The organism is Enterobacter sp. 342 (assembly GCF_036663495.1).
In the GTDB taxonomy this organism is placed as follows: domain Bacteria; phylum Pseudomonadota; class Gammaproteobacteria; order Enterobacterales; family Enterobacteriaceae; genus Enterobacter.
On the sequence record NZ_JAWUEI010000031.1, the window covers coordinates 1 to 57671 of the forward strand.

The window sequence follows — 57671 nt, forward strand, 5'->3', positions numbered from 1 at the left end:
CTCATGATGTCCCTCTGGGATGCGCTCCGGATGAATATGATGATCTCATATCAGGAACTTGTTCGCACCTTCCTTAGAGCAATTTCCTATTTTCAGAATTAATTAAAAAACACATTGCTGCAATGAATTAATCTTAGGAAATATCATTCATAAACAAAATGGTATTAACCGTTTGATCTACACAAAACCGTCCACTTTTGTTACATTTTTTTTCTAACAGGGTCTGCTGGGATACTTAGAATAGGCTGTCTGCCACATCGTCATCACAACAGCAGGCTGAGAGTATCAGTAACGGTTTAAGTGGAGAAAAAATGGTTAAGCGTAAATTGCTGCTTCTGGGTGTCTTACTGTCTCTGGCGGGATCTGCATTCGCAGCACCATCCGGCATCAAGGCCTATGAAGAACAAGAGTTCATTGCTGATTTCACGAAGTTCAAAATTGGCGATACCGCACCTGCGCAGTATCAAACGCCCGAGTACACCATCAAACAGTACCAGTTGCGTAACCTCCCGGCACCGGATGCCGGTACACACTGGACCTATATGGGCGAGAATTACGTCCTGATCGGTGATGCTGATGGCAAGATCTACAAAGCCTATAACGGAGATATCTTCTATCATCGCTGATTCGATCCTGATTCGCCCGTGGCAGGAGAGCGATCGCCCTTTCCTGCGCACGCTCTACCTGCATGCCCGCCGGGAAGCCTGGCCATGGCTGGACAATTCTCAGTGGCAGTTGGAAGACTTTGATGCAGCAACCCGCGACGAAGTGATTTGGGTCGCTGTTCAGAACGGTCATCGTCTGGGTTTTGCTTCGGTCTGGACGAACGATAATTTTCTGCACAATCTGTTTGTTGACCCGCAGTACCAGAGCTTTGGGGTCGGACACTTGCTCCTTGAGCAGGTGCAGAAGACGTTTACCAGCACAGGGTCGCTGAAGTGTCTGGAGAAGAATTCGCGGGCTATTGCGTTTTACCAGCGACACGGCTGGCACATTGAGTCGAAGGGAAATTCTCCGGACGGAGAGTACTATCTGATGCATTTCCTGCTTGGGTAAAGTCAGGTGGCGCTACGCTTACCTGACCTACAAAACCGTATTTCGTAGGCCGGGAAAGGCGAAGCCGCCACCCGGCAATTCAGAGCTGGGAACTTACACCGCGCGGAACGCGATTTCGCCCGGTATCACTTCACCCTGCCAGTAGAGCTGCGCTGCAACGCGCCCCGCCAGTTGGCGATACATCTCAGCAAATTCGCTGTCCGGACGGCTGACAACCGTCGGTTTTCCGCTGTCGAGATCCTCACGCAGAGTGATATGCAGCGGCATCTGACCCAGCAGTTGGGTGTGATATTTCGCGGCCAGTTTTTCTGCCCCACCCGTACCAAAGATCGGTTCGTGGTGACCGCAGTTGCTGCAGATGTGTGTGCTCATGTTCTCAACAATACCGAGCACCGGCACTTCCACTTTCTCGAACATCACGATGCCTTTTTTGGCGTCGATCAGCGCGATATCCTGCGGCGTGGTCACCACAACCGCTCCCGTGACCGGAATGTTTTGCGCCAGCGTCAGCTGAATATCACCGGTACCCGGTGGCATATCCAGCACCAGATAATCCAGATCCGGCCACATCGTCTCCTGCAGCATCTGCATCAGCGCTTTGCTGGCCATTGGGCCACGCCAGACCATGGCGTTATCATCGGTGACCAGATACCCAATGGAGTTAGTCGCCAGACCGTGAGCCATGATGGGTGCCATGTGAGTGCCATCCGGCGAGGTTGGACGCTGGTTTTCCGCCCCCAGCATGTTTGGAATAGAAGGCCCGTAGATATCGGCATCCAGAATACCGACCTTTGCCCCTTCTGCCGCCAGCGCCAGCGCCAGGTTAACCGCGGTAGAAGATTTACCTACCCCGCCTTTGCCTGAACTCACGGCAATAATGTTTTTCACACCGTTCACGCCCGGCTGGTTTTTCACCCGCTTCAGGGTAGCGATGCTGTGGGTCAGCTTCCAGTCAATCGCTTTTGCACCGGTAATACGCAGCAGTTCAGAGCTGGTTTGCTCTTTCAACGAGTCAAATGCGCTGCTCCAGACAAACGGCATCTGCAACTCAATGTGCAGGGTATCGTCCAGCCAGGCGACGTGGTGCAACGCTTTCAGCGTCGTAAGATTATGTTTCAGGGTTGGATGCTGAAAGTTAGCCAGCGTCCCGGCGACCATTGCTCGTAAGGCTTCCGGTGATTTGGCCTGGGATTGAGAACTCATCCCGACTCCTTTGTTCTTGTGAATAAGACCTTAGATGAACAAGTTTACCTGAAAGGCCGTGGTTTGTGCTTACTTAATAATGCCCCTTTTGGTAATATCAAAAACCCTTTTCACAGTTAAAAGAAGTAATGCCTACTATGACTCAAGTCGCGAAGAAAATTCTGGTAACGTGCGCACTGCCGTACGCCAACGGCTCAATCCACCTCGGCCACATGCTGGAGCATATCCAGGCTGATGTCTGGGTCCGTTACCAGCGAATGCGCGGCCACGAGGTTAATTTCATCTGTGCGGACGATGCCCACGGCACGCCTATCATGCTGAAAGCTCAGCAACTGGGGATTTCCCCTGAGCAGATGATTACCGAAATGAGTCAGGAGCATCAGACTGATTTTGCTGGCTTTGACATCAGCTATGATAACTATCACTCCACGCACAGCGACGAAAACCGTGAGCTGTCGGAGCTGATCTACACACGTCTGAAAGAGAACGGTTTTATTAAAAACCGCACCATCTCTCAGCTGTACGACCCGGAAAAAGGCATGTTCCTGCCGGACCGTTTCGTCAAAGGCACCTGTCCGAAGTGTAAATCCCCGGATCAGTACGGCGATAACTGCGAAGTGTGCGGCGCGACCTACAGCCCGACCGAGCTTATCGAGCCGAAATCCGTGGTGTCCGGCGCAACACCTGTGATGCGTGACTCCGAACACTTCTTCTTCGACCTGCCATCCTTCAGCGAAATGCTGCAGGCGTGGACCCGCAGCGGCGCGCTGCAGGAGCAGGTGGCGAACAAGATGCAGGAGTGGTTCGAGTCCGGTCTGCAGCAGTGGGATATCTCCCGTGATGCGCCGTACTTCGGTTTCGAAATTCCGAATGCACCGGGTAAATATTTCTACGTCTGGCTGGATGCGCCAATCGGCTATATGGGCTCCTTCAAGAACCTGTGCGACAAACGTGGCGATACCGTCAGCTTCGACGAATACTGGAAGAAAGATTCCACAGCCGAGCTTTATCACTTCATCGGTAAAGACATCGTCTACTTCCACAGTCTGTTCTGGCCGGCGATGCTGGAAGGCAGCAACTTCCGCAAGCCAACTAACCTGTTCGTACACGGCTACGTGACGGTAAACGGCGCGAAGATGTCCAAGTCCCGCGGGACGTTCATTAAAGCCAGCACCTGGCTGAACCACTTCGATGCGGACAGCCTGCGCTACTACTACACCGCGAAACTCTCTTCCCGTATCGACGATATCGACCTGAATCTGGAAGATTTCGTACAGCGCGTGAACGCCGACATCGTCAACAAAGTGGTGAACCTGGCATCCCGTAACGCGGGCTTTATCGCGAAGCGTTTTGACGGCGTGATGGCGGCCGAACTGGCTGACCCAGCCCTGTACAAAACCTTCACCGATGCCGCTGCGACTATTGGCGAAGCGTGGGAAGCACGTGAGTTCGGTAAAGCCGTGCGTGAAATCATGGCGCTGGCAGACCTGGCTAACCGCTACGTGGATGAACAGGCTCCATGGGTGGTGGCGAAACAGGAAGGCCGTGATGCAGATTTGCAGGCTATCTGCTCAATGGGTATCAACCTGTTCCGCGTGCTGATGACGTACCTGAAGCCGGTTCTGCCACAGCTTGCTGCACGTGCAGAAACGTTCCTGAACACTGAACTGACCTGGGATGCGATTGCTCAGCCGCTGCTCAGCCATAAAGTGAACACCTTCAAGGCGCTGTATAACCGCATTGAAATGAAACAGGTTGAAGCCCTGGTTGAAGCCTCTAAAGAAGAAGTGAAAGCCGCTGCGGCTCCAGTCACCGGCCCGCTGGCTGACGACCCGATTCAGGACACCATCACTTTTGATGACTTCGCGAAAGTCGATCTGCGCGTGGCGCTGATTGAAAACGCAGAGTTTGTGGATGGTTCCGATAAACTGCTGCGTCTGACACTGGATCTGGGCGGCGAGAAACGTAACGTCTTCTCGGGTATTCGTTCCGCGTATCCTGACCCGCAGGTGCTGATTGGCCGCCAGACGGTCATGGTCGCAAACCTGGCACCACGCAAAATGCGCTTCGGCATCTCTGAAGGGATGGTGATGGCCGCAGGCCCTGGCGGAAAAGATATCTTCCTGTTAAGTCCTGACGAAGGCGCAAAACCGGGACAGCAGGTGAAATAACAAAAAAGCCGGAGATTATCTCCGGCTTTTTTTATGGTTTCGCGCTGTGTATGCGATTCGTCAGCCCACGCAAGAAATAGCGCATAAACTGGTCGCCGCACTCGCGATAGTTCTTATGGTCCGGTGCACGCATCATGGCTGTTATCTCTGGCATCGACACGCGGAATTTCTGCTCGGTCATGATCGCCAGGATATCGTCAGTCTTCAGTGAAAACGCAATACGCAGCTTTTTCAGCACCGTATTGTTGTTTACGCGACGCTCCAGCGCCAGCTCTGGCGCAGACTCATCTTTACCGCGCTTGTCGTAGATCAGACCATTCAGGAAGCCAGACAGAATAATGTCCGGGCAGCGGACAAACCCCTCTTCGTCTTCTTTGGTCATCCAGATATCAAAACCAGACGACGTGGACTCCATGTCGGAGAGCGCAAGAATGCGCACCATGTCGTTATTATTCGCTTTCAGGGTGTAGCGCAGGCTACGGAGTATATCGTTACTGAGCATAGAGCCTTCGAATGTCGATGATGCAATGGCGCGCAGTGTACCAGCTTTACAGGCCAATCGCCTCTTTCAAACTTTTCAGGTAGCGACGACTAACGGGCACCGTTTGCCCTGCGCGCAGCACCAGTTCTGCCTGACCGTTATCTTCCAGGCGGATCTCTTTCAGGTGCGCCATGTTCACCAGATACTGGCGATGGCAGCGAATGAGCGGCGTGCGGCTCTCCAGCGTCCGCAAGGTCAGCTCGGTAAACCCTTCATTTCCTTCCGCACTGGTAACAAATACGCCGCTCAGACGGCTGCTGACAAACGCCACATCATCCATCTGCAAAAGATAAATCCGGCTGTGTCCGGTACAGGGAATAAACTTCAGCGGCTGCTGGTTCTCGGGCAACAGCGTGACATCCTGAACGGTACGCTCCTGGCGTAATCGGGTCAGGGTCTTTTCCAGCCGCTTCTCTTCAATCGGCTTGAGTAAATAATCAAACGCGTGCTCCTCAAAGGCTTTAACGGCATATTCGTCAAACGCAGTCAGAAACACGATGTAGGGACGATGCTCCGGATCAAGCATCCCGACCATCTCCAGCCCGCTAATTCGGGGCATCTGAATGTCGAGGAACAACACGTCCGGGCGCAGTTTGTGGACAGCACCAATAGCCTCAATGGCGTTCGAACACTCACCCACAATCTCAATATCAGGCTGCTCCTGCAGCAGGACGCGCAGGTTTTCCCGTGCCAGCGGCTCATCATCCACAATCAGCACTCTTAGCATGCGTTTTCCTCCAGCGGCAGTCGTACGGTAATACGGGTGAATCGGTCTGGTTCACAGGCGACGGTGATGCCGCAGTCATCGCCAAAATGGGCACGCAGACGTTTATCCACCAGACTCATGCCTAAACCCCCTGAGGCGGAAGGCTGGTAAAGCCCGGCGTTATCTTCGATATCGAGCACCAGATGATGATTAAAACGACTGGCGGAAATAGTGACCTCCCCGATACCCAGAAGCTGTGAGGTACCGTGTTTGATGGCATTTTCTACAATAGGCTGCAGGGTAAAAGCAGGAAGATGTTGATGGGCCAGCTCATCCGGGACGGAGAGCGACACCTGCAGGCGCGACTGGAAACGTGCCTGCTCAATCTGCAGATAAGCATTAACGTGCTCAATCTCATCGGCCAGGGTCACGATCTCAGAGGGACGCTTCAGGTTCTTACGGAAAAAGGTCGACAAAAACTGCACCAGCTGCGCGGCCTGATCGCTGTCGCGACGGATAACCGCTTTCAGCGTATTAAGGGCATTAAACAGGAAGTGCGGGTTCACCTGGGCATGCAGGAGTTTAATCTCTGACTGGGTCAACAACGCCTTCTGGCGCTCATACTGCCCGGCCAGGATCTGTGCGGAAAGCAACTGGGCTATCCCCTCCCCCAGCGTGCGGTTGATTGAACTGAACAGGCGATTTTTCGCTTCATACAGTTTGATGGTACCCATCACTCTCTGGTTTTCTCCGCGCAACGGAATGACCAGCGTAGAACCCAGTTTGCACTGCGGATGCAGCGAACAGCGATAAGGCACTTCGTTACCGTCGGCATAAACCACTTCGCCGGTTTCAATGGCGCGCAACGTATAGGCTGATGAGATGGGTTTACCAGGCAAATGGTGATCATCCCCGGTACCGGTAAAGGCCAGCAGCCGCTCACGGTCGGTTATCGCCACGGCACCGATATCCAGCTCTTTATAGAGAACCAGCGCAACCTTCATGCTGTTTTCTTCGTTAAAGCCCTGGCGCAGTATCCCTTCCGTCGACGCGGCAACCTTCAGCGCTGTTGCGGAAAACGCCGAGGTGTACTTCTCAAACATGGCACGTTTATCGAGCAAAATGCGCATAAACAGCGCCGCACCCACGGTGTTGGTCACCATCATCGGGGCGGCAATACTGTTCACCAGATGAAGTGCATCCTCAAATGGGCGGGCGATCAGCAAAATGATCGCCATCTGTGCCATTTCGGCGACAAAGGTAATCGCACCTGCGGTCAGTGGGCTGAAGACTTTATCCGGACGGCCACGTTTGATCAGGTAGCTATGCACCAGGCCACCGAGCAGCCCTTCTACGATCGTGGAGATCATGCAACTGAGTGCCGTCATCCCGCCCATGGAATAGCGATGCAGGCCACCCGTTAAACCGACAAGACCACCGACGACGGGACCGCCAAGCAATCCCCCCATCACCGCGCCGATAGCGCGTGTATTAGCAATAGAGTCTTCGATATGGAGGCCAAACCAGGTCCCCATAATGCAGAATATGGAAAATACGACGTAGCAGAGGAATTTGTGCGGCAGACGGACAGTGACTTGCATCAGCGGAATAAACAGGCGCGTTTTACTCATCAGCCAGGCAATGACAAGGAACACGCACATCTGCTGAAGCAACAGCAGCACCAGATTAAACTCGTACATACTCAAAACCGCACACGCTAAAAACGCGTAACATACACTGATAAGGGGTTACTTTCTTTGAAGCACCCCAAAAAAGCGCAAAATCGTGTCCGTTATCACACCTTTTTCTGAATATCGCGCATGCTTCGCAATGTTTGTTCAAAAATCAATCAATCCTTCCTGGTTCGGCAAAGTGGGTCTACATTTAAACTGGGAAAGCGTGAGCCAGGGGGCGAATATGGCGCTTTACACAATAGGTGAAGTAGCACTCCTTTGTGATATCAATCCCGTTACTCTACGGGCGTGGCAACGGCGGTATGGATTACTCAAGCCGCAAAGAACAGATGGCGGACATCGCCTTTTCAACGATGCCGATATCGACCGGATCCGTGAGATTAAAAGCTGGATCGACAACGGTGTGCAGGTTGGCAAAGTAAAGTCGCTGCTTTGCCAGGACGATCCTGACACACAGCACCTCTGGCGCGAACAACAGGAAACCCTGCTAAGACTTCTGCAGGCAGGCAACCTGCAGCGCCTGCGTACATGGATAAAAGAGCAAGGGCGCGATTATCCGGCACAAACACTGATCACACATCTTTTCATTCCGCTTCGCCGTCGTCTGCAGTGCCAGCAGTCCACCCTGCAGGCGTTGCTCAGTATGCTTGATGGTGTGCTTATCAACTACATTGCCGTCTGCCTTGCCTCCGCCAAGAACAAGGCCGGGAAAGATGCGCTGGTGGTCGGCTGGAACGTACACGATACCACCCGCCTGTGGCTGGAGGCATGGATTGCAACGCAAAAGGGCTGGCGCGTGGATGTCCTTGCGCATTCGCTGGCGCAGCTGCGGCCCGAATTTTTCGATGGTCAGACTCTGCTGGTCTGGTGTGGCGAAGTGCCATCCGCCTCGCAGCAACAGTTGCTGACGGAATGGCGTGAACATGGTTACCCGGTTTATTCACTTGGCCCGGATGAACCGTAACGGCATTTAATGGTTCATTAACAGCTGCGCTTCACCGTATAATTGTTCCGTTAACAACAGGAGCAGATGATGAAGGCAACCAAACTGGCCATTATTACCCTTTTTGTCCTGATGGCCGTAAGCGGTATCGGTGGCGTGATGCTGGCAGGATATTCGTTTATTGTTCGCGGCGGTGTCGGCTGAGGTGCAGCGCCAGCCGCTCAAAAACACGATCGACGACGATTGCCGCCAGCGCAACCAGCACCGCCCCCTGCACAATATAGGCCGTATTAAACCCGCTTAAGCCGATAATAATCGGCGTTCCCAGCGTATTGGCTCCTACCGTCGAAGCAATTGTTGCCGTTCCGATGTTGATAATCACCGACGTGCGGATCCCGGTAATAATCACAGGTGCGGCTAACGGCAATTCAACCTTACGTAGTTGCTGCCCACGACTCATCCCCATCCCTTCAGCCACACTCAATACAGACGCAGGTACTGCCGCGATACCCGCCAGCGTGCCCTGCAGAATGGGCAATACGCCATATAAAATCAGCGCAATAATTGCCGGCTGCTGACCAAAGCCCATGACCGGAACCGCTATCGCCAGCACCGCCACCGGTGGAAACGTCTGACCAATGGCCGCTATCGTCTCAACCAGCGGACGAAATTCCCGGCCTGCTGGCCGTGTCACCGCAATGCCAGCCCCCACTCCCAGCACAACAGCAATAGCGCTTGAGAGGGCCACCAGCCAGAGATGTGCCAGAGCAAGATTAATAAAGCTCTCCTGCTGATAGACCGGTCGTGGCAGCCCAGGAAAAAGGGTGCTGAACAGCGCCGCGCTGTGTGGCATCAGAAACAGTAAGGCGACAAAGATGGCTACCAGCCAGAGAAGCGGATCACGCAGTGTCTTCACGTATCACCTCCCCAGCCAGCAGATCGCGAAAATGCAAAGCACCACACGGCGCACCGAGGGCGTCCGCAACAGGTAGCACCTCACACTGACCTGCAACAAACGCGGAGAGCGCATCCCGCAGGCTCATCTGCTCCTGCAACGGTTCACCACCCACAGCCGCATCTTCCCGACGCATATAGTCGCTGACCGTCCGCAGAGAGAGCAGCCTGACCCCCAGTTCACTACGGCCAAAAAACTCACGCACAAAATCACTTTTCGGGTGGCTTAACAGTTCGAGCGGGGTCCCCTGCTGAACCACTTCGCCGTGATCCATCAACACCAGATGGTCGGCCAGACGCAGGGCTTCATCAATATCGTGTGTCACGAGAACGATCGTGCGTCCGAGAATGCGGTGAATACGGGTCATTTCCGCCTGTAGCGCCCCGCGCGTGACCGGGTCAAGCGCACCAAAGGGTTCATCCATCAACAATACCTGTGGGTTGGCCGCCAGGGCGCGCGCTACCCCCACTCGCTGCTGCTGTCCCCCGGAAAGCTGGTGCGGATAGCGATCACGCAGTGCGGGCTCTAACCCCAGCAAAGACATCAGTTCATCAACCCTGTCAGCTATTTTTGCCCGCGACCACTTCTCCAGTTGCAGTACGGTGGCAATGTTCTGCGCCACTGTCCAGTGAGGAAACAGGCCTATCGACTGAATGGCATATCCCATCCGGCGACGCAATTCCAGCACCGGCAGGCTGCGGATCTCCTCTCCGGCAAAGCGGATCAAACCGCTATCATGCTCAACCAGACGATTGATCATCTTCAGGGTGGTGGATTTTCCCGAGCCAGAGGTACCTATCAGCACGGAAAACGCACCCTCGGCAAAGTTCAGGTTCAGGTGGCTTGCCGCCGGGCGTCCCGCAAAAGTTTTACTAACATCATGAAATTCAATCATTGGCTCTTCTCCTGAGCAGCGCGAGCCATAAGGCAAACAGCGCGTCGACGACAACCGCCAGCGCAATCGTGGGAACCACGCCTAATAGCACCAGATCCAGGGCACTACTCAGCAGCCCCTGGAATACCAGCGCGCCAAAACCGCCCGCCCCAATCAGCGCCGCAATGACCGCCATGCCGACGGTCTGAACCGCCACTACCCGCAGGCTACGCAGCAGCAGGGGCAGTGCCAGCGGTAGCTGTATCTGCCAGAAACATTGTCGCGTGCTCATCCCCATCGCATGGGCGCTTTCCAGCACATCCGGGGCGACCTGGCTTAAGCCCGCAACCACACCACGCACCAGCGGCAACAGTGCATACAACACCAGCGCGATCAGGGCGGGGGTTAATCCCGTTCCGGCTATACCTATTGTTCCCAACACAGGAAATGACTTCACCAGCCCGGCCAGGGGGGCAATCAGCAGACCAAATAGCGCAACGGAAGGGATAGTCTGGATAACGTTCAGCACGGCAAAAACTCCCCCCTGACGTGAAGGATGGCGATAACACCACATGCCCAGTGGGATCCCGAGCAGGAGAGCAGGGAAGAGCGTACCGAAGAGAATGGTCAGATGTTGCGTCAGGGCATCATCAAACACCTCCTGACGGTTGGCGTACTCCTTTAACAGCGAGAGATTGTTCAGCTCGCCACTAAAAAGCAGGAGCAATGGAATAACCCATATCTGCGCATTAAGTACCCAGCGCCAGACGGACGCAGAGATGAGGCGACGTATAGCATCGCTGCAGGCGAGCAGGCACAACGCCAGCCACAGCCACAGGCCGCTCCCCACCGTCGTTCTTGCCAGCGGACTTTCCGCCGACACCATATGCGTTGCCGCAAGCCCGGCTCCCCAGAAAAGGGTGATAAAGAGCCCTTCAGAGAGCAGTAACGTCAACCATTGCGCTGTACGACCTTGCCAGAGCGATAGCGCAACCCACGCCCCCGGCGCCACCGCCAGCAACCACGGCGTAAGCGACCAGACTTCCCAGAGAGCACGCCCCTCCCCCGACATCAGGCGATTAGGGGCGACATTCACAAACGGTAACGCGACTGCTGCGATGGTCACACAGGCCAACAACAGCAGTACGCGGTTATGACATTTTATTGGCACAGCTTTTCCCGTTACTTCACAAGCCCTTGTTGTTTCAGGAAGTCGGCGGCCACTTTTTTGGCATCCAGCCCCTCGACGGCAATGCTGGCATTCAACTGTTGCAGCGTTTTTTCATCCAGTTTTTCAAAAACAGGTTTGAGCCAGTCGGCAATCTCCGGGTAGGTTTTCAGCACTGCCTCACGTACCACCGGCGTCGGGGCATAAATCGGCTGCACGCCTTTTGGATCGGACAGGGTTTGCAGACCAAGCGCTGCCACCGGACCGTCGGTACCGTAGGCCATTGCCGCGTTTACGCCAGAGGTTTGCTGTGCTGCGGCTTTGATGGTCACCGCCGTATCGCCGCCTGCCAGAGAGAGCAGTTGCGCCTGGTCAAGCTTGAAATCATAGGCTTTTTCGAACGCAGGTAGCGCATCAGGACGCTCGATAAATTCTGCCGACGCCGCAAGCTTAAAGTCGCCCTTCTCTTTCAGGTAACGGCTGAGATCCGCCAGCGAGGTCAGCTTACCTTTCTCCGCCACGTCTTTACGCACCGCGATAGTCCAGGTGTTGTTGGCCGGAGCCGGAGTCAGCCAGACCAGCTTGTTCTGTTCAGCATCGAGCTTTTTGACTTTGTCATATCCGGCTTTGGCGTTTTTCCATGCCGGATCGTTTTCATCTTTGAAGAAGAATGCCCCGTTACCGGTGTATTCCGGGTAGATATCCAGCTCACCGGAGGTAATCGCGCCGCGCACGACAGGTGTAGTGCCCAACTGGACTTTATTGACGGTTTTGACGCCGTGGCTTTCGAGCACCTGCAAAATGATATTGCCGAGCAGCGCGCCTTCGGTATCTATCTTTGAGCCCACTTTTACCGGCTCCGCTGCCTGTAACGGCAGACTTAGTGCCGCCAGCAGCACCGCAGATCCCAACATCCCCTTTGCAATCGTCATTCCGCTATCCTCATATTTTTTGCTGCCTTTTTCAGAGGCTTGAGAGAAAAGCGTAGCTTAAAACGGCGCGATTAACCGTCAAAATGACTTTTTAGCATAAGGTAAGAATCATCCCCCGCGAACGGGGGATGCAAAGGAAGGAAAGATTACAGCAGTTCGAACTCGCCTTTATTCACCCGGGCAGAATCCACGCCGATAAACACGTTGAATTTGCCAGGCTCAGCATCGTATTTCATCTGCTGATTCCAGAACTTCAGCGCGTCCACGTCAATTGGGAAGCTGATGGTTTTGGTTTCACCTGGTTTCAGGTTGACCTTTTCAAAGCCACGCAGCTGCTTCACCGGACGACTCATGGAGGCCGTCACATCCTGGACGTACATCTGGATCACCGTAGCCCCTTCGCGTTTACCGGTGTTAGTCACCTCAACACTGGCTGTCACTTTACCGTCACGCTTCAGGCTCGGGGACGACATTTTCACGTCAGAGACCTTGAAGGTGGTGTAGCTCAGGCCATAACCAAACGGATACAGCGGGCCGTTAGCTTCGTCGAAGTAACGAGACGTGTACTTGTTCGGTTTGTCGGCGTTGTACGGACGACCGGTGTTCAGATGGCTGTAGTAAACAGGGATCTGACCAACGGAGCGCGGGAAGGACATCGGCAATTTGCCCGACGGGTTATAATCGCCAAACAGTACGTCGGCAATCGCGTTACCGCCTTCGGTACCGGCGAACCAGGTTTCCAGAATGGCGTCAGCCTGCTGGTCCTCTTTTACCAGCGCCAGCGGACGACCATTCATCAACACCAGCACCAGCGGCTTGCCGGTCGCTTTCAGGGCAGCGATCAAATCGCGCTGGCTTTGCGGAATGGTGATATCAGTACGGCTGGAAGCTTCATGCGCCATCCCCTGCGCTTCTCCCACAACCGCCACAACGACATCAGACTGTTTTGCCGTCTTAACCGCTTCATCGATCATCTCTTTCGGCGTACGAGGGTCAACCTTCACCGCTTCCTCATACTGGTTGAGGAACGTCACGATGTCTTTATCGTTAGTGACGTTAGCCCCTTTGGCATAGACCACCCTGGCGTTTTCACCGACCGCGTTCTTAATACCCGTCAGCACGGTCACGGACTGGTCAGCGACGCCCGCTGCGGACCAACTCCCCATCACGTCGCGCTTGCTGTCAGCCAGCGGGCCTACCACGGCAATGGTACCGGATTTTTTCAGCGGCAGTGTGTCGAGGCGGTTCTTCAGCAGCACCAGGCTTTCACTCGCGACTTCACGCGCTTCTTTACGATGCAGGCGGCTTTCGGCGTTGGTATCTACCGGGTCAGAGTCTTTTGGCCCCAGGTGACTGTACGGATCGTTAAACAGCCCCATGTCATATTTCACGTTCAGCACGTGACGCGTGGCATCGTCCAGCTCCGCCATCGTTACCTTGCCGCTCTTCACCAGCCCCGGCAGGTATTTGCTGTAGTACTCGTCGCTCATGCTCATGTTAATGCCGGACTTGAGCGCCACGCGCACGGCATCTTCCGGATCGGATGCGGTACCGTGTTTGATCAGTTCTTTAATGGCACCGTGGTCAGAAACGGTGATGCCCTTAAAGCCCCACTGGTCGCGCAATACGTCTTTCAGCAGCCAGGAATCAGACGTCGCAGGTGTGCCGTTCAGCGAGTTCAGCGCCACCATTACCGCACCGCTGCCCGCGTCCAGACCAGCCTTGTACGGCGGCATATAATCGTTGAACAGGCGCTGCGGGCTCATATCGACGGTGTTGTACTCTTTGCCGCCCTCCACTGCACCGTAAGCGGCGAAATGCTTAACGCTGGTCATGACAGAGTAACGGTCTGCCGGGCTTTTGCCCTGCATCGCTTCCACCATGGTTTTACCCATCGTGGCGGTTAAATACGTATCTTCACCAAAGCCTTCGGACGCACGGCCCCAGCGCGGATCGCGGGAGACGTCGACCATCGGTGCCCAGGTCATATTCAGGCCATCATCTGCCGCTTCATACGCGGAAACTCGTCCCACGGTTTTCACCGCGTCGAGGTTAAAGGAGGAGGCTAAACCAAGGCTGATAGGGAAGACGGTGCGCTGACCGTGCAGCACGTCATAGGCGAAGAACAGCGGTATTTTCAGGCGACTGAGTTCCATCACCTGGTCCTGCATTTTGCGGATATCCTGACGGGTGACGGTATTAAAAATCGCCCCGACCTGACTATCCTTAATCATTTCACGGATGGCCTCTTTCGGGTTATCCGGGCCAACGCTGATAAGACGCAACTGGCCGATTTTCTCATCGACCGTCATTTTCTTGAGCAATTCCGTCACAAACGCGTCCCGGGCTTCAGGCGTAAGCGGATGATTGCCAAACAAATCCTCTGCCAGCGCGGGTTGCAGCGCCAGGCTGACGGCAACACCTACAGAACATAGCCATTTCATGTTGTTATACTCTCTCATCAATAACCGCCGGAAGATCTCGGCCAAACCGTGCGAAAGGCGCAGTGTGCCACAAACCCTCTGAACGTTGCAGGGTTATTCTCTGATTTTTCTCGTGAATACTCGACCGCTTAACAGTTAATCGCGCTATGCTTTACAGCGAGAAATTTGCCCCACCACAAGGAGTGGAAGATGTCTTCTGTTCAAACTCACAATAACACGACGTTTATCAACGAACTGTCGCGCCTGGTTGGCTCCTCTCACCTGCTTACCGACCCGGCCAAAACCGCCCGCTACCGTAAGGGTTTTCGCTCCGGTCAGGGTGAGGCGCTGGCGGTGGTTTTCCCCGGTACGCTGCTGGAACTGTGGCGCGTGCTGAGCGCCTGCGTCACCGCAGACAAGATTATTTTAATGCAGGCGGCCAATACCGGCCTGACCGAAGGCTCAACGCCGAATGGCAACGATTACGATCGTGACATTGTCATCATCAGCACCCTGCGCCTCGACAAATTACACCTGCTGGATAAAGGCGAGCAGGTGCTCGCCTTCCCTGGTACAACGCTCTACTCCCTGGAAAAAGCACTTAAGCCGCTGGGTCGTGAGCCGCACTCGGTGATCGGTTCGTCCTGCATTGGCGCCTCTGTGGTCGGAGGGATCTGCAACAACTCCGGCGGCTCACTGGTACAGCGTGGCCCCGCTTATACCGAGATGTCGCTTTTTGCCCGTATTGACGAAAACGGCAAACTGACACTGGTTAACCATCTGGGGATTGATCTGGGCGTTACGCCGGAACAAATCCTCAGCAAACTTGACGATGATCGCGTTAAAGATGAAGACGTTCAGCACGATGGCCGTCATGCACACGATCACGATTACGTTACCCGCGTAAGGGATATCGAAGCCGATACGCCAGCCCGTTATAACGCCGATCCGGATCGTCTGTTTGAATCTTCTGGCTGCGCGGGCAAGCTGGCGGTTTTTGCGGTACGCCTCGACACATTCCCGGCAGAGAAAAAACAACAGGTGTTTTACATCGGTACCAATCAGCCTGAGGTTCTGACCGAGATCCGTCGCCATATTCTGGGTGAATTCACGCACCTGCCCGTGGCGGGCGAATATATGCACCGGGATATTTACGACATTGCCGAGCGCTACGGCAAAGACACCTTCCTGATGATCGACAAGCTCGGCACCGACAAAATGCCGTTCTTCTTCACGATGAAGGGCCGCACCGATGCGATGCTGGAGAAAGTATCGCTGTTTAAACCTCACTTCACTGATCGCTTTATGCAGAAGTTAGGCAACGTCTTCCCGGCGCATTTACCGGAGCGGATGAAAACCTGGCGCGACAAATATGAACACCATTTACTGCTGAAAATGGCCGGTGACGGGATTACCGAGGCGCAGACCTGGCTGAGCGAATTCTTCAAAACCGCCGACGGGGATTTCTTTGCCTGTACCCCTGAAGAAGGCAGCAAAGCCTTCCTGCACCGTTTTGCCGCTGCGGGTGCCGCCATCCGTTATCAGGCGGTGCATTCAGAAGAGGTGGAAGATATTCTGGCACTGGATATCGCCCTGCGACGCAACGATACCGAGTGGTTTGAACACCTGCCGCCAGAGATCGACAGCAAACTGGTACACAAGCTCTATTATGGCCACTTTATGTGCTACGTCTTCCATCAGGATTACATCGTTAAAAAAGGGGTCGATGCACACGAACTGAAAGAGCAGATGCTCACTCTGTTGCGTGAACGTGGCGCACAATATCCTGCAGAACACAACGTCGGTCATCTTTATAAAGCCCCTGACGCACTTAAGCAGTTTTATCGCCAGAATGACCCTACAAACAGCATGAACCCCGGTATCGGTAAAACAACGCGGAAGAAATACTGGAAAGAGAGTGCCGACACGGAATAGCAGATTACGCAAGCTTCTGATTAATTCCTACAGCCAAATTTGAGAGATTGTTAAGCGCTCCTTAATCGTAATAGAGTAACTGTCTGACGCCGGAGAAACGTTTCTCCGGCATTCTATAACGAGGAGCAGGCACATCATGTCGGCTGTTGATGTTTTATCCGAAACCGAACTGGAAGTGCGCGATGCCCTTCCCGATGATGTGCATGCCATCGCGGCCATCTATGCCTGGCATGTGCTTCACGGGCGTGCGTCATTTGAAGAAGTTCCCCCCACCATTGATGAAATGCGTCAACGTATGAAAGGTGTGGCAGAGAACGGTTTACCGTGGCTTATCGCTCTTTATCGCGGCATCGTTGTGGGCTATTGCTATGCCACACCTTACCGCCCGCGACACGCCTATCGCTATACTCTGGAAGAGTCAATTTACGTGGATGCCAGCACCACCGGACGCGGTTTTGGCTCTGCATTAATGAGTGCGCTAATTGCGCGCTGCGAACAAGGTCCATGGCGTCAGATGATTGCCGTTGTGGGGGATGGCAGTAATAATCCCGGTTCGTTACGGCTGCACAAAAAACACGGCTTTGAGATTGTCGGTCAGTTGCGCAGCGTGGGATACAAGAAAGGCGACTGGCGGGATACGGTGATTATGCAGCGTCCACTCAATGATGGAGACTGGACGCTGCCGGAGTAAGCCGGGTAAGGCGAAGCCGCCACCCGGCGTGACAGGTGGCTCAGTCGTTCTGCGCCGTAGCCATCTGTTCAGCTTTCTGCTTTTTATAGGTCAATGCCGCAGCCGGAACAGGCTGCACTTTCCCCGTTTCAATCCAGGTACGCAGTCGGCTAGCATCCGCGAAGTGGGTGTATTTGCCGAAGGCATCCATCACCACCAGCGCTACCGGTTTGCCGTTAAAGACCGTACGCATGACCAGACAGTGTCCCGCGGCATTAGTAAAACCGGTTTTCGTTAACTGGATATTCCAGTTATCCCGGTAAACCAGATGGTTAGTATTGCGGAACGGCAGCGTATAGGCCGGGTTCGCAAACGTCGCCGTCTCTTCACGGGTAGTACTGAGCTGACCAATCAGCGGGTACTGTTTGCTGGCGATCAGCAGTTTTGTCAGATCGCGGGCGGTGGAGACGTTGTTAATCGACAGACCTGTCGGTTCAACATAATGCGTATTGTTCATCCCCAGCGATTTGGCTTTCGCATTCATCGCACGAATAAATGCGTCGTAGCCGCCCGGATAGTGGTGGGCGAGGCTCGCCGCAGCGCGGTTTTCAGATGACATCAGCGCCAGCAGCAGCATATTTTTACGGCTGATTTCACTGTTCAGTCGCACACGGGAATAAATTCCTTTCATCTCCGGCGTGTGGCTAATATCCACTTTCAGTTTTTCGTCCAGCGGCAGATGTGCATCAAGCACCACCATCGCGGTCATTAATTTGGTAATGGAGGCAATCGGACGCACCAGGTCCGGATGGCTGGCGTAAATGACCTTATTGGTGTTGAGATCAACAATCATCGCGCTGCCGGAGGCAATTTGTGGCTGGGCAGCAGCGGCGGTCACCGCGGGCGTTTTGGCGATGGCTGGCACGGCAGCAGACGCCCCCAGCAACAGTGCCAGGCTAAGTAAAGAGACTCGGAATTTCAGCATGGTGAGACTTCTGATAATTATTCACGCACGTAATGACGTACACCGCCTGTGTTGATGGTAAACACAGGCTGGCTTCGGCATCATAGCCGTCACCGCGCTTTGTCGCCAGCGGATAATCGTGAGCAGATGCTGCATTGCTGGCATTTACGCCAGCAATGCAGTGAACTTAGAAGAGACGGTATCCATAACCCCAAAGAATTACCGTCAGCGCCAGTAACGCCTCCAGCACCAGCACGCCGATGGCGAGTGTTGAACTGGAGAAGCTCAGGCCCTCTTCTTTATTGATATTCAGGAAGGTTGGAACCCCCAGATACAGCAAATAACCGGTGTAAAAGAGGGCAATGGTACCGATCAGCGCGCACAACCAGACCAGTGGATAGAGCGCAACAATACCGCTTAAAAACAGCGGGGTCGCGACATATCCGGCGAAGACCATACAGTGCGCCAGCGATGGACGTTGCGGGTAGTTACGCGCCATCCAGTGAATGACACGCCCCATGACGGCAACCCCCGCCAGCATCAGGCCATAAAAGATGATGGCCAGATAAAGCCCGGTAAACCATGAAAGCTGAACCACGGTGCCATCCCCGAAGTTCCAGCCAATTTGAGTTGTTCCGATAAAAGCGCATATTACCGGCACCGCGGCCATCAGCAACACATGGTGCGTGTAATGATGCGAGACGGTTTCATTCTCACTTTTGATGACGTGCATTTCACGATCGGGATGGGAGAAAAGTCCCCAGACATGGTTCATAGAGCCCCCTTGTTGTCGGTCCGTCAGTGATACTTTAAGTATAATGCAGGCTTTAGATTATTTTATGTACAGCAGGAAATTTCCGTTGATTTCCCCGCTGTTGATTCATGGGGTATATGATTAACGGAGGTATACCGAGGGAGATGACGTTTACGTAATGGATATCAACAATCTTATTGAGCAATATGGATACGCCGCGCTGGTCGTTGGTAGCGTGGCAGAAGGCGAAACCATCACATTGTTAGGCGGCGTCGCCGCGCATCAGGGTTTACTGAAATTCCCGCTGGTCGTCGCCGCAGTCGCCCTGGGGGGAATGATTGGCGACCAGCTGCTCTACTTTCTGGGACTGCGTTTCGGACCAGGGCTCCTGAAGCGTTTTACGAAACATCGCAAGAAAATTCGCCGCGCCCAAAGACTGATCCAGCGTCATCCCTATCTGTTCGTCATTGGCACACGCTTTATGTACGGCTTTCGAATTATCGGCCCGATACTGATAGGTGCCAGCCATCTGCCGCCGAAAATTTTCCTGCCGCTCAATATTCTTGGCGCGATTGCCTGGGCGCTTATCTTTACGACGCTCGGTTACGTCGGTGGCGAAGTGATTGGTCCATGGCTGCATAACCTTGACCAGCACCTGAAGCACTGGGCGTGGTTAATTCTGGTGGTTGTGGTGGTGATTGCAGTACGGCTGTGGCTGAAGCATCGCGAGAAAACCCGCGATGAGGATTGATGACCCCTTTCAGCTATGATGATAGCCACCACCCAGTGCCGACGTCAGCTGCAGCGTGGCGTCAATATACTGACCTTTCAGCATCAACCCGGCGAGGTGTTCTTTGAGTGCCGGTATTCTGGCTTCACTGACCCGTGAGCCCGCAATGATACCCTCACTAAACCGTGCCTGCGCCAGAGCCACAACCCGCGCCGCATCATTTTCGACCTGCTGCTGTTGACGATTTTTCACCATCAGGGTTTCGACTTCACTGGCTGTACGTGCCACCTGATTAACTGCCTCCACTACCGCTTTGTTGTAACTGGCGACCGAGAGATTATTTTGCGCCTGGGCAATATCAAGGTTCGCATTCAGTCTACCGCTGTCGAAAATCGGCAGTGTCAGCCCCGCTGTCACCCCCATCTGCTGCGCTGAAGAGCGAAACAGATCGCTCAGGTGGAGCGCATCCTGCTGTAAGAACGCCATCAGATTCACATCAGGATAAAAAGCCGCTCTGGCCGCCTCCACTTCGCTCATAGAAGCGTCGATATACCAGTGCGCCTCCTGCAGATCCGGTCGACGCGCCAATAGTTCATACCCCAGCGTCGACGGTAGCGAGGCATCGACCGTTGGCAGTGCATGCCGCGAAAGCGTTACAGTGGAGGAATTCGTTAGCGCAACCAGGCGCGCCTCAACGGCTTTCATCTTCCCGTTAACTTCTGCCAGGTTCTCTTCGGTTTTGCTGGCGTTGATATCCGTTTCGACCCCTTCCACAGAAGAGGTGATCCCGTGCTGATACAATTCGCGGTCGGCGCCAATAATATTGTCCTGTTCATGTTTGATCTGGACGAGGACATCCTGCATAGCGGCCTGAGTTTGCCACTCCCAGTAGAGCCGGGCCACGCTGCTGGCCAGCAGCTGTCGGGTTTGCTCCAGCTCCGCTTTTTGCGCATTCACTCGGCCTATACGGGCTTCAACCTGCGCGCGATTTTTCCCCCACAGATCGAGATCCCAGCCCGCGGTCAGCCCAAAGGTGCCGTTGGTGTACCACGGCCCGGTAGTACCTGCCGCCGGGTCGGTAATCGCAAAGGGTCCCATGAGCCCTTCAGCAGACATTTTCTGGCGTTCTGCATCAGCTGAAAAATCAATTTGCGGACCGTCGGCAGCCATTGTGGCTTTTGCCTGAGCTTCGGCAAGCGTAATACGCTGGCGGGCAATCTGCATATCCGGCGCATCGCTCAACGCTTTTGCAATCAGCCCGTTAAGCTGGGGATCGTTATACGCTTTCCACCACTCATTTTTCGGCCAGTCCTGATGATTCAGAACCGTATTCACCGACGCCACAGCGGTTTGCGTTTTAAGGGGAGATACCGTGACATGTTCAGGCGCACAGGCTGCCAGAATAAAAGCGAAGGGAGCACTCAGAGATAAAATAAGAGAACGTTTCATGACGCCATACACTCAAAAAATAAAGGCGCACGTTACGCTCGATGTCGCTCTTTTTTTTAGTAACGCGTGGCAATCCACAAATTGTCATACATTTTAATACCCGGAAATTTATTCCCAAAGAGAATAATTAAATTCAATGCATTCACGCCAAATATAAATACGCTGCTACACTTATTCAGGACATACATGAGCGGGAGAAAGGAATGAAAATATTACTTTGGGTTATTTTAATTATATTTCTGATAGGGCTCTTAGTGGTTACCGGCGTATTCAAGATGATTTTCTGATCTATTTGCCCGGCTCTGCGCCGGGCAACGTTCCTGATATCAGACTTTCAGCGAAGCTCCTTTCGTCGCAATAACCTCTTTATACCAGTAGAAACTTTTCTTACGGCTGCGCGCCAGCGTGCCGTTACCGCTGTCATCGCGATCGACGTAAATAAAGCCGTAGCGCTTGGAGAGTTCAGCTTTAGACGCGCTCACCAGGTCGATTGGCCCCCAGTTGGTATACCCCATCACCTCAACGCCGTCATCAATTGCCTCACGCACCTGCACCAGGTGGTCGTTAAGGTAGCTGATGCGATGGTCATCCTGCACCACGCCGTTCGCATCCGGTTTATCCTTCGCCCCGAGGCCATTTTCCACGATAAACAATGGCTTCTGATAGCGATCCCAGAGCACGTTTAACAGGGTACTCAGGCCGATGGGGTCAATCTGCCAGCCCCATTCAGAACTTGCCAGATGCGGGTTAGGCACCATGCTCAGGATGTTGCCGCGCGCCTGCTGGTTGAGGGCCTCATCCACGGTGACGCAGCCCGTCATGTAGTAGCTGAACGAGATAAAATCGACGGTCGATTTCAGCGCCTCGCGGTCGTCATCCGTTACCTCAAGCTGAATCCCGCTGTCGCGGAAGAAGCGCTGCATAAAGATGATAAGTCAAATCAACAATTAATTAACAAAGTTAACCATTTCAAATAAAATGAATATCCAGTAATGTCATTTCTTAAAAAAACATATCGAAACAACATTTTCCTGTATATTCACACAGTATTAAAATTTTTGTTTACAAGTTACTCTATATAGGAGTTATAGTAGACTTCATTTATATATCAGGGAGGTAATCATGTCAGGAGTATCTAATAATGCCACCTCAAACATATTGGGTTTCGAATACCAGAAATTTATAGCTTTAGAAAGATGCTTGAGTGGAAAAGAGAATGATATTATTTGGATCGAATGCTTTGGTGATGTAGCTCATAATGGAACTAGTACTGAAGTTAAACATCATATGTCTGATACATTTCTTAATGATACACACAGAGACTTTTGGAAGACATTATATAACTTAATGTCTGAGCATGCAGTTTATTCAGGCTTCACACGATTTGAATTATTAACAACTTCAGACATTAAAGAAGAGTCAATATTTTTCGATTGGAATAATTTATCATCAAAGATAAAAAAAGAACGATTAAAGAAAGTCATACCTACCCAAACAATACAGAAATATCATAATGAATTATTACTACGAAGTGATGAAGAGATTTTATCTCTTCTTGATAAAATAAATATAATATCATCGCAGCCAAACATAATGGATAAGCTTGAGGAACTTAAATCACATGATGCTTTTAAATTAATCCCTGACATTCACAAGGAATCCTTCATAGAAAGAATGTTGGGTTTTATATCATTAAAAGCAATCAAAAACTCAGATATGTGGCATATAGAATATAATGAGTTCATAAGAGAAATGATAGGTTTTTCGATGCCTTATGTTCAGAAAGATTATCCATTTCCAGTAGTGTCTAAAACAGATGTCATAGAGGAAAAATCAAATAATTACTATTTCGTTAAGGAACTAGAATCTATAGAGCTTGGCGAAAAGATGATAACTGATGCAGTAATAGATTATCTTCGCTCAGAAAAAAGCTTACTAAAACTTCTTAGGTTGCATTCAACTTTGGTAAATCATCTTGAAGATTTTGAAGATGATTTATTACAAGATCTCGATTTATTAAAATTAAAACATATCAATAGTTTGCAATTAATGAGTACCCCGATTAATGTAACAAATCAATCAAAAATTATGTACTCAGACTGTTTGCTGTTAGAAACGAAACAAATACGGAATGTACATTCCATGGAAAAATATTACCAGAAGGGAAGAGTTCATTCTCATGTTGAGCAGAAAAATTTCTCATGGCATTTTGAGGTAAAGAAGAATGAAACCGATTGATCTTATTGCATTATTACACTCTCCTTTATGGATCGCTTCTTTACTCGAAAGTTTTTTAAGTGGTGCGCAAAGAATAAAAAAAGATGGATTAGAATTTGAATTAATCTTCCTTGCAATTCCTATTTTGCTCGATGAGAATGCTTTAGAACATCTCTCGAAAGGCAACATTAAATCAAACATGAGTAAACTATTAACTAATAGTAACTTGCAAAGCTCATATTTTAAGTCAAAATGGAATATTGAACATTATAAACCAGTTACTAAAAAAGCCATTATTATATTATCATCATTAGGTAAATTATCCATAAACAGTCACATTACTCTTCATGAACCAATAAAATCCATTACAGAAAATGATGAGTATAAAAAGAAACATTATAAGGCTGCATATAACCTTGGCGCAATGTTGGCAAAAGAAGACTCATTAGATATCATTATCAAATTTGGAGCAATCTAAATGAAAGCTATTATTAAATCTATAAATATATTCAATAATAATGGTGAGCATAGATTTGTCGAATTCACGGATGGTGTGAATGTTATAACTGGAGATTCTAAAACTGGTAAAAGTGCATTGTTAGAAATAGTTGACTATTGTTTATTTTCCAAAACTTCCAGTATCCCGAAAGGAATAATAACATCCTTTTCGGATTTCTATTCAATTGTATTTCAATTAGATAAAAGCTTCATTGTTATCGGTAGACCTGCATTTAAGACAGGAATGAGTTCCAAAGCATACATTAGACAAGAAGTTGATATTACAAAAATATCACCATTAAGTTTAAGGTATTTTGAAAAAATACCCGCTGTATCAATGAAAGAAGCTCAGAAAAAATTTGAAAGTTATCTCGGATTATCTGTATCTAATTTAAGAGACGATGAAAATAGTTTCCATCATGGAAAGGCCTCTATTAGAAATGCTGTTTCTTTATTATTCCAACATCAGAATTTAATTGCCAATAAACATGCTCTATTTTATCGATTCCATGATTTTATCAAACGAGATAGAACAATTAAGGAATTACCAATATTTCTTGGCTGGGTAGATGGAAATTATTACAGATTAATTCGTGAACTTGATGACACATATAAAAAACTCAGAACTCAAGAGAAGTTAGAAAGAAATTATAAAGCCACGTATGATCAAAAGAAAAAAACTTTAAAGGATCTAATTGAAAATTACTTAGCATTTATTGATTATAAATTAACTGAGGACTTAAACTATGACCAAATATTAAAGATTGCAACTGATCTTCCCTCAGTACCAGATATGGCATATGGCTCAGGGCAAACAGAAAGTTTGTACAGAGATTATATAAAAGCTCAAGATAATTATAATCTTGAACTAGCAAGTGTTAATGAAAAAATATCTAAATTAGAGTTATGTAATGCAATCTCTGTTGAGCATGCAACTGAGCTGAATAAAATAAGAAAAACATTTGATATTTCTTCACCAGACATATTGAAATGCCCCCTTTGTGAAAGCAAGCAAACTGTATTATCTACGGAATTAGAGTCTCTAATTCAACATCAAACAGCTTTAGTGCAAGATCTTTCAAAACTTCAAATTTTCCACGAAGATATTACCACTGAAATGGAAAATCTTATTAAACAACGTGACGATATAAAGAAAAACTTACGAATATTAAATGGAAAAATTAAAGCTTTTGAGAAAAATAAATTAGAATTAGCCAAATCAAAAAGTTTCCGCGAGAAAGCAAACTTCATGCGCGGACAAGTAAGCACTCTAATTTCTGTTTATTTAAATAACAATGAAATAATAAACTCAGATGACTCAACAAAAGAATTAAGATCTAGAATAGAAAGACTAGAAAAGGATATTGCAACATACAATCTTGCAGAAAAATATCACACATATGAGAAAAGATTAAACTCTATAATGACGCAAATTTGTAATCAACTCGATTTTGAAGAAGAGTTAAAACCAGCAAATCTTCATTTTTCTCTTCAGTCTTTCGATTTTTATCATAAATTGGGAGACCAAGAGATTAGGCTACATGAAATGGGAAGTGGTGCAAATTGGTTAGCTTGTCATTTATCTTTATTTTTATCTATTTTATATTTACTGGCTACAGAGGAAAAATCATGTATTCCAACCTTCCTTTTTTTAGATCAACCAAGTCAAGTTTATTTCCCTTCCGGGTTTAATAATCAAAAAGAGAAAGATTCAGATCTAAAACAAGTGGAAAATATATTTAACACTATTGTAACCATTTTAAATTACATCAAAGAAAAATCTGGGTTTATGCCTCAAGTTATAATATTAGAACATGCAGATAAACTAGACCTCAAAGATATAAAATTTGAATCTTTAGTTAGAAAAAGATGGAAAGAAAATGGTGAGAAGCTAATATAAAATTAACAGTAAGAGGGGGCAGAAGCTCCCTCTTATTCTTTAAATTACTTCTCACTCCCTTCTATAAATTGGAACTCTACTGGGTTACTTAAAAACAAACAAACAAACAAATAAATAAATAAATAAATAAATAAATAAATAAACAAATAAACAAATAAACAAATAAACAAATAAACAAATAAACAAATAAACAAATAAACAGATTGACAATGATTAACTATAATTATCAATAGTAAAACAAATATCGGTAGAATTGCTTAATGTCCGAATTTCCATAAAGAGAGAAGTTGCCTCGCTATATTCTTTGCGCAAATAGCTCAGCCACTGTTTAATTCGCGCGACATGATATAGCCCGGTGTCACCCTGTTTTTCCAGACGACTGTATTTTTGCAGCAGCGTGACGACGTCTGCCCACGGCATTCGCGGTTCGTTATATTTTACCACCCGGCTGAGGTTAGGTACGTTAAGCGCCCCGCGGCCAATCATCACCGCATTGCAGCCCGTCTCTTTCAGACACGCCTGCGCGCTCTCGTAATCCCAGATTTCGCCGTTGGCGATAACCGGAATAGTCAGCCTTTTACGGATCTCACCAATGGCCTGCCAGTTGATACGATCGGCTTTGTAGCCATCTTCTTTCGTGCGGCCATGCACCACCAGCTCCGTAGCACCGGCCTGCTGTACGGCATCGGCAATTTCAAACTGCCTGGCGTCGCTGTCCCAGCCCAGACGCACCTTTACCGTCACCGGTAAATGCCCAGGCACAGCTTCACGCATCGCCTTCGCACCACGGTAAATGAGTTCTGGATCTTTCAGCAGTGTCGCCCCACCGCCGCTGCCGTTCACCAGCTTCGACGGACAGCCGCAGTTGAGATCCACCCCGTAAGACCCGAGCTCGACCGCGCGGGCAGCGTTTTCCGCCAGCCATTCAGGGTACTGACCGAGCAACTGAATACGTACCAGCGTACCGGAGGAGGTACGGCTCTGGTTGTACAGCTCGGGGCAAAGTCGGTAGAAGGATTTTACTGGCAACAACATATCGACCACGCGCAGAAACTCCGTCACGCAGAGATCGTAGTCGTTCACCTCGGTCAGAAGCTCGCGCACGAGAGAGTCGAGCACACCTTCCATTGGGGCCAGTAAAACACGCATATCAGTACCTGTGAAAAAAGACGCGCTATAGTATCTGCTCTGTATGTATGTGGAAAGCCCGACGTTCCATTCTGGAATGTCTGGTATGCTCAAAATTCATGATGTGATCCATGGCACATTTTCAGGTTTAATTGTATGATGAATGCGTTTCAGCAAGGACTCTCTCCATGAGCAAATCATTGAACATTATCTGGCAATATCTGCGTGCATTCGTCCTGATTTATGCCTGCCTGTATGCCGGGATTTTCATCGCGTCGCTGCTGCCTATCACGATCCCCGGTAGCATTATCGGTATGCTAATCCTGTTTGTTTTACTGGCGTTGCAAATTCTACCCGCAAAGTGGGTCAACCCTGGCTGCTTCGTCCTTATTCGCTATATGGCGCTGCTTTTCGTGCCTATCGGAGTCGGGGTCATGCAGTATTTTGATTTGCTTAAAGCCCAGTTCGGTCCGATCGTTGTCTCCTGTGCGGTCAGTACGCTGGTGGTATTCCTGGTCGTGAGCTGGAGCTCTCATCTGGTGCATGGTGAACGTAAAGTTGTCGGGGAGAAAACAAAAAAATGATAGCCAATATCTGGTGGTCGCTACCGTTAACCCTGGTGGTGTTTTTCGCCGCACGCAAACTTGCCGCACGTTTCAAAATGCCGCTGCTGAATCCACTGCTGGTGGCCATGGTGGTGATTATTCCATTCCTGCTGCTCACCGGCATTCCTTACGAACGCTACTTTGCCGGCAGCAAAATTTTGAATGATTTGCTACAGCCTGCCGTTGTGGCACTCGCCTTTCCTTTATATGAGCAACTTCACCAGATCCGCGCTCGCTGGAAGTCCATCATAACGATCTGCTTTGTGGGCAGTCTGGTGGCAATGATCACCGGGACGTCGGTAGCGCTGTTGATGGGAGCTTCCCCACAAATCGCGGCCTCCATCCTGCCAAAATCCGTCACCACGCCAATTGCGATGGCGGTGGGCGGTAGCCTCGGAGGGATTCCAGCCATCAGCGCCATGTGTGTGATTTTCGTTGGTATTTTGGGTGCTGTGTTTGGCCACACCCTGCTGAACGCGATGCGTATTCATACGAAAGCTGCACGTGGGCTGTCGATGGGCACCGCCTCGCACGCACTAGGGACAGCCCGCTGTGCAGAACTGGATTATCAGGAAGGGGCGTTTAGCTCACTGGCGCTGGTCATCTGCGGGATCATCACCTCCCTGCTGGCCCCGTTCATTTTCCCGCTGATTCTGGCGGTAATGGGCTAAAATTTGCGATGCGTCGCGCAAATTTCATTTTGATTTCATAAGTTGCATACATATTGAGAACTGGATCACATATAAAGCCCCAACGGCTCCGTAAACTACCGATCCATTAACCTTTATGAGGCAAACGCAATGCATCCACGTTTTCAAGCTGCTTTCGCCCAGCTTGCCGAGAATTTGCAAACCGCTCTGACCCCGATTCTGGCGGATGAGCATTTCCCCGCCCTGCTGACGGCGGAGCAGGTCACGATGCTGAAACAGGCAACGGGACTGGACGAAGACGCGCTGGCTTTTGCTCTGCTGCCACTGGCCGCCGCCTGTGCGCGTGCTGACCTCTCCCACTTCAACGTCGGGGCCATTGCGCGCGGCATCAGCGGGACATGGTACTTCGGCGGAAATATGGAGTTTCTGGGCGCGACCATGCAACAGACTGTTCACGCTGAGCAGAGCGCCATCAGCCATGCATGGCTGCGCGGTGAAAAAGCGCTGAATGCCATCACCGTTAACTACACGCCGTGTGGTCACTGCCGTCAGTTTATGAATGAGCTGAACAGCGGGCTGCAACTGCGCATTAACCTGCCTGGCCGTGCACCGCATACGCTGGGGGATTACCTGCCTGATGCCTTTGGCCCGAAAGATCTTGAGATCAAAACACTGCTGATGGACGAACAAGACCACGGTTTTGCCCTGTCCGGTGATGACCTGGCTCAGGCAGCCATTCGCGCGGCCAACAAAAGTCACACGCCATACAGCAAATCTCCTAGCGGTGTCGCACTGCAGTGTCGGGATGGTCGTATCTTTAGCGGCAGCTATGCCGAAAACGCCGCCTTTAACCCAACGCTGCCACCGCTGCAGGGCGCACTCAACCTGCTGAGCCTGAATGGCTATGACTATCCGGATATTCAGCGCGTCATTCTGGCAGAAATTGCCGATGCGCCACTGATTCAGTGGGATGCCACCGCTGCCACGTTAAAAGCGCTGGGCTGCACAACAATCGACCGCGTACTGCTCGCGTAATCCTTCCGGCGGGCAGAAATGCCCGCCACGTTGCTGAAAAACCCCTCAGTTGAGTCGCTGTTTCTTGCGCTAACCAGGCGGGTAAAGTAGCCTGAGTTAAATTTCACCTTCGGAACGAGCCATCTGCATGTTAAAGCGCGTTTTTTACAGCCTGTCTGTCCTGGTCGGCATACTGCTGTTGATCGTGCTGGGCCTCGATCGCTGGATGAGCTGGAAAACCGCCCCCTATATCTTTGATGACCTGCAGGACCTGCCCTACCGCCAGGTGGGCGTGGTACTCGGTACGGCCAAGTATTACCGCACCGGTGTGATCAATCAGTACTACCGTTACCGAATTCAGGGCGCACTGAACGCCTACAACAGTGGCAAAGTGAATTACCTGCTGTTAAGCGGTGATAATGCCCTGCAAAGCTATAACGAACCGGTGACGATGCGTAAGGATTTGATCGCCGCTGGCGTCGACCCTGCAGATATCGTGCTCGATTACGCCGGGTTCCGCACCCTGGACTCCATCGTGCGCACGCGTAAAGTCTTCGATACCAACGACTTCATCATCATCACCCAGCGCTTCCACTGCGAGCGCGCGCTGTTTATCGCCCTGCATATGGGCATACAGGCGCAGTGCTACGCGGTACCGTCACCAAAAGATATGCTGAGCGTGCGTGTTCGCGAGTTTGGTGCCCGTTTTGGCGCGCTGGCAGACCTGTACATTTTCAAACGCGAACCGCGTTTTTTAGGCCCGCTGGTGCCGATCCCGGCGATGCATGAAGTGCCGGAAGATGCGCAGGGTTACCCGGCCGTCACACCTGAACAACTGCTTGATATGCAGAAGAAAGAGAAAAAATAGCATCACCTTTATACTTTCTTTACGCCGGGCCTGACGCTTTTTATCCCGCCTTTACGCTGGCTCTTTTACGCTGAGTTCACTGCCGCTATGGCTTCATTGAAGAATGACTATGAACTCAATCATGAACGCGTTTTTCCTGAAAAGTCTCCGTCCGTATTTTAACTTCCCGGGCTTATCTCTCCCGACGGCGCTCAATTCAGGCCTCTGGCTGGATGAAAAAATTGAGGCGATGCAGCATAGTATCCCGATGGAGGTCACGGATTATCTGGAGTGTTATCCGCAAACAAAACATATTGATGTTTACCTGAACGATATCAATGGCATTATGCGCGGTAAGCGGCTCTCAGTGGAAAGCATGCTGACACTGGAAAAAGGCTGTTACTTTCCTCTCTCCGTCTATTCCATGGGCCAGAAAGGCAAAATTTCCACCCCGCTTCATGATGAGCCAGACCGGTTGTGCGTCCCCGTCGCCGGTTCCCTGTGCCCTTCTGCGCAAGATCCACAGCACAACGCGCAGATCCTGCTGACGATGAAAGACAGCGACGGCCAGCCCTGCCCGTTTGAACCACGGGTGATACTGCAGAATGTCCTGGCCCGTTTCCACCAGCACGGGCTATTCCCGGTGATTGCCCCGGAAATTGAGTTCTACCTGACGGGCAGAGAAACACTGGATCCACAGAATCAGGGCTGCTTTCATATGGATACCTCGACAGCACACGCAGCGCTGTTTGGCGAGCTGGAACAGCTGGCTCAACTTCAACGCATTCCTCTGACCGGGATCGTGGCCGAAGCTGAATCCGGCCAGTTCGAGTTAAACCTGAAGCATAGCCATCGTGTCGTCGAAGTGTGTGATAACGTGCTGGCACTACGACGTCTGACCCGATACGTGGCTGAACAGCATGGCCTGCAGGCCAGTTTTATGGCAAAACCGTTCAGTCAGCAGTCCGGCAGCGGCCTGCATTTCCACTTCAGTCTGAACGATAGCCACGGCAAAAACGTCTTTGCCTCACCAGGGAATGAGCTTAATAGCATGATGCGTTTATGCATCGCGGGCCAGCTTGCATTAATGCCTGCCTCCATCGCCGTGATTGCTCCGGGCGTCAACGCGTTCCGCCGACTGCGTAAAAACCTGACAGAACCCTTATTTAACTCCTGGGGTTATAACACCCGCTCCGCTGCACTGCGCATTCCCTGCTCGGATGAGAACAACCGTCGTATTGAGTATCGACTGGCCGGGGCCGATGCGAATCCGTATCTGGTGGCAGCCACCATCCTGAGCGGGATGCTGTACGGGCTGGAAAACATCGACGAAGAAGATTTACCAGAACCGCAGCAGGATGACCCAGTTCTGCCGCTGTTTCAGCAGGAAGCCATTGAGACATTTGCCCGCTGTCAGTATCTCACCAACAGCCTGGGCGAGGCTTTTTCCGAACAGTGGATCGCCTGCAAGCTTGCTGAACTCGACTGGTTTGAGAGCATCGTGACCAAAGAAGAGTCGAATCTGGCGTGAGGAATAAAAAAGCCCGCTCAAAGAGCGGGCCGGATGAAGCAGGAAGCCATTATTTTTTACGTGCGTACTTCAGGGAATCCAGTGCAACCGCGAAGATGATGATGGCGCCTTTGATGATGTACTGCCAGTAAGGGTTCACACCGATGTAGGTCAGACCGTAGTTGATCACGGTGAAGATAATCACACCGGTCACCACGCCGAGCACAGTACCCACACCGCCGCTGAAGGAGACGCCACCCACCACACAGGCAGCGATCGCATCCAGCTCATACATGAAACCGAGGTTGTTGGTTGCAGAGCCGATACGGCCCGCTTCCAGCATCCCACCGAAGGCGTAGAACACACCTGACAGGGCATAGATGATGAGCAGGTTCAGAGCAACGTTTACGCCGGAGACTTTCGCCGCTTCCGGGTTACCACCGATAGCGAAGATGTTCTTACCGAAACGGGTTTTGTTCCACAGGATCCAGACGAAGGCCACCGCAATCAGCGCATAGAAGGTGATATACGACAGGCGGAAGCTGCCTAGCGCGATAAACCCTTGCGTAAAGGTCGAGAAGCCGCTGTCGAAACCAGAAATTGGAGACGCACCGACGAAGTCGTAGTACAGGGAGTTGATACCGTAAACGATGATCATCGTACCTAACGTGGTGATGAATGGCGTCACGTTCAGATAAGCGATAATGATGCCGTTAATCAGACCAATCACCGCGCCAATGGCACAGACAATCAGGATCACCACGAAAATCGGCATGGTTGCCATTTCCGGGAACACCTTGTTGGCGTTTTCCATCGACTGCAACAGGGTGGCTGCAATAACCGCCGCAAGGCCAACCTGACGCCCTGCGGAAAGGTCAGTACCCTGGGTCACAATCAACCCTGCCACGCCCAACGCGATGATAATACGCACGGATGACTGGGTCAGAATGTTACTCAGGTTCAGCAGACTTAAGAACGTAGGGTCCTGGAAAATAATGATAGCCAGCAGGACTAAAAGAACAACGTAAATACCGCCTTCTTTCAGGTAAGTGAGAAAACTTTTTTTATTTAACGCACTCATGAGGAGCCCCTGATCTTAAAGGTGCAAAGACGCTAAACGCAAAATTTCGTTTTGCGTTGTCGTTTTGGTGTCAACAATACCGGCAACGAGACCATTGCTCATAACCAGAATACGGTCTGTGATCCCTAACAATTCCGGCATTTCGGAAGAAATAATAATGATCCCTTTATTCTTTTTCGCCAGTTCAGCAATCAGCTGATAAATTTCGAATTTCGCACCAACGTCAATACCGCGGGTCGGTTCATCCAGCATCAGAATTTCTGGCTGAGTTAATAACCAACGACCGATAATAACTTTCTGCTGGTTACCGCCCGAAAGCGAACCAATTTGTGTGCGGTGGCCAGGTGTTTTAACACGCATGGAGTCAATTACCCACTGGGTATCGCTTTTCATGCGGGAGTTATCCAGCAGACCAACTTTGTTTTTATAGTTGCGAATGTTAGAAATTAACGAGTTAAAGTTAATATCCAGATAAGCATAAATACCGGTAGAACGACGCTCTTCTGTCACCAGCGCAAAACCGTGATTAATGGCTTCGTTCGCGTTGTGGTTGTTGATTTTCTTACCATGGAGCGTAATGGTGCCTTCCGCTTTCTCACGGATACCAAACAGGGTTTCCACGATATCAGTACGTTTGGCACCGACCAACCCTGCGATCCCCAGAATTTCGCCTTTATGCAAGTCGAAGGAGACATCGCGAATGGATGGCTGACGCAGTGAAGTCAGGTTACGCACCTCAAGGATCACTTCACCCGGCTTGTTCTCACGGTCCGGGAAGCGCTGGTTCAGCGAGCGGCCTACCATCATGGCGATGATCTTGTCCATATCCAGCCCTTCGAGAGGCTGAGTAGCAATCCACTGACCGTCACGCAGAATGGTAATCTCATCACAGAGCTGGAAGATCTCTTCCATTTTATGGGAGATATACACAATACCGCAGCCGCGATCTTTGAGTTTACGAATAATGGTAAAAAGGTGGTTAACCTCTTTTTCCGTTAATGACGATGTTGGTTCGTCCATGATGACGATTTTTGCATCATAGGAGAACGCTTTGGCAATTTCGATCATCTGCATTTGAGATACAGATAATGTCCCTACACGGGCGCGCGGATCAATATCAATATCCAGCTCATCGAAAATCGCTTTGGTGTCGCGGTACATTTTGTCCTGATCGACAAAGACACCTTTGGTTGGATAACGCCCCAACCACATGTTATCCATGACTGAACGCTGCAGCACCAGGTTTAATTCCTGGTGAACCATTGAGATACCGTTTTCCAGTGCTTCTTTTGCTGAATGGAAATCGATCTCTTTCCCCTGAAAAAGAATGCTGCCAGAATCTTTTTGATAGATCCCAAAAAGACATTTTAATAACGTTGATTTACCTGCACCGTTCTCCCCCATCAAAGCATGAATAGAGTGAGGACGAACTTTTAAATTAACATTATCGAGTGCCTTAACACCGGGAAATGACTTGTTGATACCGTTCATTTCCAACAAGTATTCACCGGACGACTGAGTAGTTGTGCTGACCATAATTATACCTTGTTGGCCTCGCATATCGCGTTATAAAAGGGCGCAACAAGTTGCGCCCAGTGAAGACAGTACTAATTACTTATTTACCGATAAACTCAGCCAGGTTGGACTGGTCTACGCCCACGTAAGGTACGCGAACGATTTTGTTTTCAATTTTCCAGTTGGTGCCATCAGCAGCGCCTTTACCGTCGGCCAGGTTTTTCGCCAGATCGAAGGTTGCTTTCGCCTGGTTGTTGGCATCGTTCAGCACGGTACCAGCCATCGCACCCGATTTAACCAGTGCCAGTGCTTCTGGCAGCGCATCCACACCGAATACAGGAATGGAAGATTTGTTATGTGCTTTCAGCGCTTCTACCGCACCCATTGCCATCGCATCGTTGTTGGCGATAACCACTTCGATTTTGTTAGCATTCGGGCCAGACAGCCACGCGTCCATCTTATCTTTCGCCTGAGCGGTATCCCACATTGCGGTATCTAACGCCAGCTGCTGGGTTTTCAGGCCTTTATCGTTCAGCTCTTTGATAACGTAAGTGGTACGGGCTTCAGCATCTGGATGGCCTGGCTCGCCTTTCAGCAGAACGAACTGGATCTGACCGTCTTTGTTCAGGTCCCAGTTCGGGTTCGCCGCCCAGTGTTTAGCAATCAGATCGCCCTGAATAATGCCGGACTCTTTGGAGTCGGTACCGACGTAATACGCTTTATCATAGCTATCCAGCGCTTTACGGGAAGGTTCTTTGTTGAAGAAGACGATTGGCACATTCTGGCCGCGCGCTTTTTCGATAACTGTGCCTGCTGCAGCCGGGTCAACCAGGTTGATTGCCAGTGCTTTCACACCTTTCGCCAGCAGAACGTCGATCTGGTCGTTCTGTTTGGATTGGTCGTTCTGGGAGTCATTCATCAGCAGCTGAACATCTGGCGCTGCTTTAGCATCTTTCTCAATCGCTTTACGCACAACAGACATGAAGTTGTCGTCGTATTTATAGATGGTCACACCAATACGGGTATCCGCAGCGTGCGCTGCTGCACCAAAAAGCATGCTTGCCATTACAGCAGACAGGGTCAACACCTTCTTATTCATGGTATCTCCGGTTTTTTTATGCAGGGTAGTTCTTGTGAATAACGATCGGCAGGCGGGTGTTAATAAAACGTTACTGACCGCCGAAGTTCACTTATAAAATTTCTATCTTCCGTGTTCGGTAACGCTCCAGAAATGCGTTTTATTCGTTGTTTGCGGCACATTGGCTATAGTGAAAGTGAATAATCACTGTTACATAGCGTTTCAGCCCCTAAAACGCTGACATCATAGTCAGCGCCTTGTTAAGATACTGTGAATTTACTCACAGATTGAAAACGGTTACACCACCTCATGTAATCAGTTAGTGATCGGAACCACAATTTGCCGGGCGGCGACAGAATGACGGCGTACTAAAGTCGGCATGAAACAGTGTGTTGCCCCTTGATCCAGCTGCCCTGCCGCCCCCTGTAACGCCAGCTCAGTCGCCAGTTTTGCCATGGAGGCAATGGGATAGCGCACTGTTGTCAGCTGTGGGTCGGTGTAACGGGCAATCGGGATATCATCAAAGCCAATCAGCGATAAATGCTGTGGCACCGCAATGCCGTTATCTTTCAGTGCCGTCAGTGCCCCTGCCGCCATGCTGTCGTTATAGGCAAACACCGCAGACAGTTGCAGATTACGACCCAGCAGCTCCACCATCGCCGCCTCGCCGCCCTGCATGTCCGGTGTACCGGTCCCCACCCAGCTTTCTGATGGCGTAATGCCATGATCTTTCAGGGCGTTTTGCCACCCCTCATGCCGCAACGTGTCATCTTCTATTTGATGGCTCGAGGCCAGATAACCGATCCGCTGATGACCGTTGTTGATGAGCATTTTCGTGGCCATCATTGCACCACTGACGTTATCCAGCCCGACGCAGCGATGGGCATAACCAGGCAGGATGCGGTTGATTAACACCATACCTGGGATCTGGTCCATAAAACCGGTTAACTCTTCATCGCTCAGTGCTTTTGAATGGACAATCAAGGCGTTACAGCGCTGGCGAATCAATACTTCAATAGCATGGCGTTCTTTTTCCGCCTCATGGTAACTGTTACCTATCAGCACATATTTCTGATGCTGCTGGGCGACCACATCTACCGCTTTCACCAGCGCGCCGAAAAAGGCATCTGAGACATCCATGACCACCACGCCGATGGTGTCGCTGACCTGCGTCGCAAGCGCCTGGGCATTGGCATTTGGCCGGTACCCGAGCTGGGTCACGGCTTTCATTACAGTTTCGCGGGTTTCAGGGCTGACAAGCGCGCTGTTATTCAGCACGCGCGAGACGGTAGCCACGGAAACACCCGCCTGACGGGCGACGTCACGAATGGTGATCATATTCACCATCCTTCAAAGGATTGCAGCAACTCACAGACACCCCCTGTGTTTAGCAAGGTGGCTATTTTGGCAGCGAGAGAAAGGGGACTACGTGAAGAAGCTCACACAGATGAAAACGCTTACATCCGTTTTGTTAATGATTGTGATCCAGATCGTTATCTGGATGTGTTTCTTAATGATATCCCTGAAGCAAGTGCGGTTAACTGACGCCACATCCACTCCAGCGGGCCCTGGCGGAAATAACGTAGCCAGATAACAGAAAACGCCAGGTTAACCACCCAGACCGGAATAACAAACGCCAGTAGCGCCAGGCGGTCGAATTTCATAAACAGACCAAAGCGATAGAAAAGTGTGGTGCATATCAGGGTCTGCAGAATGTAATTGCTCAATGCCATACGGCCCACACAGGCGATTGCGCTAACAATCCACAGGCGAGAAAGCGTTGGCCAGAAGCCATAGATCAGCGCCGCATAACCGATGGTCTGGAACGGCGCGCTCAGTTCGCGCGGTACCTGAAGGAGGAAAGCACACCAGCGGTAATCCCAGTGGAGGTGCCACTGCGCAATCACCGCCGGAAGGTTGATCAGCACGCCAAGCAGGACCAGCCCGGCACCCGTGCGACGATAGTGACGCAGGCTGAATTCGCCTTTCAGCCAGCTGGTGCGCATCAATGACGCGCCCATCAGCATCATCCCCGCCAGTTGCCAGCCATATTGCGCCCCCAGCGCAAGCAGATTGTCGCCTAACATATCCGCACGATTGCTTATCGCCTCCGTGCCACCTTTCAGCTTCCAGTATTGTTCGTACTGGAGGTTAGCGGCATCCGGGATCCAGGAACGGTTTGTCGCTTCGCCAGAGATTATCCCCAGCAGCAAAAGTACCCCAAGCCCCATGACATAGAGCATCACGCCAGTGTTAAACAGGCTTTTTACGCTGTGCGCATCGCGAATGAGACGCCAGCAGATCAGCCCGACTAACCCATACGCGAGAAGAATATCGCCGTCCCAGAAGAACAGGCCGTGAATAAACCCGAGCAGAACCAGCAGCGTCAGACGCGACTGGATCCAGCGCGTACCGCGCTTGAGGAGCAGTTGCAGACCAGCGCCAAACAGCAGGGCAAACAGCGTAAGGAATTTAACCTGCGCGAAGAGATCGAGGATCGCCCAGGTCCAGGCATCACTGCGCGTGATGTCGCCATACCACGCAGGATTGAGATAAGCCGCCTTCGGGAGACCGAAGGCGCTGATATTAAGCAGCAGGATACCGAGAATGGCGACGCCGCGAACAAAATCGAGCGTGACGTTTCGCTCCATGGTCCCTGCCCTGTAAGACTTAGTTGTGGTGACGCACTGCGCGCAGGAACTCCTGGCGGGTGTTCTGGCTCGATTTAAACAGACCGCCCAGCGACGTGGTGGTGGTCGCACTGGTGGCATCACGCACGCCGCGCGCTTTCACGCAGTAGTGCACCGCGTCGATAGAAACGGCCACGTTATTGGTCCCCAGCAACGTTTGCAGCGCGGTCAGGATCTGCTGCGTCAGACGCTCCTGCACCTGTGGACGCTGAGCAAAGAATTGCACGATGCGGTTAATCTTCGACAAACCAATCACCGTATCTTTTGGGATATACGCCACAGTTGCTTTACCGTCGATAGTCACGAAGTGGTGTTCACAGGTGCTGGTCAGCGTGATGTCACGTACCGTTACCATCTCATCCACTTTCATTTTATTTTCGATGACGGTGATTTTCGGGAAGTTGGCGTAATCCAGGCCTGAGAAAATTTCGTCGACGTACATTTTCGCGATGCGGTGCGGCGTCTCCATCAGACTGTCGTCACTCAGATCGAGATTCAGCAGCTCCATGATCTCGGTCATATGACCGGCAATCAGACGCTTGCGGGTTTCATTGTCCATTTCCTGAACGGGCGGACGCAGTGGCGTTTCAAGACCGCGCGCAACCAGGGCTTCGTGGACCAGGGCAGCTTCTTTACTGAGTGATGACATTTTGTTCTCCTGCAGGTGTGGCGTCTTTTGCCCTCGTTGTGGCAAAAGTATGCGCTCATTGTGCGTGAGGCCGCGCACATAATCCAGTATTCACGACGATAATTATTGCAATTGCTGTTGCCTTTCGGCGTGACGATTCCAGACCAGGGCACCGCCAACAAACAACGCGATACCCGCCAACCCCAGCGCAGGCTCCAGTCGATGGGTAAGCCAGGTTGATAACGCCGAGGTCATCGGACCAATCAACTGACCAATGGCGTAACCCGTGGTGAGCAGGCCTGCCATGTAACGCGTATGCTCCGGGGCCAGCTCGCGGCCATAAAGTAACGAAAGCTGAACCGCACACAGGAATCCGCCGCCTACCAGCAGTCCGCCTGTCAGCAACCCGCCAATCCCCGGCAGCAGCCAGGCCGCCAGCACGCCAGCTCCCTGCAACCACAGCACAATAGCCAGCCTTCTGTTAGCCGTTGAGGTGTGGCGCAATAGAATGCTAAGCGCAATGCCCACCACAGCAGCGATACCAAAAATCGGCCAGACAAACTGGGCAAACAGGCTGCCGGGAAAACGCACTGCTGCCATTTGCGATAAAAAGGTTGCCGGAAGAATATAACCAAACCCGGCCAGACTGTAGCTCCAGACCAGGCGCTTTAAATCCGCCGTCAGCACCAGCGCCTCTGGCGCGGTACCTGGTCGATGGAGCTGCCCGGATCGCGGCAGGTAGCGCGCCACCAGGGCAATCAGCACCAGCGCCAGCACGCCGTAGATTTGCCATGCCGCTCCGGCCGAGAGGGATTTCGCCTGGATATAGACGGCGAGTAGCCCGCTCAGAGCAATACCCGCGCCAGGCCCGGCAAATACGGCAGCGCTCAGACCCGGTTTGCCCAACTGCCCCAGACGCTCGTTTGTCCATGCCGCAATCAGCACCATAGACCAGCCGCTCATGCAGCCAATCACAAAGCGCAGCAGCCCATGCACGATGGCGTTATCCGCCGCGGCGGAGAGCAGCGTCAACGCGACCGCGCCAGTAATACCAAGCCAGAGGCGTGTTTCAACGAAGCGATGCGCACGCATTGCATCCCATGCACCCACCAGATAGCCCAGATAATTCATCGCCGCCACCAGGCCCGCGCTGGTTAGCGTGAGCTGCCCGGCGGCAATCATCAATGGTACCTGAGGTGTAAAAGCAAAACGCCCTATCCCCATCGCCACCACCAGAACGACAAACCCACTGAGCGCAATACGCAGCGCCATGACCGCTCCAATTGTTAAAAAAAAGTAAATTTATGATGCAGCATCTCGTCGCCTGGCGAAAGTGAAAGTTACTCACAGGTCAATGAAAAGGCTATATTATGGTTTTTATGAATACGCATTCTCATTAAGGAGCCTTGCATGGAACTGCTCGAAGAGCACCGTTGTTTTGAAGGTCGACAGCAGCGCTGGCGGCACGACTCCAGCGTCCTGAACTGCACCATGACGTTCAGCATTTTCCTGCCGCCGACGGAAAATCCGCCGGTTTTGTTCTGGCTTTCAGGCCTGACCTGCAACGACGAAAACTTCACCACTAAAGCAGGTGCACAACGAATTGCAGCTGAGCTAGGCATTGCGCTGGTCATGCCTGACACCAGCCCGCGTGGGGATGATGTGGCTGACGATGCAGGATACGACCTTGGCAAAGGAGCCGGCTTCTATCTGAACGCGACTGAACAACCCTGGGCAAACCATTACCGTATGTATGATTACATTCGTGATGAGTTGCCCGCACTGATTCAGGCTGAGTTTGCAGTAAGCAACCGTTGCGCCATCAGCGGACATTCCATGGGTGGACACGGGGCGCTGATAATGGCGCTAAAAAACCCGGGAAAATACGTCAGTGTGTCGGCATTTGCACCCATTGTGAACCCTACTCAGGTGCCGTGGGGCCAGAAGGCATTCGCAAATTATCTGGGTGATGACGCGAAAAAGTGGCAGGCGTGGGATAGCTGCGCACTGATGCTGGCCAGCAAGACCGAAGACGCTATTCCAACGCTTATCGATCAGGGTGATGCCGATCAGTTCCTCGCCGCGCAGTTACAACCTGCGGTACTGGCAGAAGCCGCACGCCAGAAGGACTGGCCACTGACGCTACGCATTCAGTCGGGATATGACCACAGTTATTACTTCATCGCATCCTTTATTGAGGATCATCTCCGCTTCCATGCGGAGCATTTGTTTGGGTAAGTGTGCGCAATTGCCGGGTGGCGGTGTCGCCTTACCGGGCCTACATTCGCGGGTTTACAGGCCCGGTAAGCGAAGCGCTACCGGGCATAAAGGTTACATCAGAACGTATAATTCACGCCCACAAAGTAGCGACGGCCATCTTCCGTGTAGCTGTAATCGTCACGGCTCAGGTCTTTATCCAGCAAGTTCTGTACACCCGCACGCAGCTTCACGCTTTTCGTCGCCTGCCACGCCGCACCCGTATTCCAGATCACATAGCCACCCGGCGTTGGTGCACTGCTGGTCAGCGCGCGTTTCTCACCGGTGTAGTTACCCTGAACATAGAACGACCAGTCCTGGGTCGCTTGCCAGTCAACGGTACCGTTGGCAGTGTGGAACGGCAGATCGGACAGCGGTTTGTTGCCGCCATTGCTGATGTCACGACCATCGTTATAGGTGTAGTTCAGCGTCACTTTCCAGTCTTCCGCCAGCGGGAATTTCAGCTCGGTCTCCACCCCGCGGATGCGCGCCTTGTTGACGTTGTAATAACGGAAAATAGGCTCACCGTCCGCATTCAGACCAACGTAGTTAGGGTAACTCTGCGCCTGTTTAACATTGGCGGTACGGTTGATGCTGATGCGGTCATCCACATTATTCTGGAAGGTGGTGACGCTAGCCTGTACGCCCTCTAACCAACCCTCTTCCCCACTGTAGTACAGACCGAATTCGAAGCTCTCGCTGGTTTCAGGTTTCAGATCCGGATTACCGACAATCTCGCAGGCACCGCGGCACGAGCCGGTGACCCAGTCCGGGCTGAGCTGCAGCAGCGACGGCGCTTTAAACGCTGTTGCCCAACCCCCTTTCACCGTTACGGTATCGGTCGCGTTGTAGACCAGGTATGCACGCGGGCTCCAGTGGTCACCGTAGGTGTCATGGTCGTCCATACGGATGCCAGTGGTCAGCGCCAGGGGTTCAAAGAGACGCCACTCATCTTCAAGGAAAAGGGCATACTGGCTTGCCGACGTACTGCTGCTGGAGCCGCCTGTCAGGTTAACCGGATCTTTCAGCTTATCGTGACGCCATTCGCCGCCGAAGGTCAGCAACTGGTTGATTTCGCCCAGCGGCAGCACGTATTTCCCGTCCACCGCATTACTCTCGGACGTGATCGGATTGCTGTTGCCCGGGTTTTTGTTATCTACTTTCTCGCCGTAAACTTTCAGCTCGCTGTTGCCGACGCCCCAGCGACCATTGTGGCTCAGGGAGTAGTTCTGACGCTCAAGGCGGTTTTTGTCGAGAGAATCTGAGTCACGATCCTGACGGTCGAAACCGTAACCCGCCGTAAAATCGTGATTTTCAGACGGCGTCCAGGCGAACTCCACATTGGCATCGCGGCTGGTAAAGCCCTCAATGCGCGGTGTTTCACCACTCGCCGTGGTAGAGGATTTCTGCTGACCGTCTTTCTCACGCTTCGCGAGGCTACCGTAGGCTTTCAGGCCCAGCAGGCCGTCCACCAGCGGACCACTGGTATAGAACTGTCCGTTATACGTGTCTCCACGATCGCGATGTTCCTGAATCGTTGAATCGGCGCTCAGAGTGCCCGTCCATTTCTGCCCGATTTTTTTGGTGATAATGTTCACCACGCCGCCCAGCGCATCGGAGCCATAAAGAGAAGACATCGGTCCGCGCACCACCTCGATGCGTTCGATGGCGTCAACCGGCACCCAGTTGAGATCGAAATCATTATGACGGAATACGGCGTTGCGGGAGTTGACGCGCTTGCCGTCGATCAGGATCAACGTGTAGCTGCTGTCCAGTCCGCGAATACTTACCCCTTTACGGTTGTCCCCTTCGCTCGTGAGCTGAACGCCCGGCACATCCCGTAACACATCTTTCAGGTTCTGAACGGGCTTGCGCTGCAAATCTTCCTGGGTAATCACGCTGATGCTTGCCGGTGCGTCTTTCAGGTTTTGCTCCGTCGCGGATGCCGTTACAACCATTGTTTCTCCGGATTCCGCTGCAATACCAGGCAGTGCCAGGGACATTGCGGACGCACAAAGTCCTCCCCTGACGAAGGGATTCAACCTAAACATTCCATATCTCCATGAGGTAAATACAACTAAATCAAATCATCATTGCTCACGCGTCTTCCATGCCGCCCACATCTGCGGTGGGTCGGTGACACGCTTATTTTTGATAACGATAAAGCAAACGATAATTATTATCAATTAAATTGTTAAGAAATATATCTTTGTTGCAGCGTGCGGGAATAAAAAAGCCCGCTCGAATGAGCGGGCTGAAAGAGAGGACGTGCGGTTATTTTTTAAATCGTTCCGGGAATTCCATTTCACTGTAGCGAACGAAGTGTGTTCCTTTCGTCAGTTTGTAGCCAAACCAGATTACCAGGAACAGCGGAATACCAATGTAGGTTGCCGTAACGGCGCCCCAGTCAATGGTGTCCGCCAGGAACGCTTCATAGTTCTGACCCAGAGTAATAATCAGGCACAGAATGAAGGCGAAAATGGGACCCAGCGGGAAGAACCCTGAGCGATACGGCAGGTTGTTAATATCGTGCCCCTGCTTGACGTAACCACGGCGGAAACGGTAGTGGCTAATGGCAATTCCCAGCCAGGCGATAAAGCCCGTCATACCGGAGGTGTTAAGCAGCCACAGGTATACCGTCTGGTTGCCAAACATTGAGGTCAGGAAGCATAAACCGGCAATCACCGTTGTGGCATACAGGGCGTTACGCGGAACACCGCCACGCGACAGTTTTGAGAAAATACGCGGTGCTTTACCGTCGCATGCCAGGGTATAGAGCATACGAGTCGACGCATACATACCGGAGTTACCGGCTGAAAGTACTGCAGTCAGGATCACGGCATTCATCACTGCCGCGGCAGAAAGCAGACCGGCGTGCTGGAAGACCAGCGTGAACGGGCTGACGCTGATGTCTTTCACATCATTACGCAACAGGCTCGGATCGGTATACGGAATGATCAGACTGATAATCAGGATAGCGAACACATAGAACAGCAGGATACGCCAGAAGACCTGACGGACTGCACGTGGAATATTTTTCTCCGGGTTCTCTGATTCACCTGCGGCGATACCAATCAACTCTGTGCCCTGGAAGGAGAAGCCGACGATCATTGCCACGCCGATCATGGCCGAGAAACCACCGGCAAACGGTGCATCGCCTATCGTCCAGTTACTCCACCCGGCAGGCTCTGTGCCTTTGAAAATACCAACGATCATCGCCACACCGACGACGATAAAGATGATGACGGTTGCCACTTTGATCAAAGAGAACCAGTATTCCGCTTCGCCAAAACCACGAACGGAGATGTAGTTCAGCAGGAAGATAACGGCCAGGAACAAAGCACTCCAGATCCAGCCCGGCGTATCCGGGAACCACCAGTTCATCACCAGTTGTGCAGCAACCAGGTCAACAGCAATCGTTACAGCCCAGTTGTACCAGTAGTTCCAGCCCAGCGCGAAGCCAAAGCCTTCTTCAACGTATTGTTGACCATAGGTCGAAAACGAACCGGATACCGGCATGTACGCGGCCAGTTCGCCCAGACTGGTCATCAGGAAGTAAACCATCAGGCCAATCAGGATATAAGAGAAAAGTGCCCCACCCGGGCCTGCTGCCGAAATTGTTGCGCCAGACGCAACGAAAAGACCTGTACCGATGGAACCGCCAATGGCGATCATCGTCAGGTGACGCGCCTTCAGTTCACGACGTAGCGTGGGCGCTTCTGTGGTTTTAATTTCTGAAACCATGTGAAAATGCTGTCCATTTAATAAATGAGGCGCGATTGTAGCAGACGATCCGCGTTCCTTCCGGCAGAAATAGGCAGTTATAAGAGAGCTTCATGACTCGGCCAGGATTATAAGCAACGCAGAAATCGGGTCTTTCCCCTCTCCCCCGTTGAGGAGAGGGGAAGATTACATCTCGCAGTAGCGCAGAAAACGCTGCAAAGAGCTGGAAAGATGCTTCTGACGATGATGGATACACCAGAGCGTGCGCACCAGTTTCGGCAGCGGAATGGGGACTTCGACCAGCGACCCCGTCTCAAGCTGTTCGGCAATGACCCGCCGGGAGAGGCAGCTAATACCTAAACCATGACGCACTGCATGTTTAATCGCCTCGGAGTTGCCCAGTTCCATCCCCAACTGGAACTGGGGCAGATGGGACAGCAGCAGGTAATCGACGATTTCGCGCGTGCCCGAACCCTGTTCACGCAGGATCCACTGTGCCTGCGCCAGTCTTTCCAGCGTGACTTCGCCCTGTAGCAAAGACGAAGCCGGGGAAGCAAACACCACCAGTTCATCTTCCAGCCAGGGTTCAGCAATGATATCAACGTTGTGGCAGGGTCCTTCAATAAGACCGATATCCACACGAAAATCGATCACTGCGTTGATGACATCCTGGCTATTGCCAACGCTCATCTCCAGCGGCAGGGTCGGGAAATCCCGACGGTAGCGGGCGATCACTTCCGGAAGGATGTAGTTCCCAATCGTACTACTGGCAAACACGCGGATCGCACCGTTGTCTTCACGGAACAACTGTTCGATTTCGGTAGCCTGTTCAAGCAATGCCAAAGCACGCGGGTAGAGCAGACGACCATGTTCGTTGACAACTAACCGCTTCCCTACCCTGTCGAAAAGCTGAACGCCTAGCTGTCCTTCGAGATCGGTCAATGCCGCGCTGACCGCAGATTGAGAGAGGGCCAGCATCTGTGAGGCCTGTGTCGTCGAACCACTCTTCAGCACTTCGGCGAAAACTTCCAGCTGACGCAATGTAATGTGCATGGTTGCTTACCACTTATATAGATTAATTATAAGTATATAATCAATTTTATTTTTAAACCAGAGCGGCGTAGTCTTTAGCCAGACAAAGGAGAAGGTTATGTCAGAACTCACCTTACAGCATCATCGTACATTGTGGCACTTCGTGCCGGGTCTTGCGCTCAGCGCAGTGGTAACCGGCGTCGCGTTATGGGGCGGCAGCATTCCAGCCATCGCTGGAGCAGGCTTTAGCGCCTTAACACTGGCGATATTGCTCGGCATGGTCGTGGGAAATACCGTTTACCCACATATCTGGAAATCCTGTGATGGCGGCGTAATTTTTGCCAAACAGCACCTGCTGCGCCTCGGGATCATTCTTTACGGTTTTCGTCTTACCTTTTCGCAAATCGCCGATGTCGGCGTCAGCGGGATTGCTATTGACGTCCTGACCCTGACCAGCACCTTTTTACTGGCCTGTTTTATTGGTCAGAAAGTCTTTGGGCTGGATAAGCAAACCAGTTGGTTAATCGGTGCAGGGAGCAGTATTTGTGGTGCAGCAGCGGTGCTGGCAACAGAGCCTGTCGCTAAAGCCGAATCCAGTAAAGTGACAGTTGCAGTGGCGACGGTGGTGATTTTCGGTACGCTGGCGATCTTCCTCTATCCCGCTATGTATCCGCTGGTAGCCCACTGGTTTAGCCCGGAAACCTATGGCATCTATATCGGCTCGACCGTACATGAAGTCGCGCAGGTGGTGGCAGCGGGTCACGCCATTAGCCCGGATGCAGAAAACGCGGCGGTTATTGCCAAAATGCTGCGCGTGATGATGCTGGCACCCTTCCTGATTTTCCTGGCAGCACGGGTAAAACAGCTGGCTCCAGCGGGCAGTAATCAGAAAAGTAAAATCACCATTCCGTGGTTTGCGATCCTGTTCATCGTGGTGGCGATTTTTAACTCCTTCCACCTCCTGCCCAAAGCGGTAGTGGATATGCTGGTCACGCTGGATACCGTACTGCTGGCGATGGCGATGGCGGCGTTGGGTGTGACGACTCATGTCAGCGCGCTGAAAAAGGCCGGTGCAAAACCGCTGCTGATGGCGCTGGTACTCTTTGTCTGGCTGATTGTCGGCGGTGGTGCGATTAACCTTGTGGTCCATAGCCTGATGGCATAAACCACTACATCCTTCTCCTGTTAACCCGCTATCATAAGCATTTCGGGTTAACAGGAGTCCCTTTATGAAATATGTTGGAGCGCACGTTAGCGCTGCCGGTGGCCTTGCGAATGCCGCCATTCGCGCCGCCGAAATCGAGGCGACCGCTTTCGCCCTGTTCACCAAAAATCAGCGCCAGTGGCGCGCAGCACCGCTCACCACAGACGTGATTGATGATTTCAAAGCCGCCTGCGAGAAATATCATTACGGGCCGGGCCAAATCCTTCCCCACGACAGCTATCTAATCAACCTCGGCCATCCAGTTGAAGAGGCTCTGGAAAAATCCCGCGAGGCGTTTCTTGATGAAGTCCAGCGCTGCGAACAGCTTGGGCTGACGCTGTTGAACTTCCATCCTGGGAGTCATCTGATGCAAATTGATGAAGATGCCTGTCTGGCGCGCATTGCCGAATCTATTAACATCACGCTGGATAAAACCAAAGGTGTCACCGCGGTGATTGAGAACACAGCCGGTCAGGGTAGCAACCTCGGCTTTAAGTTCGAACATCTGGCGGCGATTATCGACGGTGTTGAGGATAAAACCCGTGTCGGCGTGTGTATTGATACCTGCCACGCTTTTGCGGCTGGCTACGATCTGCGCACAACCGAGGCAACGAAAAACACATTTGATGAGTTCGAGCGCATCGTTGGCTTTAAGTACCTGCGCGGAATGCACTTAAACGATGCGAAAAGCGCCTTTGGCAGCCGCGTTGACCGCCACCACAGCCTGGGCGAAGGCAACATCGGCCATGATGCGTTCCGCTTTATCATGCAGGACGCCCGCTTCGACGGCATTCCGATGGTGCTGGAAACCATCAACCCCGATATCTGGGCCGAAGAGATTGCCTGGTTGAAGGCGCAGCAGACCGCAGAACAAATGGCATAAAAAAAAGCCGGGTTGCATTTGCACCCGGCTTTTTTGTTGTTTACCGCTTAAGCTGCTTTCGCGACCACTTCCGCTTCCGGACGTTTCAGCACGGCATAAGACAGACCCGCCACCAGCGTACCAGCAACAATCGCCATCAGATACCCCAGAACCGGGGTGATTGCACCTGGGATCAGCAGAACAAACAGACCACCATGTGGAGCCATCAGTTTCGCGCCAATTGCCATCGAGATTGCACCTGTCACGGCACCACCCGCGATACAGCACGGCAGCACACGCATTGGGTCACGAGCCGCGAATGGAATCGCCCCTTCGGTGATGAAGCACAGACCCAAGACCAGTGCTGCTTTTCCGCCTTCCTGCTGCGCTTTATCGAACTTACGGCGGGCAACAATCGTCGCCAGACCGAGAGCCAGAGGAGGCACCATACCTGCCGCCATGATGGCAGCCATTGGTGCGTAGGTCTGGGTACTCAACAGGCCAACACCAAAGGCGTACGCCGCTTTGTTCACCGGGCCACCCATGTCGGTACACATCATGCCACCGAGGATTGCACCCAGCAGAACCGCGTTCGCGGTACCCATGGTTTGCAGCCAGTGGGTCAGACCCGCCAGAATACCCGCAACAGGTTTACCGATGAGGTAAATCATTGCCAGACCGACCACCAGGCTGGAAATTAGCGGGATGATCAGAATCGGTTTCAGCGCTTCCATACTCTGCGGCAGTTTCAGCTTCGAGCTGATCAGCTTCGCAACGTAACCGGCCAGGAAACCGGCAATGATACCGCCGATAAAACCAGAACCCGTGCTCACCGCCAACATACCGCCGATAAGACCTGGCGTCAGACCCGGACGGTCAGCGATGGAGAAAGCGATAAAGCCAGCCAGCACAGGCACCATCAGCGCGAACGCAGAACCCCCACCAATCTGCATTAATGCAGCTGCCAGCGTCCCCTGCTCTTTAAATGCGGTGATACCAAACGCGAATGACAGCGCGATACACAGACCACCCGCAACCACCATCGGCAGCATGTAAGAAACACCGGTCAGCAGGTGGCGATAGGCGCCTGCTGACTCTTTCTTACCTTCAGTCGCACTTTGACTGGTACCCGTTGCCTGATAAGGCTTCGCTTCGACCAGCGCTTTATCAAACTCCTGAGCGGTCTTTTTCAGTGCCAGACCTGTCGAAGTGCGGTACATCGGCTTACCTGCAAATTTCGCCAGATCCACTTCGATATCCGCCGCCACAATCACCAGATCGGCTTCAGCCACTTCTTCTGGGGTAATGGCATTGCCGGCGCCAACGGAGCCGCGGGTTTCAACTTTTACCCACCAGCCGCGTTTTTTCGCTTCGGTTTCAATGGCTTCAGCCGCCATAAAGGTATGAGCAACCCCTGTAGGACAGGCCGTCACCGCAACAATGCGTTTTGGTCCAGAAGCCGCAATCGGTGCCGCAGCAACAGGTGCGCTGTAAACAGACGCGTGACCTTTCGCTTCGCTCAGGAACAGTTCCGGGTGTGCCACCGCACGATTAATATCGCCCAGCCACACATTTTTGCCATTCAGCGCACTGTCAGCCGGGATTTTATCGCCCAGAACAATGACCAGTTCGGCATCGCCCGGGTTATCAATCATCTCGAGATGTGCTTTGTTCGCCGCCGCTCCCAGCAAGGTCTTCGCCATATAGGCGCGAGCCTGTCCGAGACCGGAGTCAATGATCAGCAGCGTTTTCATTATTCCTCTCCTGCTGTTAGTTAAAAGGTTTTAAGTCAACGCGCGCCATCATCGCGGCTAACTGGGTACGATCGGTAATACCGACATTGCTCTGGCTTACAGCCAGGGCAGCAACGGCGGTGGCAAGACGTAAAGTATGTTCACTGGATTCACGCATCAGCAGACCATAAATCAGGCCGCCAACCATTGAATCCCCTGCGCCGACGGTGCTGACAACATCGACCGACGGCGGTTTGGCGATCCATTCGCCAGAAGCGTTAACCCACAACGCTCCTTCTGCACCAAGAGAGATAACTACGTGGGCGATACCCTGCTCGCGCAGCGCATGGGCAGCATCAATCACATCTTTTAATTCTGGCAGCTTACGACCGGCCCAGATCTCCAGTTCGCGGCGATTAGGCTTCACCAGCCACGGTGACGCTTTCAGTCCCGCGACCAGTGCATCACGGCTACTGTCAAAAATAATGCATGGACACTGGCTGCGCAGGCGCGTCATCCAGTCGGTAAACGCCTCCGGGCTGACGCCGGACGGCAGACTACCGCTGACGCACACCATGTCGAACTGACCAAGCCAGGTCAGTGAATCATTAACAAAACGCTCCCAGTCTGACGGCGTCACTTCGAAACCAGAGAAGTTCAGGTCGGTCACTTCGCCGTCTTTCTCCGTCAGCTTGACGTTGATACGGGTGCGGCCCTGAACAACCTGAAAACGGTTGGCAATGCCCAGCTCGCTGAACAACTGCTGGAAACCATCCTGGTTATCTTTACCGAGGAATCCACCCACGGTGACATCAATACCAAGGTCCTTGAGCACTTTCGCGACGTTAATCCCTTTACCCGCAGCATGCAGGCCAGTGGTACGCACGAGGTTTACTTCGCCGCGCTCAATTTCCGGGCAAAACCCCACCAGGTCATAAGCCGGGTTCAGCGTAATAGTCGCAACACGTCTGCTCATTATGCGCCCTCCCCCAGACCTGCCGCGATGGCGTCGCCAATCGCTTTCAGCGCCTGTTCAGCATCCGCACCCTGTGCGGTAAAACGCAGACGGTGACCTTTCTTCACGCCCAGCGCGACAACTTTCATCAGACTACGGCCGTTGGCCGGTTTACCTGTGCCATCAAGGTTGGCCACGGTGATCTCACTTTCAAATTGTTTAATGGTATTTACCAGCATGGTACCTGGACGGGCATGCAGGCCGTGTTCGTTACGCACCACAAATTCAGCGTTTAGAACATCGTCAGTCAGCGCATCATCGCTGGTCAGCAGAGCCAGCACTGTCGCCGCATCCGCGTTCAGCAGTTTTTCAGCTTTGTTATTCAGCAGCAGATCGCCCAGGCGCTTCAGCACGGAAACCGGCTGTTCATCGTTCATCGCCACGGTCAGCAGCATGGCCGCACGCTCGCCTTCGACGTCAAACGCATTAGCCGCACGGCTCACTGCGATAGCGCTACGCAGGTTGCCTTCAGCACTGTCGTTCAGCCAGATACCCTGACCGAGATTCAACGGCTTATCATTGATTACGCGCGTCACAAATGTGGCATCTGCTGCACCGGCTTCTTTCAGGCGACCGGCGTTCAGCGCCTGGAGTGTCACCAGATCGGAGGCGACGACATCCAGCGTCAGCGTTTCATTATCCAGTTTCAGCGCTTCACTCTGTTTTTCGCCCATCAGCAAGGCGCGCAGCTCTTCAGCTGTCGTTGCTGATTTTAACTGTTCAGCGACGGAATCATCGCTCAGGACATGCGTCAGCTGACGCAGCAGACCTAAGTGTTCGTCGCTGCTGGCAGCGATACCGATGGCCACATACGCCACCTGACCGTCACCCCAGAGAACACCCTGCGGGAACTGATAAACCTTCACCCCGGTTTTCAACACCTGGTCGCGGGTGTCTGTTGTACCGTGCGGAATGGCGATCCCATTACCGAGGAAGGTAGAGGTTTGCTGCTCGCGCGCCAGCATGCCATTTACATAGCCATCCGCGACATTACCCGCCTGCACAAGGGCAGCGGCAACCTGGCGAATAGCCTCTTCTTTATCCCCGGCCTGTGCGCCCGGGTGGATATCCTGAACAGATAACTGGAACATGGTTCTCCTCTCCTGCTGAACTTGAATCGTTTCAGCCTTAATGAGAAAAAATGCGCTAGCCTGCTCCGTTTGTTAAAACAAGATAGCGCTGAAACGTTTCAAAAAGTCTTGCGCTTTCTGCAATGCCTTGCAAGTAAACTCGTATTTCTGATCTCAGAATTTAGAGATACAGCACATTTCTTCTCCGTTCAGCTGAATTTTGCTGAAGTTCAGCAAGTCAGTTTCAGCTAAGGTCAGCCAGACCGTATGTAAGTTGAAATGCCATTTTGATTTTTCGTGGCGTAATTGACCGCACCCTCTGTTTATTTAATGACTGCCAGCGTAAACTCCGCCTCTCTCTGTTACTCGTTAATTATAAAACATGCATAACACCCCCGCGGCCACCTCACCAAAACCCTTTGATTTAACTTCAGCGGCGTTCCTGATTGTTGCCTTTTTTACGGGTATTGCCGGTGCGTTACAGACGCCGACGCTGAGCTTATTTCTGACCAATGAGGTTCACGCTCGTCCGGCCATGGTGGGCTTCTTTTTTACCGGAAGCGCCATCATCGGCATTCTTGTCAGTCAGTTTCTGGCGGGCCGATCCGACAGAAAAGGCGATCGTAAAAGCCTGATTGTCTTTTGCTGTCTGCTGGGGGTGCTCGCCTGCGTTCTGTTTGCCTGGAACCGCAACTATTTCATTTTGCTGTTCATCGGGGTATTTCTGAGCAGCTTTGGTTCGACGGCTAACCCACAGATGTTCGCGCTTGCCCGCGAGCACGCTGACCATACCGGGCGTGAAGCGGTGATGTTCAGCTCGGTAATGCGTGCTCAGGTGTCGCTGGCATGGGTGATCGGCCCCCCATTGGCTTACGCGCTGGCGATGGGGTTTGGTTTTACGGTGATGTACCTGAGTGCGGCTGTCGCATTTGTGATATGTGGCGCCCTGGTGTGGTTCTTTCTGCCGTCAATGCGCAAAGAGCCCAAAGTGGCAACGGGTGTGCTGGAAGCGCCACGCCGTAACCGCCGCGATGCTCTGCTCCTGTTTGTTATCTGTACCCTGATGTGGGGCACTAACAGCCTGTATATCATCAATATGCCGCTGTTTATTATTGATGAATTGCATCTGCCAGAGAAGCTGGCAGGTATCATGATGGGGACAGCGGCCGGGCTTGAGATCCCGACGATGCTCATCGCAGGCTATTACGCTAAGCGCTTCGGTAAGCGTTTTCTGATGCGTATCGCCGCTGTCGCCGGTCTGCTTTTCTATATCGGTATGCTGACGGTACATACGCAGGGGTTGTTGCTGGCTTTACAGCTGCTGAACGCTATCTATATTGGCATTCTGGCCGGGATTGGCATGCTCTATTTCCAGGATCTGATGCCGGGTCAGGCAGGCTCAGCCACGACCCTTTATACTAATACCACCCGTGTGGGCTGGATTATCGCAGGTTCAATGGCCGGGGTCGTTGCAGAAATCTGGAACTATCACACGGTGTTCTGGATTGCGCTGGTGATGTGCACGCTGACGATTGGCTGTCTGACACGAATTAAAGACGTTTAAGGTGCTGTGAGCGATTCCAGCTCGAGCAGATACGTCATCGCCTGCGCTCGCGTGCTGCCACACATTTCGGCTGTTGGCTGAAGTCCGGAGCATACCTTCGGGCGCAGGGGCGAACCAAAGATCATACACAGGTTAGTTTCAGAGAGCTGAACGCAGCGGGTATTGGCAGGCTTGCCCTCTGGCATTCCTGGAATGGGGCTTGAAATGGACGGTGCGGTACAGCACGCGCCGCAATCTGGACGACAATCCATAAACGCTCTCTTTCGCTGACGAAGGCCCGCGCAGTCGGGCATCGCGCGCACAGTAACACCTTTTGCGTATTGATAGCAAAAGCCACGAATTCCTCTTGCCTGAAAGGCCGCGCACGAGTAATTTGGCGCGATATTTTTTACCTTCCGTATACAGGATTACTGCAATGCCAAGAGCGAACGAAATTAAGAAAGGTATGGTACTGAATTACAACGGCAAACTGCTGATTGTGAAAGATATCGATATTCAGGCACCTAGCGCCCGTGGTGCAGCGACGCTGTACAAAATGCGTTTCGCCGATGTGCGTACCGGCCTGAAAGTTGAAGAGCGTTTTAAAGGTGACGATATCGTTGATACCGTGACCCTGACCCGTCGCTATGTCGATTTTTCCTATATCGACGGCAACGAATACGTGTTCATGGATAAAGAAGATTACACCCCGTATATCTTCACGAAAGATCAGATCGAAGAAGAGCTGCTGTTTATTCCTGAAGGCGGTATGCCGGACATGCAGGTACTGACCTGGGATGGCGTGCTGCTGGCGCTGGAACTGCCTCAGACCGTCGATCTGGAAATCGTTGAAACTGCACCAGGTATCAAAGGCGCATCTGCAAGCGCCCGCAACAAACCGGCTACCCTGACTACCGGTCTGGTTGTTCAGGTCCCTGAATACCTGTCTGCAGGCGAGAAAATTCGCATCCATATCGAAGAAAAACGCTATATGGGTCGCGCTGACTAAGACAAAAAAACCCGGCTTTGCGCCGGGTTTTTCTTTTACAGCAATTCAGGATACTTCGTCATCTTCAGCGCCAGCTCTATGCCGCGCACTTCCGCCATCCCTTTCAGACGACCGATTGCCGAATAACCGGGGTTCGTTTTCTTACGCAGATCGTCCAGCATCTGGTGCCCGTGATCCGGGCGGAACGGAATAGGACGCACATCGCCAACCTGCTTACGACGTACTTCTTCCGCCAGAATGGCATCCACCACCGCGACCATATTCACATCACCGCCAAGGTGCGCTGCCTCGTGGAAGGTTTTTGGGTTCTCTTCACGACAGGTCGCGCGCAAGTGAGTAAAGTGAATACGATCGCCGAAGGTTTCAATCATCCGCACCAGATCGTTATCCGCGCGCACGCCGTAGGAGCCGGTACACATGGTAAAGCCGTTGTAGATGCTGTCTACCGTCTCTTTCAGCCACTGCATATCTTCAATGGTTGAAACGATACGCGGCAGACCGAGGATAGGACGCGGAGGATCGTCCGGATGTATCGCCAGGCGAACGCCCGCTTCTTCTGCGACGGGCACAATCGCGCGCAGGAAGTACGCCATGTTTTCACGAAGCTGATGCTTATCAATGTCGCCATATTCCGCCAGACGCGCACGGAATTGATCCAGCGTATAACCTTCTTCCGCACCTGGCAGACCAGCAATGATATTTCGGGTCAGCTTTTCGATGTCCGCGTCACTGGCGGCGTTAAACCACGCGCGCGCCTGCTGCTGCTCTTCCGTGGTGTAATCCGCTTCGGCGCCAGGACGTTTCAGAATGTGCAGTTCAAATGCCGCAAAGGCAATCTGATCGAAACGCAGTGCTTTTGAACCGTCCGGCATCTGATATTCAAGGTCAGTGCGCGTCCAGTCCAGGATAGGCATGAAGTTATAGCACACCGTATCAATGCCGCATGCCGCGAGGTTACGAATACTCTGCTGATAGTTGGCAATCCAGGTCTGGTACTCCCCTGTATGGGTTTTGATATCTTCATGAACCGGAATGCTTTCCACCACAGACCAGGTTAACCCCTTCTCTGCCAGCAGCGCCTGACGCTTTTGAATTTCATCAACCGGCCATACCTGGCCGTTAGGAATATGATGCAGTGCCGTGACGACACCCGTTGCGCCAGCCTGACGCACATCATCAAGAGAAACCGGATCGTTCGGCCCGTACCAACGCCAGGTTTGTTCCATTGCCCACCCCTCAAGTTGTTATACCAATATGTGTTAATGCGATGACGACTACCATACATGTTTACCATGAAGGGTCAATACACCGCCACACATTGATTGATCGAACTCACAGAACAGTGATAATTACGGCTCACCAATTTTATTTGTTGTCATATAACTTTACACTGGCATTGTTAATTAATGGTTAATCAGGTGTGTATTTCATGAAGACAATTGCCTCCACCGCCCTTCCTGCCCATGTTCAGCAACCCCGCTACGATCGTCAGCAATTACGCTCCCGCATCGTCCATTTTGGCTTCGGTGCGTTTCACCGCGCGCATCAGGCATTGTTAACAAACCGGGTGCTGAATGAAAAAGGCGGCGACTGGGGGATTTGTGAGATAAGCCTGTTTAGCGGTGATGTGCTGATGGGGCAATTACGTGCGCAGGATCATCTCTTTACCGTTCTGGAGAAAGGCGCTGAGGGGAATCAGCCAATCATTATTGGCGCCGTACATGAATGCCTGAACGCAAAGCTGGACTCTCTGCCTGCCATTATTGAGAAATTTTGTGAACCTCAGGTGGCCATTGTGTCACTCACCATCACGGAGAAAGGTTATTGCATCGATCCCGCCACCGGTAAACTGGATCTGCAAAACCCGCGGATTATCCACGACCTGGAAAATCCTTCTGAGCCGCATTCCGCACCGGGGATCCTTGTCGAAGCACTCCATCGTCGCCGTGAGCGCGGCTTACCTGCTTTTACCGTGCTTTCTTGCGACAATATCCCTGACAACGGCCATGTAGTGAAAAATGCCGTGTTGGGCATGGCGCAAAAACGCTCTCCGGCACTCGCTGCGTGGATTGATAGCCACGTGAGTTTTCCCGGAACCATGGTCGACAGGATTGTTCCTGCTGCAACAGAGGCCTCACTGGCAGAAATCACCGAAGCGCTCGGCGTTGAAGATCCATGCGCCATCAGCTGCGAACCATTTATTCAGTGGGTGATCGAAGATAACTTTGTCGCCGGACGTCCGGCGTGGGAAGTGGCAGGCGTCCAGATGGTGCAGGACGTTCTGCCATGGGAGCAGATGAAACTACGCATGCTCAACGGCAGCCACTCTTTCCTGGCGTATCTGGGGTATCTCGCGGGCTACGCCCATATTAATGAATGTATGGAGGACACAGCGTTCCGCGAAGCCGCCCGTCGGCTCATGCTGAACGAACAGGCGCCAACATTACGCATTAAGGATGTCGATCTCACCGCATACGCCGATAGCCTGCTTGAACGCTTTGCTAACCCGGCCTTGCAGCACCGTACCTGGCAAATTGCAATGGATGGTAGCCAGAAACTGCCTCAGCGAATGCTGGATGGGGTGCGCATCCATCTTGAGCGAAAAACCGCCTGGCCATTGCTGGCTCTGGGCGTGGCTGGCTGGATCCGCTATGTCAGCGGGACTGACGAACGCGGAAACACAATTGATGTTCGCGATCCCCTCAGCGATAAAATCCGTGCGCTTGTTGTTGCCAGCAACGACACCGAACGCGTCAGCGCTCTGCTGGGGCTGAGCGAGGTCTTTGGTCACAACCTCGTGGAAAATAGCGTTTTTGTCGAGGCTGTTAGTCAGGCTTATCAGCGCATTGCCCGCCACGGTGCACGTCAGGCTGTTATTGAAACGTTAAATCTTTAACGATTATTGCGCTTAACACGAACGGAGATTACCTCCGTTCGCCCTTCCCCTTCTCATTGCGCCCTTTTTTCGCCAGGATAAGAGATAATTGTTATAGCATCACAATTCTCTTCTGGAGCGCACGTGACCAAAACCAACCTCATCACCGGTTTTCTCGGCAGCGGCAAAACCACGTCCATTCTTCACCTGCTGGCGAATAAAGATCCAGCCGAGAAATGGGCCGTTCTGGTCAATGAATTTGGCGAAGTGGGCATCGACGGCGCATTACTGTCAGACAGCGGTGCGATGATCAAAGAGATCCCTGGCGGATGCATGTGCTGCGTCAATGGTTTGCCCATGCAGGTAGGACTCAATACGCTGCTGCGTCAGGGCAAACCCGATCGCCTGCTGATTGAACCCACCGGGCTGGGTCACCCGAAGCAGATCCTTGATTTACTGACTGCACCGGTTTACGAACCGTGGATTGATCTGCGCGCCACGCTGTGCCTGCTTGACCCTCGCCAGCTTCTGGATGATAAAGCGGTGGCTAACGAGAACTTCCGCGATCAACTCGCTTCAGCAGACATTATCGTTGCCAATAAAGAAGATCGCGCGACAGCTGAAAGCCAGGCCGCGCTGGACGTGTGGTGGCAACATTTCGGCGGTAATCGTCAACGGGTGCAGACTACTCAGGGGAGGATTGATAGCGCCCTGCTTGATCTTCCTCGTCTGAACATAGTTGAACTTCCGGCCAGTGCAGAACATGCCCATAGCCATCCGGTGAAACAGGGTCTGGCTGCCCTCAGCCTGCCGGAGCACC

The 57671-nt window shown here is 52.0% G+C and carries 52 protein-coding genes and 1 pseudogene (1 of these 53 running past the window's edge); 24 read left to right on the plus strand and 29 right to left on the minus strand.

The window, feature by feature from the left end:
• The first annotated feature begins 311 nt into the window (after nucleotides 1–311).
• A complete protein-coding gene (locus tag V6E55_RS19975) occupies nucleotides 312–626 on the plus strand; it encodes an RcnB family protein (RefSeq protein WP_316943753.1) in 315 nt (104 codons plus the stop codon).
• On the plus strand, nucleotides 577–1056 hold the full coding sequence (locus V6E55_RS19980; RefSeq protein WP_316943754.1) for a GNAT family N-acetyltransferase: 480 nt from the start codon (nucleotides 577–579) through the stop codon (nucleotides 1054–1056). Before V6E55_RS19975 ends, V6E55_RS19980 begins: the two co-directional genes overlap by 50 nt.
• Before the next feature lie 93 nt (nucleotides 1057–1149).
• Here the strand turns inward: V6E55_RS19980 and apbC are convergent, their stop codons facing one another.
• Nucleotides 1150–2259, minus strand: a complete 1110-nt coding sequence (apbC, locus tag V6E55_RS19985; RefSeq protein ID WP_316943755.1) for an iron-sulfur cluster carrier protein ApbC — start codon at nucleotides 2257–2259, stop codon at nucleotides 1150–1152.
• Nucleotides 2260–2396: 137 nt separating this feature from the next.
• On the opposite strand from apbC, the gene metG reads away from it, so the two are divergent.
• On the plus strand, nucleotides 2397–4430 hold the full coding sequence (gene metG / locus V6E55_RS19990) for a methionine--tRNA ligase (RefSeq protein WP_129995370.1): 2034 nt from the start codon (nucleotides 2397–2399) through the stop codon (nucleotides 4428–4430).
• Nucleotides 4431–4461: 31 nt separating this feature from the next.
• On the opposite strand, the gene V6E55_RS19995 is transcribed toward metG, so the two are convergent.
• Genes V6E55_RS19995 through V6E55_RS20005 form a run of 3 tightly spaced genes read right to left on the minus strand, consistent with a single transcriptional unit; the run spans nucleotide 4462 to nucleotide 7377 of the window.
• Nucleotides 4462–4932 carry a DUF1456 family protein gene (locus V6E55_RS19995; protein WP_114977728.1) on the minus strand — a complete coding sequence of 157 codons (471 nt, stop codon included), beginning with the start codon at nucleotides 4930–4932 and terminating at the stop codon, nucleotides 4462–4464.
• A gap of 46 nt (nucleotides 4933–4978) precedes the next feature.
• Complete coding sequence (gene btsR, locus V6E55_RS20000; protein WP_114977727.1) at nucleotides 4979–5698, minus strand: two-component system response regulator BtsR; 720 nt, start codon at nucleotides 5696–5698, stop codon at nucleotides 4979–4981.
• A complete protein-coding gene (locus V6E55_RS20005) occupies nucleotides 5692–7377 on the minus strand; it encodes a sensor histidine kinase (protein WP_114977726.1) in 1686 nt (561 codons plus the stop codon). Before V6E55_RS20005 ends, btsR begins: the two co-directional genes overlap by 7 nt.
• Before the next feature lie 217 nt (nucleotides 7378–7594).
• Here V6E55_RS20005 and mlrA point away from each other — a divergent pair, with 217 nt between their 5' ends.
• Together mlrA and V6E55_RS20015 are read left to right on the plus strand one after the other, a co-directional pair.
• Nucleotides 7595–8335: an HTH-type transcriptional regulator MlrA gene (mlrA, locus tag V6E55_RS20010; RefSeq protein ID WP_316943756.1), complete on the plus strand. Its 741-nt coding sequence runs from the start codon at nucleotides 7595–7597 to the stop codon at nucleotides 8333–8335.
• A 69-nt stretch (nucleotides 8336–8404) separates the two neighbouring features.
• Nucleotides 8405–8518 carry a protein YohO gene (locus V6E55_RS20015; protein WP_008500895.1) on the plus strand — a complete coding sequence of 38 codons (114 nt, stop codon included), beginning with the start codon at nucleotides 8405–8407 and terminating at the stop codon, nucleotides 8516–8518.
• Here V6E55_RS20015 and V6E55_RS20020 read toward each other — a convergent pair.
• The 5 genes from V6E55_RS20020 to bglX all read right to left on the minus strand — a co-directional run bounded on the left by V6E55_RS20020 (nucleotide 8493) and on the right by bglX (nucleotide 14687).
• Nucleotides 8493–9230: an ABC transporter permease gene (locus V6E55_RS20020; RefSeq protein WP_316943757.1), complete on the minus strand. Its 738-nt coding sequence runs from the start codon at nucleotides 9228–9230 to the stop codon at nucleotides 8493–8495. The two genes, V6E55_RS20015 and V6E55_RS20020, sit on opposite strands and share 26 nt — an antisense overlap.
• A complete protein-coding gene (locus tag V6E55_RS20025; protein WP_316943758.1) occupies nucleotides 9214–10164 on the minus strand; it encodes an ABC transporter ATP-binding protein in 951 nt (316 codons plus the stop codon). The genes V6E55_RS20020 and V6E55_RS20025 overlap by 17 nt, the downstream gene beginning before the upstream one ends.
• Entirely contained in the window at nucleotides 10157–11314 is a 1158-nt protein-coding gene (locus V6E55_RS20030; protein ID WP_316943759.1) for an ABC transporter permease, read from the minus strand. The genes V6E55_RS20025 and V6E55_RS20030 overlap by 8 nt, the downstream gene beginning before the upstream one ends.
• A gap of 11 nt (nucleotides 11315–11325) precedes the next feature.
• Entirely contained in the window at nucleotides 11326–12243 is a 918-nt protein-coding gene (gene osmF, locus V6E55_RS20035) for a glycine betaine ABC transporter substrate-binding protein OsmF (RefSeq protein ID WP_316943760.1), read from the minus strand.
• A gap of 146 nt (nucleotides 12244–12389) precedes the next feature.
• Complete coding sequence (gene bglX, locus V6E55_RS20040) at nucleotides 12390–14687, minus strand: beta-glucosidase BglX (RefSeq protein WP_316943761.1); 2298 nt, start codon at nucleotides 14685–14687, stop codon at nucleotides 12390–12392.
• 189 nt (nucleotides 14688–14876) lie between these two features.
• On the opposite strand from bglX, the gene dld reads away from it, so the two are divergent.
• Together dld and V6E55_RS20050 are read left to right on the plus strand one after the other, a co-directional pair.
• A complete protein-coding gene (dld, locus tag V6E55_RS20045; protein ID WP_236921214.1) occupies nucleotides 14877–16601 on the plus strand; it encodes a D-lactate dehydrogenase in 1725 nt (574 codons plus the stop codon).
• Nucleotides 16602–16737: 136 nt separating this feature from the next.
• Complete coding sequence (locus tag V6E55_RS20050; protein WP_028016320.1) at nucleotides 16738–17292, plus strand: GNAT family N-acetyltransferase; 555 nt, start codon at nucleotides 16738–16740, stop codon at nucleotides 17290–17292.
• Nucleotides 17293–17332: 40 nt separating this feature from the next.
• On the opposite strand, the gene pbpG is transcribed toward V6E55_RS20050, so the two are convergent.
• The gene (pbpG, locus tag V6E55_RS20055) at nucleotides 17333–18256 is read right to left on the minus strand and encodes a D-alanyl-D-alanine endopeptidase (protein ID WP_028016319.1); all 924 of its coding nucleotides are present in this window, start codon (nucleotides 18254–18256) and stop codon (nucleotides 17333–17335) included.
• A 166-nt stretch (nucleotides 18257–18422) separates the two neighbouring features.
• The gene (locus V6E55_RS20060) at nucleotides 18423–19010 is read right to left on the minus strand and encodes a Yip1 family protein (RefSeq protein WP_008500904.1); all 588 of its coding nucleotides are present in this window, start codon (nucleotides 19008–19010) and stop codon (nucleotides 18423–18425) included.
• Between the two features lie 157 nt (nucleotides 19011–19167).
• Between V6E55_RS20060 and V6E55_RS20065 the strand changes: the two genes are divergently transcribed.
• The gene (locus V6E55_RS20065; protein WP_316943762.1) at nucleotides 19168–19740 is read left to right on the plus strand and encodes a DedA family protein; all 573 of its coding nucleotides are present in this window, start codon (nucleotides 19168–19170) and stop codon (nucleotides 19738–19740) included.
• 9 nt (nucleotides 19741–19749) lie between these two features.
• Here V6E55_RS20065 and mdtQ read toward each other — a convergent pair whose 3' ends face one another.
• Nucleotides 19750–21168, minus strand: coding sequence for a multidrug resistance outer membrane protein MdtQ (mdtQ, locus tag V6E55_RS20070; protein ID WP_316943763.1), 1419 nt, complete (start codon nucleotides 21166–21168; stop codon nucleotides 19750–19752).
• A 203-nt stretch (nucleotides 21169–21371) separates the two neighbouring features.
• Between mdtQ and yohP the strand changes: the two genes are divergently transcribed.
• Complete coding sequence (gene yohP / locus V6E55_RS25895) at nucleotides 21372–21455, plus strand: small membrane protein YohP (protein WP_015572324.1); 84 nt, start codon at nucleotides 21372–21374, stop codon at nucleotides 21453–21455.
• A gap of 39 nt (nucleotides 21456–21494) precedes the next feature.
• Here the strand turns inward: yohP and V6E55_RS20075 are convergent.
• A pseudogene (locus tag V6E55_RS20075) lies at nucleotides 21495–22094 on the minus strand (family 1 glycosylhydrolase); the annotation flags it as partial.
• A 196-nt stretch (nucleotides 22095–22290) separates the two neighbouring features.
• Here V6E55_RS20075 and V6E55_RS20080 point away from each other — a divergent pair.
• From V6E55_RS20080 to V6E55_RS20090, 3 genes are read left to right on the plus strand one after another with little or no spacing between them, the layout of a single operon-like run.
• On the plus strand, nucleotides 22291–23406 hold the full coding sequence (locus tag V6E55_RS20080) for an ABC-three component system protein (protein WP_316943764.1): 1116 nt from the start codon (nucleotides 22291–22293) through the stop codon (nucleotides 23404–23406).
• A complete protein-coding gene (locus V6E55_RS20085; protein WP_316943765.1) occupies nucleotides 23393–23863 on the plus strand; it encodes a three component ABC system middle component in 471 nt (156 codons plus the stop codon). Before V6E55_RS20080 ends, V6E55_RS20085 begins: the two co-directional genes overlap by 14 nt.
• Nucleotides 23864–25783 carry a DUF3732 domain-containing protein gene (locus V6E55_RS20090; protein ID WP_316943766.1) on the plus strand — a complete coding sequence of 640 codons (1920 nt, stop codon included), beginning with the start codon at nucleotides 23864–23866 and terminating at the stop codon, nucleotides 25781–25783.
• A 213-nt stretch (nucleotides 25784–25996) separates the two neighbouring features.
• Here V6E55_RS20090 and dusC read toward each other — a convergent pair whose 3' ends face one another.
• A complete protein-coding gene (dusC, locus tag V6E55_RS20095; RefSeq protein WP_316943767.1) occupies nucleotides 25997–26932 on the minus strand; it encodes a tRNA dihydrouridine(16) synthase DusC in 936 nt (311 codons plus the stop codon).
• A 167-nt stretch (nucleotides 26933–27099) separates the two neighbouring features.
• On the opposite strand from dusC, the gene V6E55_RS20100 reads away from it, so the two are divergent.
• From V6E55_RS20100 to V6E55_RS20120, 5 genes are all read left to right on the plus strand, one after another.
• Nucleotides 27100–27495 (plus strand): CidA/LrgA family protein, encoded by a 396-nt coding sequence (locus V6E55_RS20100; RefSeq protein ID WP_049008205.1) that lies wholly within the window; start codon nucleotides 27100–27102, stop codon nucleotides 27493–27495.
• On the plus strand, nucleotides 27492–28187 hold the full coding sequence (locus V6E55_RS20105; RefSeq protein WP_025756257.1) for a CidB/LrgB family autolysis modulator: 696 nt from the start codon (nucleotides 27492–27494) through the stop codon (nucleotides 28185–28187). Before V6E55_RS20100 ends, V6E55_RS20105 begins: the two co-directional genes overlap by 4 nt.
• 129 nt (nucleotides 28188–28316) lie before the next feature.
• Nucleotides 28317–29201 (plus strand): cytidine deaminase, encoded by an 885-nt coding sequence (cdd, locus tag V6E55_RS20110; RefSeq protein ID WP_316943768.1) that lies wholly within the window; start codon nucleotides 28317–28319, stop codon nucleotides 29199–29201.
• A gap of 127 nt (nucleotides 29202–29328) precedes the next feature.
• The gene (gene sanA, locus V6E55_RS20115) at nucleotides 29329–30048 is read left to right on the plus strand and encodes an outer membrane permeability protein SanA (RefSeq protein ID WP_014884561.1); all 720 of its coding nucleotides are present in this window, start codon (nucleotides 29329–29331) and stop codon (nucleotides 30046–30048) included.
• 121 nt (nucleotides 30049–30169) lie between these two features.
• The gene (locus V6E55_RS20120) at nucleotides 30170–31558 is read left to right on the plus strand and encodes a glutamine synthetase family protein (RefSeq protein ID WP_316943775.1); all 1389 of its coding nucleotides are present in this window, start codon (nucleotides 30170–30172) and stop codon (nucleotides 31556–31558) included.
• A gap of 49 nt (nucleotides 31559–31607) precedes the next feature.
• Here V6E55_RS20120 and mglC read toward each other — a convergent pair whose 3' ends face one another.
• The 7 genes from mglC to V6E55_RS20155 all read right to left on the minus strand — a co-directional run bounded on the left by mglC (nucleotide 31608) and on the right by V6E55_RS20155 (nucleotide 39801).
• Complete coding sequence (gene mglC, locus V6E55_RS20125) at nucleotides 31608–32618, minus strand: galactose/methyl galactoside ABC transporter permease MglC (RefSeq protein ID WP_008500921.1); 1011 nt, start codon at nucleotides 32616–32618, stop codon at nucleotides 31608–31610.
• Between the two features lie 15 nt (nucleotides 32619–32633).
• Nucleotides 32634–34154, minus strand: coding sequence for a galactose/methyl galactoside ABC transporter ATP-binding protein MglA (gene mglA, locus V6E55_RS20130; RefSeq protein ID WP_114977712.1), 1521 nt, complete (start codon nucleotides 34152–34154; stop codon nucleotides 32634–32636).
• 79 nt (nucleotides 34155–34233) lie between these two features.
• On the minus strand, nucleotides 34234–35232 hold the full coding sequence (gene mglB / locus V6E55_RS20135; protein WP_024908164.1) for a galactose/glucose ABC transporter substrate-binding protein MglB: 999 nt from the start codon (nucleotides 35230–35232) through the stop codon (nucleotides 34234–34236).
• A gap of 294 nt (nucleotides 35233–35526) precedes the next feature.
• Nucleotides 35527–36549 carry an HTH-type transcriptional regulator GalS gene (gene galS / locus V6E55_RS20140; protein WP_236919727.1) on the minus strand — a complete coding sequence of 341 codons (1023 nt, stop codon included), beginning with the start codon at nucleotides 36547–36549 and terminating at the stop codon, nucleotides 35527–35529.
• Nucleotides 36550–36704: 155 nt separating this feature from the next.
• Nucleotides 36705–37862, minus strand: a complete 1158-nt coding sequence (yeiB, locus tag V6E55_RS20145; protein ID WP_114977710.1) for a DUF418 domain-containing protein YeiB — start codon at nucleotides 37860–37862, stop codon at nucleotides 36705–36707.
• A gap of 19 nt (nucleotides 37863–37881) precedes the next feature.
• The gene (gene folE, locus V6E55_RS20150; RefSeq protein ID WP_114977709.1) at nucleotides 37882–38550 is read right to left on the minus strand and encodes a GTP cyclohydrolase I FolE; all 669 of its coding nucleotides are present in this window, start codon (nucleotides 38548–38550) and stop codon (nucleotides 37882–37884) included.
• 102 nt (nucleotides 38551–38652) lie between these two features.
• The gene (locus V6E55_RS20155; protein WP_316943769.1) at nucleotides 38653–39801 is read right to left on the minus strand and encodes a YbfB/YjiJ family MFS transporter; all 1149 of its coding nucleotides are present in this window, start codon (nucleotides 39799–39801) and stop codon (nucleotides 38653–38655) included.
• A 138-nt stretch (nucleotides 39802–39939) separates the two neighbouring features.
• Between V6E55_RS20155 and fghA the strand changes: the two genes are divergently transcribed.
• Nucleotides 39940–40767, plus strand: a complete 828-nt coding sequence (gene fghA / locus V6E55_RS20160; RefSeq protein WP_316943770.1) for an S-formylglutathione hydrolase — start codon at nucleotides 39940–39942, stop codon at nucleotides 40765–40767.
• A 98-nt stretch (nucleotides 40768–40865) separates the two neighbouring features.
• Here the strand turns inward: fghA and cirA are convergent, their stop codons facing one another.
• The 3 genes from cirA to yieE form a co-directional block, all read right to left on the minus strand.
• Entirely contained in the window at nucleotides 40866–42836 is a 1971-nt protein-coding gene (gene cirA, locus V6E55_RS20165; protein ID WP_114977706.1) for a catecholate siderophore receptor CirA, read from the minus strand.
• Between the two features lie 223 nt (nucleotides 42837–43059).
• On the minus strand, nucleotides 43060–44529 hold the full coding sequence (locus V6E55_RS20170; protein WP_316943771.1) for an amino acid permease: 1470 nt from the start codon (nucleotides 44527–44529) through the stop codon (nucleotides 43060–43062).
• Nucleotides 44530–44694: 165 nt separating this feature from the next.
• Nucleotides 44695–45561, minus strand: coding sequence for a DNA-binding transcriptional regulator YeiE (gene yieE / locus V6E55_RS20175; RefSeq protein ID WP_114977704.1), 867 nt, complete (start codon nucleotides 45559–45561; stop codon nucleotides 44695–44697).
• Between the two features lie 97 nt (nucleotides 45562–45658).
• Here yieE and V6E55_RS20180 point away from each other — a divergent pair, with 97 nt between their 5' ends.
• Both V6E55_RS20180 and nfo read left to right on the plus strand, forming a co-directional pair.
• The gene (locus V6E55_RS20180; protein ID WP_114977703.1) at nucleotides 45659–46705 is read left to right on the plus strand and encodes a YeiH family protein; all 1047 of its coding nucleotides are present in this window, start codon (nucleotides 45659–45661) and stop codon (nucleotides 46703–46705) included.
• A 64-nt stretch (nucleotides 46706–46769) separates the two neighbouring features.
• Nucleotides 46770–47627, plus strand: coding sequence for a deoxyribonuclease IV (gene nfo, locus V6E55_RS20185; protein ID WP_129995354.1), 858 nt, complete (start codon nucleotides 46770–46772; stop codon nucleotides 47625–47627).
• A 47-nt stretch (nucleotides 47628–47674) separates the two neighbouring features.
• On the opposite strand, the gene fruA is transcribed toward nfo, so the two are convergent.
• Genes fruA through fruB form a run of 3 tightly spaced genes read right to left on the minus strand, consistent with a single transcriptional unit; the run spans nucleotide 47675 to nucleotide 51445 of the window.
• On the minus strand, nucleotides 47675–49360 hold the full coding sequence (gene fruA / locus V6E55_RS20190) for a PTS fructose transporter subunit IIBC (protein ID WP_129995353.1): 1686 nt from the start codon (nucleotides 49358–49360) through the stop codon (nucleotides 47675–47677).
• 16 nt (nucleotides 49361–49376) lie between these two features.
• Nucleotides 49377–50315 (minus strand): 1-phosphofructokinase, encoded by a 939-nt coding sequence (gene fruK / locus V6E55_RS20195; RefSeq protein ID WP_014170919.1) that lies wholly within the window; start codon nucleotides 50313–50315, stop codon nucleotides 49377–49379.
• Nucleotides 50315–51445, minus strand: a complete 1131-nt coding sequence (gene fruB / locus V6E55_RS20200; RefSeq protein ID WP_114977700.1) for a fused PTS fructose transporter subunit IIA/HPr protein — start codon at nucleotides 51443–51445, stop codon at nucleotides 50315–50317. The genes fruK and fruB overlap by 1 nt, the downstream gene beginning before the upstream one ends.
• Nucleotides 51446–51806: 361 nt before the next feature.
• Between fruB and setB the strand changes: the two genes are divergently transcribed.
• On the plus strand, nucleotides 51807–52988 hold the full coding sequence (gene setB, locus V6E55_RS20205; RefSeq protein ID WP_316943772.1) for a sugar efflux transporter SetB: 1182 nt from the start codon (nucleotides 51807–51809) through the stop codon (nucleotides 52986–52988).
• Here setB and V6E55_RS20210 read toward each other — a convergent pair.
• Nucleotides 52985–53239 carry a YkgJ family cysteine cluster protein gene (locus V6E55_RS20210; RefSeq protein WP_032666680.1) on the minus strand — a complete coding sequence of 85 codons (255 nt, stop codon included), beginning with the start codon at nucleotides 53237–53239 and terminating at the stop codon, nucleotides 52985–52987. The genes setB and V6E55_RS20210 overlap by 4 nt on opposite strands.
• 164 nt (nucleotides 53240–53403) lie before the next feature.
• Here V6E55_RS20210 and yeiP point away from each other — a divergent pair, with 164 nt between their 5' ends.
• Nucleotides 53404–53976, plus strand: a complete 573-nt coding sequence (yeiP, locus tag V6E55_RS20215; RefSeq protein ID WP_008500940.1) for an elongation factor P-like protein YeiP — start codon at nucleotides 53404–53406, stop codon at nucleotides 53974–53976.
• A gap of 35 nt (nucleotides 53977–54011) precedes the next feature.
• Here yeiP and uxuA read toward each other — a convergent pair whose 3' ends face one another.
• Nucleotides 54012–55202 carry a mannonate dehydratase gene (gene uxuA / locus V6E55_RS20220; RefSeq protein ID WP_236919719.1) on the minus strand — a complete coding sequence of 397 codons (1191 nt, stop codon included), beginning with the start codon at nucleotides 55200–55202 and terminating at the stop codon, nucleotides 54012–54014.
• Between the two features lie 203 nt (nucleotides 55203–55405).
• Between uxuA and V6E55_RS20225 the strand changes: the two genes are divergently transcribed.
• The gene (locus V6E55_RS20225; protein WP_316943773.1) at nucleotides 55406–56872 is read left to right on the plus strand and encodes a mannitol dehydrogenase family protein; all 1467 of its coding nucleotides are present in this window, start codon (nucleotides 55406–55408) and stop codon (nucleotides 56870–56872) included.
• Nucleotides 56873–56995: 123 nt separating this feature from the next.
• Nucleotides 56996–57671 carry the 5' portion of a CobW family GTP-binding protein gene (locus tag V6E55_RS20230; RefSeq protein ID WP_316943774.1) on the plus strand. 311 nt of this gene lie beyond the right edge of the window, so only the first 676 of its 987 coding nucleotides appear in the window; it begins with the start codon at nucleotides 56996–56998; its stop codon lies off the right edge, out of view.

Excerpts from the sequence above, each read along its gene's own strand:
- V6E55_RS19975 (WP_316943753.1), top strand. The coding sequence starts at position 312 with ATGGTTAAGCGTAAATTGCTGCTTCTGGGTGTCTTACTGTCTCTGGCG.
- V6E55_RS19980 (WP_316943754.1), top strand. The coding sequence starts at position 577 with ATGGCAAGATCTACAAAGCCTATAACGGAGATATCTTCTATCATCGCT.
- apbC (WP_316943755.1), bottom strand. The coding sequence starts at position 2,259 with ATGAGTTCTCAATCCCAGGCCAAATCACCGGAAGCCTTACGAGCAATG.
- metG (WP_129995370.1), top strand. The coding sequence starts at position 2,397 with ATGACTCAAGTCGCGAAGAAAATTCTGGTAACGTGCGCACTGCCGTAC.
- V6E55_RS19995 (WP_114977728.1), bottom strand. The coding sequence starts at position 4,932 with ATGCTCAGTAACGATATACTCCGTAGCCTGCGCTACACCCTGAAAGCG.
- btsR (WP_114977727.1), bottom strand. The coding sequence starts at position 5,698 with ATGCTAAGAGTGCTGATTGTGGATGATGAGCCGCTGGCACGGGAAAAC.
- V6E55_RS20005 (WP_114977726.1), bottom strand. The coding sequence starts at position 7,377 with ATGTACGAGTTTAATCTGGTGCTGCTGTTGCTTCAGCAGATGTGCGTG.
- mlrA (WP_316943756.1), top strand. The coding sequence starts at position 7,595 with ATGGCGCTTTACACAATAGGTGAAGTAGCACTCCTTTGTGATATCAAT.
- V6E55_RS20015 (WP_008500895.1), top strand. The coding sequence starts at position 8,405 with ATGAAGGCAACCAAACTGGCCATTATTACCCTTTTTGTCCTGATGGCC.
- V6E55_RS20025 (WP_316943758.1), bottom strand. The coding sequence starts at position 10,164 with ATGATTGAATTTCATGATGTTAGTAAAACTTTTGCGGGACGCCCGGCG.
- osmF (WP_316943760.1), bottom strand. The coding sequence starts at position 12,243 with ATGACGATTGCAAAGGGGATGTTGGGATCTGCGGTGCTGCTGGCGGCA.
- bglX (WP_316943761.1), bottom strand. The coding sequence starts at position 14,687 with ATGAAATGGCTATGTTCTGTAGGTGTTGCCGTCAGCCTGGCGCTGCAA.
- dld (WP_236921214.1), top strand. The coding sequence starts at position 14,877 with ATGTCTTCTGTTCAAACTCACAATAACACGACGTTTATCAACGAACTG.
- V6E55_RS20050 (WP_028016320.1), top strand. The coding sequence starts at position 16,738 with ATGTCGGCTGTTGATGTTTTATCCGAAACCGAACTGGAAGTGCGCGAT.
- pbpG (WP_028016319.1), bottom strand. The coding sequence starts at position 18,256 with ATGCTGAAATTCCGAGTCTCTTTACTTAGCCTGGCACTGTTGCTGGGG.
- V6E55_RS20060 (WP_008500904.1), bottom strand. The coding sequence starts at position 19,010 with ATGAACCATGTCTGGGGACTTTTCTCCCATCCCGATCGTGAAATGCAC.
- V6E55_RS20065 (WP_316943762.1), top strand. The coding sequence starts at position 19,168 with ATGGATATCAACAATCTTATTGAGCAATATGGATACGCCGCGCTGGTC.
- mdtQ (WP_316943763.1), bottom strand. The coding sequence starts at position 21,168 with ATGAAACGTTCTCTTATTTTATCTCTGAGTGCTCCCTTCGCTTTTATT.
- yohP (WP_015572324.1), top strand. The coding sequence starts at position 21,372 with ATGAAAATATTACTTTGGGTTATTTTAATTATATTTCTGATAGGGCTC.
- V6E55_RS20080 (WP_316943764.1), top strand. The coding sequence starts at position 22,291 with ATGTCAGGAGTATCTAATAATGCCACCTCAAACATATTGGGTTTCGAA.
- V6E55_RS20085 (WP_316943765.1), top strand. The coding sequence starts at position 23,393 with ATGAAACCGATTGATCTTATTGCATTATTACACTCTCCTTTATGGATC.
- V6E55_RS20090 (WP_316943766.1), top strand. The coding sequence starts at position 23,864 with ATGAAAGCTATTATTAAATCTATAAATATATTCAATAATAATGGTGAG.
- dusC (WP_316943767.1), bottom strand. The coding sequence starts at position 26,932 with ATGCGTGTTTTACTGGCCCCAATGGAAGGTGTGCTCGACTCTCTCGTG.
- V6E55_RS20100 (WP_049008205.1), top strand. The coding sequence starts at position 27,100 with ATGAGCAAATCATTGAACATTATCTGGCAATATCTGCGTGCATTCGTC.
- V6E55_RS20105 (WP_025756257.1), top strand. The coding sequence starts at position 27,492 with ATGATAGCCAATATCTGGTGGTCGCTACCGTTAACCCTGGTGGTGTTT.
- cdd (WP_316943768.1), top strand. The coding sequence starts at position 28,317 with ATGCATCCACGTTTTCAAGCTGCTTTCGCCCAGCTTGCCGAGAATTTG.
- sanA (WP_014884561.1), top strand. The coding sequence starts at position 29,329 with ATGTTAAAGCGCGTTTTTTACAGCCTGTCTGTCCTGGTCGGCATACTG.
- V6E55_RS20120 (WP_316943775.1), top strand. The coding sequence starts at position 30,170 with ATGAACGCGTTTTTCCTGAAAAGTCTCCGTCCGTATTTTAACTTCCCG.
- mglC (WP_008500921.1), bottom strand. The coding sequence starts at position 32,618 with ATGAGTGCGTTAAATAAAAAAAGTTTTCTCACTTACCTGAAAGAAGGC.
- mglA (WP_114977712.1), bottom strand. The coding sequence starts at position 34,154 with ATGGTCAGCACAACTACTCAGTCGTCCGGTGAATACTTGTTGGAAATG.
- mglB (WP_024908164.1), bottom strand. The coding sequence starts at position 35,232 with ATGAATAAGAAGGTGTTGACCCTGTCTGCTGTAATGGCAAGCATGCTT.
- galS (WP_236919727.1), bottom strand. The coding sequence starts at position 36,549 with ATGATCACCATTCGTGACGTCGCCCGTCAGGCGGGTGTTTCCGTGGCT.
- yeiB (WP_114977710.1), bottom strand. The coding sequence starts at position 37,862 with ATGGAGCGAAACGTCACGCTCGATTTTGTTCGCGGCGTCGCCATTCTC.
- folE (WP_114977709.1), bottom strand. The coding sequence starts at position 38,550 with ATGTCATCACTCAGTAAAGAAGCTGCCCTGGTCCACGAAGCCCTGGTT.
- V6E55_RS20155 (WP_316943769.1), bottom strand. The coding sequence starts at position 39,801 with ATGGCGCTGCGTATTGCGCTCAGTGGGTTTGTCGTTCTGGTGGTGGCG.
- fghA (WP_316943770.1), top strand. The coding sequence starts at position 39,940 with ATGGAACTGCTCGAAGAGCACCGTTGTTTTGAAGGTCGACAGCAGCGC.
- cirA (WP_114977706.1), bottom strand. The coding sequence starts at position 42,836 with ATGTTTAGGTTGAATCCCTTCGTCAGGGGAGGACTTTGTGCGTCCGCA.
- V6E55_RS20170 (WP_316943771.1), bottom strand. The coding sequence starts at position 44,529 with ATGGTTTCAGAAATTAAAACCACAGAAGCGCCCACGCTACGTCGTGAA.
- yieE (WP_114977704.1), bottom strand. The coding sequence starts at position 45,561 with ATGCACATTACATTGCGTCAGCTGGAAGTTTTCGCCGAAGTGCTGAAG.
- V6E55_RS20180 (WP_114977703.1), top strand. The coding sequence starts at position 45,659 with ATGTCAGAACTCACCTTACAGCATCATCGTACATTGTGGCACTTCGTG.
- nfo (WP_129995354.1), top strand. The coding sequence starts at position 46,770 with ATGAAATATGTTGGAGCGCACGTTAGCGCTGCCGGTGGCCTTGCGAAT.
- fruA (WP_129995353.1), bottom strand. The coding sequence starts at position 49,360 with ATGAAAACGCTGCTGATCATTGACTCCGGTCTCGGACAGGCTCGCGCC.
- fruK (WP_014170919.1), bottom strand. The coding sequence starts at position 50,315 with ATGAGCAGACGTGTTGCGACTATTACGCTGAACCCGGCTTATGACCTG.
- fruB (WP_114977700.1), bottom strand. The coding sequence starts at position 51,445 with ATGTTCCAGTTATCTGTTCAGGATATCCACCCGGGCGCACAGGCCGGG.
- setB (WP_316943772.1), top strand. The coding sequence starts at position 51,807 with ATGCATAACACCCCCGCGGCCACCTCACCAAAACCCTTTGATTTAACT.
- V6E55_RS20210 (WP_032666680.1), bottom strand. The coding sequence starts at position 53,239 with ATGGATTGTCGTCCAGATTGCGGCGCGTGCTGTACCGCACCGTCCATT.
- yeiP (WP_008500940.1), top strand. The coding sequence starts at position 53,404 with ATGCCAAGAGCGAACGAAATTAAGAAAGGTATGGTACTGAATTACAAC.
- uxuA (WP_236919719.1), bottom strand. The coding sequence starts at position 55,202 with ATGGAACAAACCTGGCGTTGGTACGGGCCGAACGATCCGGTTTCTCTT.
- V6E55_RS20225 (WP_316943773.1), top strand. The coding sequence starts at position 55,406 with ATGAAGACAATTGCCTCCACCGCCCTTCCTGCCCATGTTCAGCAACCC.